The organism is Brevibacillus dissolubilis (genome assembly GCF_006170445.1).
GTDB lineage: Bacteria > Bacillota > Bacilli > Brevibacillales > Brevibacillaceae > Brevibacillus_B > Brevibacillus_B dissolubilis.
Map to the genome: position 1 here is coordinate 1 of NZ_VCNA01000001.1, position 57,671 is coordinate 57,671.

Below are 57,671 nucleotides of genomic sequence, written 5' to 3' on the forward strand. Positions count from 1 at the left end.
TCGGGAGGTGTGCAAGAGAAACAGCTAGTTGTCGACGCTCTAAAGGAGCAGATTCCCATTGTGGAATTATGCCGTTTTCTTGGCATTTCTCGAAGCGGATACTATCAATATGTAAGACGACAAAAGGTGATTCGTGATCAAGAGCTTTCCGCTCGTATCCAAGCCATTTATCTGAAGAGACACAAGCAATATGGATATCGACGGATTCAGGCTGAACTCCAGCGCGAAGGTTGGGTTGTGAATCATAAGAAAGTTCTACGTTTGATGCAAGAGATGGGGATTCGATCCATTATTCGTGTGAAACGTAAGTCAAATCCACAAGGAGATGGCTCTGTACCAAGAGTGGCGGAGAATCTATTGCAACGTAATTTTACGGCCAAAGCACCTACTGAAAAATGGGTAACCGATATTACACAATACGCAGTTGCCGATACGTGGCTGTACCTTTCAGCAATTAAAGATTTGTGTACCAAAGAGATCGTAGCATACCAGGTGGCCTTCCGTAACGATACAACACTTGTATTAAATACCTTCAAGAAAGCTTTTGAAAATCAAAAAGACGTGACTGGCTTGATCGTTCACAGCGATCAGGGATGCCAATACACGTCTTATGCGTACCAAGACATGCTGGCGAAGGTTGGCGCCCAAATCAGCATGTCTCGCCGCGGCAATTGTCATGACAATGCCGCTATAGAGAGTTTCTTCTCACATTTAAAAGCAGAAGCACTCTATCCTTATCATATATCAACAGTTGATGAGCTACAAAGGAGAATTGAGGAATATATCCGTTTTTACAATGAAGAGCGTCTGCAAATCAAATTAAACAAGCTGACCCCTATAGAATACAGGCGTCAGCTTGCGGCCTAACGGCCGGGGTTTTTCTTACTGTCTACAAAATAGGGTCTTGACCAGTAATGCGAGTCAGGGGCTTTTTTGTGGGGGGTGAAGGCTTAGGTGAAAAACAGAGACAACCCCAAAAACCTACTTTCTCTCCGCAATCTCCTTAATCTTATCCAACAGCCCCTTTATCATCGCATCCGAATGCTGGTACCCTTCCTCGCTCGCATACCCCTTTTGCGTCCACGAAAGCACGGTCTGGTGATCCTCAGCCTGACTCAGCTCATATGTAATTTCAGAGTAATTTTCAGGCTTGTCTTCCACACCGGAAAAATTGCTCCAGTAGCTGTAGACGATTTTTTCTTCGGGTACATTTGTCAGGATGGTACCATGGTCACGATATTCTTTGCCTTCATATTCTCCAGTGAATACGATCTCACTGCCTTCTTTCCAATCTGTGGTCGTATCGGTGCCGAAGAGATATTCCTTGATCTTTGCAGGTTCGGTTAATACGCTCCAAACAGCTGTTGGAGTGGCGGTAATGGTGATCGAGCGTGATACGGTCAGGTCGTTTCTCAATGTAGTTCCTCCTAGTAGATGCAGATGGTAATGGTATTCACCAAATATTACTGGATTTCCTGTTTATACAAATACAGCATTCTATTAATTTACCGTAATACAACTATCTATTTATGTTGGCTGTTTGAAAAGGGTGAGGGTGAAGGAGGGGGAAAAAACAGTAGCCTCTTGATTTTAGATGGGGAAGACCTTGGCTTGCGGTATTGCGAGTCAGGGTCTTTTTTTGTGAGGGTATGGGGATGGTTGGGGTTGGAAAAAATTCAGGTAGGACAGGTAGACCAAACCAAATCAAATCAAATCATTTTCGTCCTGGGGGTAGGAGTTTGATTGGAGGAAACAAATGCGGACAGCCCAACCAAAACATATTTCTCTGATTGAACTGTTTGGGTTCGTGATTCAAACAGTCATAGGGATTGGTGTATTGTCGTTACCCTATACCATATTTTCTGAATCAAAAACAGATGCCTGGATCTCCGTTTTATTAGCTGGTTTCGTATCTTCTATTAATATATGGGTGATTTTGAGATTGTCCCGTAAATTTCCATCGTTACATTTGTATGAATACTTACCTGTATTGCTTGGAAAATACCTGTCGAAGATCGTAACAGTAGGATATATCCTCTTTTTCTTGTCCATTTCCTATCTGATCTTGATCATTTTCGGCGGTACTATTTCAAAATGGGTACTCCCCAGAACTCCGCCTTGGGCCATTTACTTCCTTCTTGTTGCAACCAGTATTTATTTAGCTAGAGAAAACCTGAATGTCATTGCCAGATTTTGTTTATTAACAAGTGTTATTTTTCCTGTACTCATCGGTCTCATGCTCGTACCACTCATAAACAGTAATTTTTTATATCTATTTCCAATTGGTCAAACTGAATTCGAATCCATCATCAATGGAGCCAGAAAAACTACTTTTTCCATCATTGGTTATGAACTCTTACTGATTATTTATCCTTATGTAAGTGGAAGTGATAAAAATATTATAAAAGTCACGTATCTATCCTATTTATTTGTAACCATTTTTTATTGCTTTTTGGTATTGACCTCTGTCGTTTTTTTCTCAAGTGGAGAGTTAGGGCAGATTCCAGAACCGATTTTATATATGTTAAAATCTTTTTCTTTCAGAGTGATTGAACGGATTGACCTACTATTCTTATCCATATGGATTGTAGCTGTGATCACCTCTTTTGTGAATTATTTGTATGCTGCGTCTGTTGGTATGAAGCACCTGTTTCGTCAGACAGATCATAAAAAAGCAGCTTTATTCGGTGGGGCTGTTTGCTTTTGTCTCGCTTTATATCCATTGGACCCGTTTGTGTTAAAGGATATTAATGATTACATATCCAAAGCAGCACTCGTTTTTGTTTCCGCGGTGCCGTTCATCCTCTTGTTGATCTCCTACTTTATTAAAAATAGGGTGGATGAAAAGATGAGTGAGTAAGAAGTGACTCCCGGCCGGAGATGAATGAACATTTGATCCGCTATGGTTCAAGTAGATACAGCAGATGCCAAGACCCAAGTTTTCGTGACTTGGTTTTTGGCGTTCTCCTAGAATCATATTAGTAACGAATGAATATTTTTAGAGATAAAGTAACCAGGAGGATTACCATGCATAACGTCGTTTCAGCCGATCCCTTCACACGCTTCCTACAGGGGATTCATTTCAAAGGGAGCCTTTTTCCCTTTTCCATACCTATACCGCTTCCTCACATGACCCGTGTGACAGCAGAAAGCAGAGAGACGACAGATTCATGGCTTCCGTCCACCCTTTACATGTATATGCAACGAGTTATCTCACGCCCTGAGACAACCGATATTGCCATTTTAGATACAGTAGATGCAGTAAATACAGATAAGCGAAAAACGATTCATCAACAATTCGAAGAACAGGTGACCCGCACACCAGACAAGCCAGCCCTCTCAGGCGAGGGGAATACGATCACGTACCGCGAATTGAATGCGCGGGCGAATCTGGGCAATGAGGCGTATCAGACGGAGATGGATAACCTGCTGCTCCATGGCAATCCATTTTCTACCAGTCGCCCGACGATGATCGAAGTCGCCAATGATAAGACACTGTGCCTATTGGAACGATGCGGCTTCCAATGGTCTGCCGTCACCAAAGAGCAGATCGGGATGATGCTTGGGCATGGCAGAGAAGCAGGCTTTTTTGGGAGCACCGTAGAGTCGTAATAGAATTAATACCTATCGTGAAGGGAACCGCTTGTAGAGCCTATCCGACGTGTGTCTGGTAGGCTCTTTTTATACTCCCGCGATGTTGCCCCGCTGGGATCGTGCGAAGGAGGTAACGAATATGATATCGTGTACGTAATATAAGTAGGCTATATAAGGATAGAACGATCAGCATTCAATGGAGGAAACGGTCATGCGTCAGGGTAAAGACAAAATTCTTGAAACCGCTTTACAGGAATTTGCCGAAAAAGGATACGATAGAGCCAGAATCGATCTCATTGCCAAAAACGCGGGTGTGAATAAGGCGTTAATTTACTATCATTTCACAAGCAAGGACGAGCTATATACGGCGGTTATTAACGATTTATTCGGAAAAGCGGTATCCGTTTCATTCGAGCCTATCGGCACAACCGTACGAGATAAATTGCTGCAAGTCATTGAGCATTTGATTACGTTTCTTCATGAGAATCCGTATTTCGTGAAGATGATTGACCAAAGCGTCACACATGACCGGGACATTTTTCATCAAATGCATCAACAAAATATCTACTTCGATGGGTTGATTGACCTGTATCGGCAGGGTGTTGAGAACGGCGAATTCAGGAAGGTCGATCATCCTGTAGATTTCATGGTAAGTTTGCTGGGAGCTGTTTATTTTTATTTCTCTCATAACAAGGCGATGCGAAGGTTCTACGGGGATCTATCCGAAGAGGAGGTTATTTCGATTCGGAAGAACACGATACGGGAGATGATCTCCAGGCTGTTGTTTTCATGACGATGGAAAAGTGGATGGATCGATCATAGAAGAAATGGATCATCCGCCATTCCTGTCACCACTCTATAATAGATAAGCGTTCGTTCCATATACGCAACATCTTGGATAGAGAGTGGTGGGGAAGTTGTCATTATCACAATTCCATACCCCGTTATTTAGCGGTGTACGGGAACATGCAAAGCGAAATCCAGTCCAATTCCATATTCCTGGTCATAAAAAGGGGAGAGGAATGGATCCCGAGTTCCGTTCCTTTATGGGAGAGAATGCGCTCTCGATTGATCTGATCAATATCGCACCGCTGGATGATTTGCACCAGTCAAAAGGGATCATCAAGCAAGCGCAAGACTTGGCAGCAGTGGCATTTGGAGCAGATCACAGCTTTTTTTCCATACAGGGAACCAGCGGGATCATCATGACGATGATCATGTCTGTCTGTGGTCCCGGTGACAAAATCCTTGTACCGCGCAATGTGCATAAGTCGATCATGAGTGGCATTATTCTGTCTGGTGCTGTTCCTGTTTTTATTCATCCAGAGATGGACCCTGTATGGGGGGTGGCACATGGGATCACGCCAGAAGCTGTCGGGAAGGCGCTCGATCAGCATCCAGATGTAAAAGCCGTGTTAGTGATTAACCCAACCTATTTCGGCATTGCAGGAGACCTGAGAAAAGTAGTGGAAGTAGCACATGCACGCGGTATTCCCGTATTGGTAGATGAAGCGCACGGTGCCCATATCCATTTTCATGACGATCTGCCTCTGTCGGCTATGCAGGCTGGTGCCGACATGGCTGCCACAAGTATGCACAAGCTCGGCGGCTCGATGACGCAAAGCTCGATATTGAACGTAAAAGGAAGCCTTGTCTCTCCTACACGGGTCCAATCGGTATTAAGTATGCTGACGACCACATCTACTTCCTATTTGCTGCTGGCCTCACTCGACGTCGCCAGAAAACGCTTAGCCACACAAGGGACAGAATTGTTGGACAAGGCGATCCGACTGGCTGAACAGACTCGGTCTCACATCAATCAAATCGATCATCTGGCCTGTTTGGGAAACGAGATCACAGGGAGAAATGGCGTATGTGCCCTTGACCCGACCAAACTGGTGATATCCGTAAAAGGACTTGGAATCACCGGCTATGACGCGGAAAAATGGCTCAGAGAAGCCTATCACATCGAAGTGGAAATGTCGGATTTATCCAATATTTTGTGTATAGTGACACCTGCTGACCGTGCAGAAGATTTGCAATTGCTTGTCAATGCCTTGCGCGAGCTGTCATCCCTGTTCCGGCATCAGGCTGTTACACAAGAGGATGTCTCTGTGATGCTGCCAGAGATCCCCGAATTGATCATGTCACCCAGAGATGCCTTTTATGCCGAGACAGAAGTCATCCCGAGGGAAGCATCCGTCGGAAGAATTATCGCCGAATTTGTGATGGTGTATCCGCCGGGGATTCCTATTTTCATTCCAGGTGAAGTGATTACAGAAGCCAATCTGACCTACACCCAAAAGAACATCGAAGCGGGTCTTCCAGTTCAAGGCGCCGAGGATGTGGAGCTGAAATCATTACGGGTCATAAAAGAATCATTTGCTGGTAAATAGACGGGATAGACCGTAACTCATGAATCAATCTGGAACCAAAAAGAACACACGCCCTGAGACGAATGATACATCTCAGAGCGTGTGTTTTTTTATGATACTAAAACCCGTTCAAACTCTTGCTGGAAGGCATCGATGCCGACACGCAGGTAGAATTGGTGGAAGCTCTCTTCAGCCGAACGATTCTCCTTATAAAACAGGATCAACCGCTCCAAGGCAGAGTGAATCTGACTCGCCTCGACCTTGCCCTTGAGACGCTGGTTGAATTGGGCATTGGGGCCAAGTGTACCCCCGATGGAGATCTCGAAGGCTTCCTTCATACCGTCTGCGGTCTTGATGAGCACACCTTGCAGACCGATATCTGCGATTTGTTTTTGACCGCAGGCATTCGGGCAACCGACAAAATTAATGTAGATATCCTCGTCCAGCTCCACATTCTGATCCAGGTACTCGGCAACCGAGCGTGCTCTGGCCTTGGTCTCGACGATGGCTAAGTTGCAGAATTCACTGCCCGTGCAGGAGATGGTGCGGCTTAGAAAGCGGCTCGGAGTAGGGGAGAGGCGCTGGAAAATGTCGTGGCTCAGTACCTCATCCACCTTGTCGCTTGGGATGTTGGGCAGGATCACATTTTGGGAGATCGTCGTGCGGAGCGAACCGTTCCCATATGCTTCGGAAAGCCGGGCCAGCTCGATGAATTCGGAACCGCTCAGGCGACCGATCGGTACGTTCAGCCCTATGTATGCGAGACCCTCTTGTTTCTGTGGATGCACCCCGTCAAAATAAGCACCCTGCCACCCAATCACTTTGTCCTCTCCACGCTCAGGCAACGGCCCAATCTGCTCCTGCAGCACTTGAAGAAACTTGTCCGGTCCCCAGTCCGCCATCAGGAATTTCAGGCGGGCATGGTGGCGCTTCTCCCGATATCCATAATCGCGGAAGATGGTAGTTACCCCGATGGCCACCTTCAGGACTTCATCAGGTCTGACGAAGATGTTCAACGGCTTTGCTAAATATGGCTTCGCGGAGAGACCACCGCCTACCAGCACGTGAAACCCGACTGTCTCTTGACCATCGATGATTTTGGTCGCAGGGATAAAAGCGAGGTCCTGGATTTCGGCGTGACCGCTGTTGTAGATATTGGAAGAGATACTCATTTTATATTTGCGTGGCAGATTAGAGAAGTCCCGATTGAGGACGAAGAAATCGTTCACTTGCTTGACGATCTCCGTCGTATCGATCAGTTCATCCGGGTCAATCCCGGCCAGCGGATTTCCGACGATCGCACGCGGGCAATCCCCACAAGCCTCGAAGGAATACAGGCCGACTTCTTCCAAGCGGTTAAAAATATCGGGGATATTCTCTACATCCAGCCAGTGGAATTGGATCGACTGCCGGGTGGTAATGTCCATCAGGTTTTCGCCGTAGAGCTGAGAGATTTCGCCCAATGCGCGTGCCTGCCGGGACGTCAAGATCCCGGAAGGAATACGAATCCGCATCATGAAATGCCCGTCTTTTGGCTTTTGCTCGTAGACACCTGCCCACTTGAACCGGTTCATTTCATCTTCGGGGATCGAACCATATCCCTCTTTGGAGTATTTTTCGATGATGGTGCGGATGATATCGAGTCCGTCTTTCTCCAGCTTTTGCAGCTCCACCTTGTGCAGCTTGGATGGATCAGCGGCCCAGATTGCCTCATATGACATGGTGAATCCTCCTTTTTCGTGTGTTAATCCACACTAAATGACTTGGTTTAGTCGGATATTACATACCCTTAGTATTCAAGATCAACAGGGAAAAGGGATGATCCACTTTGGAAAAAGAATCCTCATCCACTTGATGGGCAGGTTGGACTGGATGGGCATAGCAAAAACCCGATTCCTAAGTGGAAGCGGGTCATACTTCAGGGCGGGACGATGCTTCGATACATCTATCAATGGCATGTTTGAGACGGATGATTCCCTGATGAATCAGGTCATCCTCTGTCCGACCGAATGTGAGGCGAAAATGTCCTTTTTCCGATCCTAATAAGTTACCAGGAACAAACACAACGCCTTCCTTTAATGCCTCTTCCAGCAGCTTGTATTCATTCAACTCCTGTGTAAGCGTACACCACAGATGAATCCCACCCTCGGGGATGTCGAAGGTCACATAGTCTGACAATTCCTGCTGTAGGGAGGAGACCATGATGTCTCTTTTTTTGTGCAGCTTTCTTTTGAGCAGGTCGATGTGATCGGCGAAGGAATCAGAACGGAGGTATTCCGCCACCACCCATTGGGAAAAGCTGCTGTGTCCAAAATCAATCAATTGTTTGGCATCGGCAAGCCGTTTGATGACATTCTCAGGGCCGATGACCCAGCCGATCCGAAGTCCGGATGCGACGATTTTGGATAAGGAGCTGATATAGAGGACGGTACCGTTGCGGTCCAACGATTTTAAGGCGGCTGTCTGCAAGGACTCGTCAAAGGGAGTCAAGCTGTACGGATCGTCTTCCACAACAGGAATCCCCAGCTCTGTCGCAATGTCGAGGATTTTTACTCGGTCTTCATAGGGTTGCAGCACCCCTGTGGGATTCTGAAAGATCGGATTGAGGAACACCATTTTGATCCTGTGTTTTTTGTATAAGGTTCGGATTTCTTCTGGATCAATCCCATTACGGCTGACAGGGAGAGGGTAGGTACGGATGCCCGCTGATTTGAAGATCGGTAACGAATACGCATAGGATGGATCTTCAATCGCAACCGAATCCCCCGGCTTGAGCAGGCATTGAATAATGAGATGCAAGGCTTGCTGGGCACCGGATGTGATCAGGATCGACTGGCTGGTACACTCGATTTTTTTGTAGTCATGCAGATGCTCCGCGATCCCTTCCCGCAGTGAAAGGTTGCCTTGTGGATGCTCATATCCAAGCGAACTCGTAAATACGTTCTGGGAAAGAATTCGGCGCAGTGATTCGTAGGGGAGAATATCAGGAGCCAGTTCACCACTTGCAAAATTAATCAAATTCCGCTCATGGATTTCCTCCCGGATATGCTGAGAGAGCGGCAGATTGGGCAGAAACGAACCGCTTTCTACATAGACACTCCAGTCGGGAATCCGGTTACGCGCCAAGCCCCAGAGATCCTTGCTTACCTTGGTGCCGCTGCCTTTGATCCGTTCGACGATGCCTTTGGAGTGCAGGATATCATAGGCGACGATGATCGTCCCTCTGTTGACATTCAAGTTTTTTGCCAGAGAGCGTTCGGACGGCAGCACGCTTCCCGGCGGATATTCGCCATACATGATCCGCTTTTCAATAAAATCAGCGATTTGTTGATAGACAGGGATGTCACTGTCTCGGTCTGGTTTCCATTCCATTGGGTTCACCTTGCTACGCGGCTGATAACGATTGCCTGTCTGTATGTTTCGGACAAATTATAACCGAAATTATCGGTGGACATACCCTGTGGTTTTGTCATCTTATTGAACATCATCACCGTCTGTGTCCCGATTGGGGTGGATGGGTCAAGTGGATCATCCAGCGGTTTTGGAATTGGATCATTTCTTTCTTGATAAAGTTTTGCAAGATAGATAGCGAAGCCGGTCCATCCGGCTGTAGATGCTTTTCTGTCAAGAAGGGAGAGATTTGTGATGAAATACAGAACAATGGCAGGGACGAACATTCAAGTATCGGAGATTGGCTTTGGGGTCTGGTCGGTCGCTACCAAGTGGTGGGGTGTAACCGATACCGGACTTGCGAAAAAGCTGCTCCGTTCGGCTTATGAGGATTATGGAATTACCTTTTTCGATACAGCAGACGTCTATGCACAAGGGTGGGGCGAAACGATTCTCGCCGAGACCTTTTCCGATATCCGTGACAAAATCGTGATCGGGACAAAGTTTGGCTATGACATCTATAATCTCCCAGGTGAAAGGCAAGGTCACTCCGAGCTGCCGCAGAACTGGAGCAAGGAACATATCATCTATGCGTGTGAACAGAGCCTAAGACGCTTGGGAACCGAGACGATTGATTTATACCAGCTGCATAATCCGCGGATGGACGCACTGTGCAAGGATGAAGTCACAGAAGCACTCGAACGGCTGAAGGAAGCTGGGAAAATCCGCGAGTACGGTGCAGCCATCGGGCCTGATATCGGCTGGAAGGACGAAGCCATCGCAGCCATTACCAATCCGGGCGTAAAAGGTGTCCAGATCATCAACAATATCGTGGAGCAAGAGCCGGCACGCGACCTTTTTACGGTGGCGGACAGGGAAGAGCGTTCATTGATTGTACGTGTCCCACATGCGTCCGGTCTGCTGGACGGCACGTATGATCCGCAAAAACATTTTGATAAGACGGATCACCGCAATCACCGTCCATTGGAGTGGATGAAAGCCGGGATGGAAGTGGTCGAACATCTGAAATCATACCAGATGTTCAACAGTGAGCATCGTACCCTTGGTCAATTGGCCATCCAGTTCTCGCTATATCGTCCATCTGTCATTACGGTGCTGCCTAACTTTACAAGTGAGGCGAATTTGAAAGAGTTTGCTGCAGCCAGCGAGACAGCGCCTCTGACGGATGCAGAATTCCAGCTGATCGATTCACTGTGGACAGGTGGCTACCATGCACGGCTTGCCCAGCATATGTCCGATTCTACGAACAAACCGACGCCAACCCTGCATCATACCTAGGCGGCAAGCTGACGGTCGTGAAGTGGATGGGTCACTACTCGACGAAGTGGCTCATCCAAAACGATACGGCCAAAGACTATAATCAATTTCGCGGGAAGGATACAGAGCCCATCCGGGTTGAAACGATGGGCTGCTGTATTCGGAATGTATCCCGAAGTGAGGATCAGTGAGAAGTTCAGTTCACACTTGTAACTAGCAAGATTCTTTCATTCATGAACAATTTGTGAATTATTTCACAAAGTTATGTTGCTATGACATAAGAAAGGGGTGCCATCATGGCAAAGATATGGTCACTGCTCATCCTTATTTTTACGACTATGACGATGATGACCGGCTGTGACAGCAAGCTGGCGGTTTTGGATCCAAAAGGGCCGCAAGCCGCGACGCAAGCCCATGATATTCTCTTATCCATCTATATCATGTCGTTTATTGTCATCGTCGTTTTCGGATTTCTCGTCTATATGTTGATCAAGTATCGTGCTTCGAAACAAAGGGAAGATTATGAACCGCCTCACATCGAAGGCAGTGCCGTCGTGGAAGCGATTTGTGTTGGGATTCCGGTATTAATCGTGATCTATCTCTCAATTGTATCGGTTCAAAGCAACTATAAAGTAGAGGCTACACCACAGGGATACGAAGACAAAGCACCCTTGATCATATACGCATCGTCCTCGAACTGGAAATGGCATTTCAGTTACCCGGAGGAAGGGATCGAAACCGTCAACTACCTGTACATCCCAACTGATCGCGCACTGGAATTCAAGCTTTACTCATACGGACCGATCACCAGCTTCTGGATTCCGCAGCTAGGCGGTCAAAAATACGCGATGTCTGACATGGTGACCACCCTGCATCTGGCTGCGGATGTTCCCGGTGAATACATGGGACGCAATGCCAACTTCAACGGCAGGGGCTTTGCCGAGAATACGTTCCATGTCCAAGCGATGTCGGAAGCCGAATTCGCCGAATGGATCAAAGAGGTGAAAGAAACGGCCGAGCCTCTGACAGAAGAAACCTTCGAAGCGTTACTCGCACCGGGTCACGTCGGACAAGAGACCTTCACAGGAACCCATCTGGAATTCAGTCCTGCGCCAGAAGGGGAAAACAGCGGACATGATCATGGAGGAAAGGATTCTGCTGATCATTCCCAACCGACGCTACATCACTAAGCCATACCTAGTGAGTAGGCTAAGCACTCTATTTCGAAAGGAGTTCAAACCATATGGATTACTTTGATCGATTTGCCGTACCTCATCCAAGCTTTGGGATCTATGCATCGATGGTTGCCATTGCGTTGACCGTGATCGGGATCATCGTCGGCATCACTTACTATAAAAAATGGGGTTATCTCTGGCGTGAGTGGTTAACGACCGTGGATCACAAACGGATTGGGATCATGTATTTGATCTCTGCCTTATTAATGCTGTTCCGGGGTGGAGTAGACGCGATCCTGATGCGTGCCCAACTGGCCGTGCCGGAAAATACGCTCTTGGATGCCCAGCACTACAACGAAATTTTTACAACCCACGGGATCGTCATGATCATCTTTATGGCAATGCCATTCATCATGGCCTTCATGAACGTTGTCGTTCCGCTTCAGATCGGGGCGCGTGACGTGGCGTTTCCCCGGTTGAACGCTCTCAGCTTCTGGCTATTCTTCATGGGAGCGATGCTGCTTAACATCTCCTTCGTCATCGGGGGTTCACCTGATGCGGGTTGGTCCTCATATTTCCCGTTAGCCAGCAATGAATTCAGTGAATCTGTCGGTACCAACTACTATATGTTCGCCCTGCAGATCTCGGGTCTGGGTACGCTGATGACCGGGATCAACTTCATCACCACCATTCTGAAAATGAGAGCACCAGGTATGACCCTGATGAAAATGCCGATGTTCACATGGTCTGCGCTCGTTACCAATATCATCATCGTTTTCGCTTTCCCCGTCTTGACCGTGGCACTGCTCATGGGCTCGATGGATCGACTGTTTGCAACCAATTTCTTTACCACGTCAAATGGCGGGATGGACATGCTGTGGGCCAACCTGTTCTGGGTATGGGGTCATCCAGAGGTATATATCTTGGTTCTGCCAGCATTCGGGATTTACAGTGAAGTGATTTCCACCTTTGCCCGCCGCAATCTGTACGGCTACAAATCCATGGTTGCGTCCATGGTGATCATCTCACTGCTTTCCTTTTTAGTCTGGACACACCATTTCTTCACGATGGGGCAGGGGGCACTGACCAACAGTATCTTCTCGATTACCACCATGGCGATTGCGGTGCCGACGGGCATCAAGATTTTTAACTGGCTGTTCACCCTTTGGCGGGGCAAGATTGTGTTTACCGTTCCGATGCTTTACTCCTTAGGGTTTATCCCGATTTTTACGATTGGCGGGGTGACCGGGGTGATGCTCGGCTTGTCTGCTGCTGACTATCAGTACCACAACACGATGTTTCTGGTAGCGCACTTTCATTTGGTGATTATTCCGGGTGTCGTCTTCGCGATGCTGGCTGGTCTCACCTACTATTGGCCAAAAATGTTCGGCTTCATGCTCAATGAACGGATCGGCAAATGGGCGTTCTGGTTCATCTCCATCAGTACTTGTGTCGCATTTTTCCCGATGTTTTTGTCCGGATTGGATGGACAGGCACGCCGGATGTATACCTACTCAGAAGCGACTGGGTTTGGTTTTTGGAACATGGTTTCGTTCATCGGAGCGATGGGGCTTGCGGTAGGTTTTGCCTTGATCGTCTACAACGTCTATTACAGCGCCCGCTATGCATCAAGAGAGATCGGTTCCGATCCGTGGGATGCACGCTCTCTGGAGTGGGCTACTCATAATCCCGTGCCCGCGTACAATTTTGCGATTGTGCCACATGTTGCTTCCACCGAAGCCTTTTGGGATTCGAAGAAAAAAGGGCATGTGCTGTTCCCTGGGGATTACGCCAAAATCCATATGCCCAATAACAGCGGTGTGCCGTTTGTGATGAGCAGTATCTTTTTCGTCTGGGGCTTTTCCTTTGTCTTTGGGATGTGGATTCCTGTCATCTTGACCACCATCGGCATCTTTGCCTGCATGGCACACCGTTCGTGGGAAGAGGATCATGGACACTATCTTTCTGTAGAAGAGATTGAACGGACAGAAGAACAATTGCGAGGTGCGTAACCTATGAAAATCGATCACACCGTACCGTTGGAATATAGCACGGAAGAAAACCGCATCAAGATCGTAGGCTTTTGGATTTTTCTGGGTGCGGAGATCATGCTTTTTGCGACGCTGTTTGCCTCTTATTTCACTTTGGTTGAACGTACAGGGAGTGGCCCGGCTGGAAGCGATATTTTTGATATCACGCCTGTCCTCATCGAAACCATTGTACTGTTAACGAGCAGCTTTACCATTGGTCTGGGTATCCATGCGATGCGGATCGGGAAGCTGATGGCGATGCTGTCCTTTTTTGCCGTCACACTTGCACTGGGTGCAGGGTTTCTCGGGGTTGAGATTTACGAGTTTCTTCATTATATCCACGTCGGGGCTGGCTTGCAGACCAGTGCATTTACCGCGATCTTGCTGACGACCCTAGGTACCCACGGAGCACACGTCACATTTGGACTGTTCTGGGGGATCATGATTGTCTGGCAAATCAAGAAACGCGGATTGACTCCAGAAAACGCGAATAAATCGTTCATCTTCTCACTGTATTGGCACTTTCTGGACGTGGTGTGGATCTTCATCTTCAGCTTCATCTACCTGAAAGGAATGATGTAACCATGAACGAACTGTTCCCGCTCAAACAGGTGATGGGCTTTGTGGTATCACTGGTTCTGACTGTGGTTGCTCTTCTGGTCTACTTTTTGGATATGACATTTGCCAGAGGGATCGCGATCCTCCTCATCACGGCGTTTTTACAGGCTGGTCTTCAGCTGGTCGTGTTTATGCATGCCGGCGAGACTGAGGATAAAGGAGCGATCTACACGAACATCTACTATGGACTGATTATTGCGCTCGTTACGATCTTCGGTACGCTGCTGTGTATGATCTGGGGATATGAATAGGAAAGAGAGTGGAAAATAATGATGAAAATAAAGCTTTTACTCACGAGTGTGGTTGGAATGAGCTTGCTCCTAACCGCATGTAATGCAGCAGAAACGGGATTAGGCTGGAAACATGAAAACCCCGCAGCACCAACAGCAGGCAGTTGGAAAGTGGTTGAATTTCCGGATGGAAGCAAGTATTCCATCGATGAACCACCTGCCAACGATTCGCCAACAACCAAAAAGGAGCTTGAGGAGCTCCGAACACTTGCAGAGAACCGAAGTGAGGAAGATATCGAGGTGATCAGAAGATGGTCCAGTGAAATTACCGGTCCGAACACGAACTGGGCTGCTGTCACAGAGCAAATGCTCAAAAAATACCAGCTCGCCCCACCCGAAGCAGCCAGAATTCATCAAATTGTGAGTGGTGCAATCTACACGGCTTCTGTGGCTGCCTTTGACGAGAAGTATCATTATCTCCGCCCAAGACCGACACATCTTGATCCGAATCTGACATTGATTGATAACTTCACGGTTCCCGCACATCCAGCCTATCCATCCGCTCACGCGACAACAGGCTGGGCAGCCAGCACCGTTCTGTCCTATATTTTTCCCGATGAAAAAGAGATATTTATTGCCATGTCAAAAGAGGCTGATCTTTCAAGAAAACTCGCTGGTGTTCATTATGAAAGCGATAATGCCGCCGGGAAAAAATTGGGCCAACAAATTGCACAAGATATCATTGATGGACTAAAAGATGACAATGCGCCGCTTCAGTATCAGGAATCTGGGGAAAATCACGGGGGCGGAACTGGGCATTAAGAGCAGGCCTGGAGTCGATGCCCAATCATAGTAACTGGTATAACCTAAAAAGCGGTACCGCTTTGAGATTCACACTCTAATAATAGAAGTCACCAAAAAAATTGGCATGATCACGGCAGTCCCGTTCTTGGGAAATGGCGTGTGATCATGCCTTTTTTCTATTGCTGCTGAATGCAATACATGGTAGATTGTGGTGTTATCAATTGGTTATGAGGTCGGAGAATAGAGATGCAAGGTGGGGATATGATTGAAAGTAAAATCGTATGAGCAGTTAAAAGCCGCAATAGATGAATCCGTTGGGAAAATCTCATCTGGTTTACGACCGGCGAAGATCGTACATTTTAGTGAAATGGATAGATTAAAGGGATATATCAAACAAATAACGGTGTATCTGAAACAGACCAATATGATGGAGAGAAGGCTGGCTTTCACCTTTTTATTTACTTATACGGACATAATTTGCGAAGCGAGTTATGCTATATTGACTCTCGCAAGACCCTCAGACATCGGTACAGACCCGTTTATCTTTTAATAAAATAGCAAATGAATTACAATTCGTTATTTCTCCCAAAGCTCGATCAGTCGACCTTCAGGATCTTCAATCCAAATAAACTTTCCAAATTCGCTAGTCTCTTTTTTCTTTGCAAGAGGTACACCAATATGTTCAAGATGCTTAATAGTCTCGTCTAGATTATGTACTTGGAAATTTAACATCACTTGTTGTTCTGTTGGAAAATAACTGTCATCCTCGGTAAAGAAAGAAAAGATAGTCTCATTTCCTGATTGGGGTTTTATCACAGTCCCATTCCAATTATCTATTTCAATCTTCAACACGTCGCTGTACCATTTTTTTACAACTTCAAGATTCTTAGTTCTCCAAAATATTCCTCCGAAACCTTTTATCATCGTATCTAACTCCTGTCTGTCATCAAATTTTTAGCTATCCGATTCCATTAGATATTCGAGATTTACATGTAAGTTCCTTTTCCAACTATGCTTCCAGTGAGGGCACTCAAACCAAATCATGAATAAAAGAACTTCTGAAGAGGGGAAGATAGATGTAAAAAGGTGATAAATAAGTGAATTCACGGATCTTGCGTAACAGAAAAGTCCGTCTGGGGAAAAATAAGGCTGAAAGCCAAGTAGCCTTACCAGCATCCATTGATGAACTGATTTCTTTTATAAAGGCACAATTTGGGGAAAGTAACGATATTGTTTATCGTGATCTTATCCTGGGTGTTTCCACGATACGTGCTGTGGTTGTGTATATAGGCACATTGGCGAAAACAGATATCATCAACACTCAAATCATGGAATCTGTTTTTCGTATGGATCATGTCGATAACCCAGCAGCAGAAGAAGACCTTATGGATTTTTATGCCTTGCGGTTGTTGCCCGTAGGCAATATTTCAAAGATAGGCTCCGAGCAAGAGCTGATCGAAGTGTTGCTTGGTGGTGACACGATATTCTTTATGGACGGCTATTCCACAGCAATTGCAATCAGTACAGAGGGCTCAAAGCAACGGGCTATTTTAGAGCCGGAAGTTGAACATGAGGTTCGTGGACCGAGAGAATCGTTTGTAGAAAATATCTATACGAACATGGCCATGATCAGACGAATCATTAACAATCAGAATCTGCGATTTCTGAGTTTTAAACTAGGCGATATGACCAATACCGAAGTAACGGTTACCTATCTCTACGGTCATGCAGATCCCGAAATTGTTGCTGAAATAAAAAAAAGGTTGGATAGGATTCAATTGGATGGAATGCTGGAAAGCCTATATGTGGAAGAGTGGATTGAAGATCATCCTAATTCGGTTTTTGCCCAAATTGATCATACGGAACGACCAGACAGAGTCGCTGCGATGTTGTTAGAGGGTCGTGTCGCTATTATGGTCAACGGATCGCCATGGGTGTTAATTGTTCCGACTTTATTTGTGCAATTCTTCACTTCGAGTGGTGATTATTACACACATTACTATTTCGCAACGTTTATACGATGGATTCGGTTTGTTGCCTTTGTGTTTGCAATGATCGTGCCAGCTTTCTATATCGCGCTTATTACCATGCATCAAGAAATGATTCCCACGCCCTTGGCGCTCCGGATTGCAGGAGATCGCTCAGGAGTTCCTTTTCCGGCTATTGTCGAAGCACTGATTATGGAGTTAGCCTTTGAGATCCTGAGAGAGGCGGGCATCCGATTACCAAAGGTCGCAGGACAAGCCGTAAGCATTGTTGGTGCGTTAGTCATTGGAGAAGCTGCCGTTCAGGCTGGAATCGTCTCTCCCGTAATGGTGATCGTTGTAGCTGTTACTGGGATTTCATCCTTTGCCATTCCGCAGTTTAGTCTAGGTATGACCACGCGTATTTTGCGGTTTCCGCTGATGATTTTGGCATCGATTGCAGGCATTCCTGGCATTACGATCGCGCTCCTCGTTATTTTAACCTATATGGCATCGTTGAAGTCATTTGGTGTACCCTACCTGTCCCCAGTTGCTCCTTTTGTAAGAAAAGATGTACATGATACGTTTTTTCGGGCGCCATGGAAGAAACTATCTAAAGGAAAACATTTGTTTGGAAGAGAGAATAAAGTAGAGCAAGGAAGTGAATTTGAAACGGAGGAGTAGGAGAGCGGGCAGATGGTCATAAAATCTTACACGCCGAGTATCAGCGCAAAACAGCTTTTTCTCTTCATCGTATCAAGTCGGGTTGCTGTTATGACCATATTTTTACCAGTCATAGGGAATAGTAATGCCAAGGACGCTTGGCTTTCTTCCATTTTAGCTGGAGTGATGGGATTAGCGGTGACCTGGATCATTGTTACATTAGCTCGCATCCATCCCAATCAGACATTGGTACAAATCTGTTCATCTCTTCTGGGGAAATGGTTGGGTGGCGTATTCATTGTGATCTTCCTCTGGTTTTTTCTCCATATCAGCATCATCACGGTGAGACAATTCGCAGAAATTTTGAATAACGCACTGATGCCTGAGACACCCGTTCCATTTTTTATCCTTTATATAGAGATGGCTGTCGCTTTTTCAGTATATCGTGGGCTTGAGGCGATCCTCAGAGCCAATACCATTACCTTGGCCGTTTCATTAAACGCTATTTTCATGATTCTACTATTTGTAGCCAAAGAAATTCATATCAACACGCTTCTGCCGGTCTTAGAAGAAGGGTGGATGCCTGTGATCATGGGAAGCGTGGTTCCATTAGCCTGGCATGGAGAGATCATTTTAATTCCCATGCTCTATCCCTATGTTTCAGATAAAGAGAAAGTGCTGAGATACAGCATGTTTGCGACACTGATGAATACGTTGATCCTTGTCTTGCTTGCTATTTTTGTTGTAGGGATATTTGGACCTGATGAAGCCCTGAATTTGACCTTTCCTGTTTTCAGTTTGGCGAGAATGGTGTCGATCGCTGACTTCTTAGAGAGATTAGAAGCATTGATGGTAGCGGTATGTATGAGTATGCTCTTCATGAAATCATGTATCTATCTGTATTCAGGGGTGATTGGGGTAGGGCAATGGCTTGAGCTGAAGTCCTATCGATTCTTAATTATTCCGATGGTCACACTGTCCATGATTCTCTCCCATACGTCGTTTCAAAGTATTTCAGAGATCAAACATTTTCTTACTCCAGAGCTATTTGGGGGGTATGCTTTGACCATTAACACCTTACTCCCTACGCTGCTCCTGGTTTTATCCATTCTACAAAAAAGGAAGAAAAGCAGATGACTTCCAAACGATTCCGCCCCGTTTTCACTCTCTTGATCTTGTGGATGATCTTGCTGATAACAGGTTGTTGGAATCGAAGAGAGATTGAGGATTTGGCCTTTGTACTTGCAACAGGAATTGATAAGTCTTCGCAGGGATATTTATTAAACGTACAGGTTGCGAATGTCCCAGCCTTATCAAAAGATGGAAATAATGCTCCCACCTTTTTCACCTACACGTCAGCAGGACAAACGGTTTTTGATGCAGTACGTAAGACAACCCATACCTCGCCTAACCGATTATTCTGGGCGCATACCAAAGTCCTCGTGATTAATGAAAAGGCGGCGCAGTCTGGAATCAAACCCTATTTAGAGTTCTTTAGCCGCGATGCGGAGGAGAGAAGGAACTTTTTACTGGTCGTCTCTCCCCATAAAACCATAGACATACTCAAAGCGGATATAAAGACGGAAATCATTCCCGCATTAGCGCTAGCCAATATATTGGAAGGATATCGGTCGACTTCAACGTCCGTCAAACTGAATTTAAACGAGTTTTTTCGTATCTACCATGGATCCCAGAGTGCCCAGTTTTCAAGATGTTATGGATTGGATACAGGGTTAATGTCATTTAACTGGTGTCAGGTTTGCAACCTTGCTCTCTCCATCCATCCCGTCACTGTCTCCATTGTTAACCGATTGGAATTAACCAAAAGGCATGATCCGGCAGTCCCGTCCTTCGGGAATCGCTTGTGATCATGCTTTTTTCTTGGCAGGAGATCAGGAGTGACTGGGTAATCATCCTGAATTTTGTATGATATTGGTGATTACAGGCCAATTGATTTCACTTACAGAAAAATAAAAATGTTACAATAAATCGTTATATCGTTTACAATTATATGTATAACTATATTTAACTTATGAGTAAGAAACGACACAGGAAAAGGGTGACTAATTGATCTCGATGTGGACACATATGAATTATCCCCTGTCGCATCCCCAGAAACGGATTTGGTACATTGAAAAGTTCTATCCAAACACTTCGATGTACAACATTGGTGGTCTGGTACGAATTAGAGGGAACGTGAATTTTGTCATATTGGAAAAGGCTATTCAGCTTTTCATCCAGAAGAATCAGGGGTTGCATCTGCAAATCACTGAGCAGGATGGGGAGCCGAGACAATACGTGCAACCTTATCAGAAGCAACCTCTTCGCTATCTTGATTTTTCTCAGGCGATTGAACCTGTGAAAGCGGCTGACGAGTGGGCCGAGAATGAGTTTCGAACAGGCTTTACCTTCTATGACAGCCCACTCTACGATTTTGCTCTCTTACATATTTCCGAAGTGGAGAACGCTTACTTCGTCAAGCTGCATCATATCGTGTCAGATGGCTGGACGATTTTGCTGATGACCGAACAGATCAGCCGATTCTACGAGAAGCTTCTGGCGGGAGAAGAGGTAGATGAGTCTGTCACGTCCAGCTATATCGATTATCTGGAGCAGGAGCAGAACTATCTCCACTCGCCCCGTTTTGAAAAGAGTAAAGCCTACTGGAACAGCAGAATGAGCAACCTGCCCCAGCAGTTTCTGTATAAAAGCTCAGATTCTGTGGTTGGCTGCCGTCTGCGTACCTATCTTGAAGCAGATATGTCGTGCAAGGTTCAGGAGTTTGTGAAAAACCACAAATGTTCGCTGAATACGCTTTTTACTGCACTGGTTTTTGTCTATCTCTACAAAACAACGGGACAAGATGACATCATGATCGGTGTACCTGTTCTCAACCGTTCAGGGGTAAAAGAGAAGAGCATCGTCGGGATGTTTACCAGTACTATGCCATTCCGCGCCACGGTCCCGCAAGAGCTCAGCATGGCCGAATGGATAAAGGAAGTGGATGACGGCTTGCGCCAGTGCCTGTTCCACCAAAAATATCCGTATGATCTACTGGTACAGGACATCCAACTGACGCAAAAAGGCTATGATAACCTGTTCCAGTGGTGTGTCAATTATTACAATACCAAGCTGAACAATGTCCTCGACGGTGTACCATTGGAGAATGACGAGTTCTATAGCGGGCATCAATCTTACTCCTTGCAATTGGTGATCAAAGAATGGACAGGTACAGATAAGCTGGAGCTGCAATGGGACTATAAGACAAGCGATTACACCGAGACCCAGATGAAACGTCTGTACCAACAAATGATGTATCTGTTAGAGCAGGTGATGGCCCAGCCGGAGCAATCAGTCAAGGACTTGCAGTTGCTTAGGGAGAGCGAGCGTCAGGAACTTTTATTCCAGCGCAACCAGACCGCGGCCGATTATCCGCAAGAGACTGTCCATCTATTGTTCGAGCGACAGGTGGAAGCGACACCGGATGCGGTCGGTGTGATTTTTGCTGATCAACGGTATTCCTATCGGCAAATCAATGAACGTTCCAACCAATTGGCACACACCCTGCGTGAAAAAGGAGTAGGACCAGGCACTCTGGTCGGTCTGATGACTACTCACTCGGTCGAGACGATTATCGCCATCCTAGCCGTACTCAAAGCGGGTGGGGCGTATGTGCCGATTGATCCAGCCTATCCGCTCGATCGATTGAACTATCTGCTCGAAGACTGTGGCACCCGTCTGCTCCTGACCAATCTGGGCGTGCCGGATGGGGTGAACTTCACAGGCGATGTGATCTTCTTGACCGATGATTCGTACTACCATGCCGATACCACGAACCTGGAAGCGATTAACAGCCTCACTGATCCAGCCTATGTCATCTATACATCCGGCTCCACCGGTCAGCCAAAAGGGGCGATCATCGAACATCGCGGTCTGACCAACTATGTCTGGTGGGCGAAAGAAACCTATATCCGGAATCGCGACGATGTATTTGCCTTGTATTCATCCTTATCCTTTGACTTGACCGTCACCTCGATTTTCACTCCGTTGATCCATGGCAATGCGATAGCGGTCTATGCCGAAGACCAGCATGAATTCGTTCTGCACCGCATTTTGCGTGAAAAGACAGCCACGATCCTCAAGCTGACGCCTGCCCACCTGTCTCTGATCAAACATGAAGATAACCGCGATTCCACCGTTCATACCATGATCGTGGGGGGAGAGGACCTGAAGGCGGCCGTCGCTCACGAAGTTGCAGAAAGTTTCGGCGGTCATCTCACCATCTATAACGAATACGGGCCGACAGAGACTGTTGTCGGTTGTATGATTCACCGCTATGACCCATCCACAGACACCGGTTCCTCTGTATCCATCGGCAAACCGATTACCAATGCGCAGATCTATCTGCTGGATCAGCATCTGCAGCCTGTACCAGACGGAGTGACGGGGGAGATCTATATCTCGGGTGACGGCGTAGCACGGGGCTATCACAATCGGCCAGAGCTGACACGCGAACGGTTTATCGCCGATCCCTTCCGTACAGGCAGTCGTATGTACAAGACTGGTGATCTGGCGGTCTGGGAAGAAGATGGCAACATGCTTTATCTGGGCAGAAGCGATACCCAAGTGAAGATAAAAGGCTACCGGATTGAGACAGGTGAGATCGAAAACCATCTGCTTCAATTCCCTGGGGTCCGGGACGCTGTCGTGATTGACCGCACGGATGCGCAAGGCAACATATACCTTGCCGCCTATCTGACAGCAGACCAAGCGATCCCTGCTGTCGTCCTGAAAAATGATCTGGCTTCCTATCTGCCAACTTATATGATTCCGACCTATCTGCTCTTCATCGGGGAAATCCCGCTCACGCCGAATGGAAAAGTAAACCGTAGCGCTCTGCCAGACCCAACCACGATGGAGCTGGACAATACCGTTACCAACCAAGAGATCCAAGAAAAACTGCTCGCGGTCATGCGCGAAACCCTGCAACATGAGGAGATCAGCATCCGTGACAACTTCTTTCTGCTGGGCGGAGACTCGGTAAAAGCGATTCGGATTGTCTCCAAATTGCAGGCAGAAGGCCTTTATGCCCAAGTCAAAGATATCCTGTCCTATCCCGTTTTCGCAGAACTGGCTGCTGCCATCGAATCCAAGCAACCAACCATCGCAAGGCAACACCCGGCAGAAGGTGCAGTCAAGCCGTTGCCGATCAGCGAGTGGTTCCACCAGCAATCTTTTGCCAACCCACATCATTGGAACCAGTCTGTCCTGCTGACACTAAAAAAAGAAGTCTCCGCTGATTTGCTCAGCCGTGCCTGGAGCCGATTGATTGCACAGCACGACTCCCTGCGGCTCGTCTATGATCCTGCCCGGCAAGCCATGGTGTACGACCAGACGCTGACCGATGCACCAGTGCCAATCGAGGTATACGATCTCGCTGATCTGGACCCGGAAGATCAAAGCAACCTGCTCAAACAGCAAGCGGCCACCTGCAAAGCGGGTCTGCATCTGGAAAAAGGCTTCTTATTCCGCATCGCCTTATTCAATATCGGGGCGGGCAGCCAGCAACTGTTGATCACCGCACACCACCTGATCATCGATGCTGTCTCATGGCGCATCCTGCTGGAAGATTTGACAACCCTGCTGGAAGCGGACCGCAACGGTTCCATAGAGGTCAAGCTCCCGGCCAAGACCCACTCGGTACAGGCATGGGCCGAAGCTCTCCATGAATACAGCAAGTCGATGAACATGTTGACTGACGAGCAATCCTATTGGCAATCCGTGGTGCAAGGACCATCCTTGGCATTCCCAATCGATCACGACCATGGTCCTGACGAGTTGGCGGTGTGCGAGACGATCTCGGCCCACTTGTCCGAAGAACTCACCCGCTTGCTTGTAAGCAAAGCTAACCAAGCCTATCATACGCAGACCAATGATCTGCTGGTGACTGCACTCGCCGCCACGATCCATGATGTCATGCCAAAAGGGGAGGTCATGCTGGAGCTGGAGGGGCACGGACGTGAGCCTTTATTTGAGCACATCGACCTGTCCCGTACCATCGGATGGTTCACCTCCATGTATCCAATTCGGCTGCAGGTAACCGATACCGACCCTAATATCCTGATTAAATCGATCAAGGAACAGCTGCGCCATGTCCCGCAAAAAGGGATTGGCTATGGCATCCTCCGCTATTTATCTAAAACCATCACTCATGATGCCCAAGGACTCGTACGTTTCAACTATCTGGGTGACAGCAATATCGGCAACGACTGGCTTAGCCTCTCACCACTCCAACACGGAGCAGAATCCAGTTCAGTCAACCATCTGACAGCGTTGATTGATATTCAGGCGATGATCACAGATAACGTGCTGACGGTTCAGCTCATCTATAGCAGCCGGAAGTTCGCATCGTCTACCATGAATCGTATTCTCGCAGCCTTCATGCAAAACATAGAGAAAATGGTCAATCATTGCTGTGGGAGGGAAGAGACCGATTTTACACCGTCCGACTTCGATACCGTAGATCTTAGCCAGGATGATCTGGACGCACTATTTGACTGATCGACAGAAAATGGCAAAGACCGTGTCAAAACGACACGGTCTTTTTCGTCTAAATTCAACCACTTTTAAAAATTCTGTCATTTACAAAATTCCAATTATTAGCTAGAATATGAATGAAACTAACATTAGTTGGAATTATACAGTTGTTACAAATAAAAAAATAATCACTCAAAAACAATAAACAAACAATTTATATTCTTAAATTTAATAAAAACATTTTTAATAAATATATTGACAAAATTTTTACCAATATTATATTATAATAGTATAAATATGAAGGAGGTGAAAATAATGGCTCTTAAAATCAAAACTGTAGTAAGCTCCGGTGTTGTAGCTTGCGCATAATCCACCTCATGGGTCTTGTTGGGACAGGTTATCCTGGACTGACAGGACCCATAAACTATTCAAAAAAAACATTTTTGTGAACATATAGAATTATGATATATAATAAATGATTTGAAATCATTGACAATAAAAAGTTAGTATTATACATTTTATTCATATTAAGGATGGAGGTGAAAATAATGGCTCTCAAAATCAAAACTGTAGTAGTAGGTACTTCATCTGCTTGCTAATCAGGATTTTCCTTGAGAGAAGCTGATCGGGTCCAGAGATTGGATCCCATCAGCTTCTCTATCCTTATGAATTGTCCGTGTGCCAACACGTACCTATATATAGAAGATCAGGAGGAGACCATGTCTAAATTCCCTGAATGTACAGGCTTCAACTGTTTTTTGGAAGTAATGAGAAGTTGGATTATCTATACAACTGGAATGACCCTTTCTACACCGGTGCTGTTCCTGAGCAGTGGGCGATTGGGTTTTCAATATGAAGCAGTGAAAGATAACGAAACGGTCGTTTTTCCTAGAGTGAAACTCTCTCAGTATTATGACTATGACTCGTTGAAAAATTATCTCGGCATAAATGTCGTCCGCAACGAACCGGCGGAAGAAGCAGCTTGGACTGATATTGAGAACATGCTGGCTGCCGGTAAGATTCCGATCGTGAAGGGATTGAGTAGCTTACTCCCGAATAAGCCGGACGTACAGCCAACCGTCACCTTACTGGCTGTTCACCATTACAATGAACAAGATCAGACCGTAACCGTCTCAAGTACGCTCTATAACGGAACCATTTCTCTGGAAGTACTCCAACAGATCAGATCAGCAATTAAAGATTATAATGAACCTGAATATAGCTGGATTTATTTTGAATGGGAGAAAGAGCTTACCGAAATCTCAGCAGATTACCTGTTGAATCGGGTACGTGACCAACTGGCAGAAGAGGATTTCAAAACCGTTTCTCCACAAAAAATAAGAGAATTCGCAACGGCGCTAAAAGATCTCGTGCAAGTGAAATCCTTTCTGCGCGGAGTGATACTCAAAAACCTCGCCCTTCAAACGCTGCATCCATGGGGCCCGGTAACCTCCAGCGAAAACACCTTCCTCGTGATGCAAGAACTGTCGGAGCAGGGTGTATTGACCGCCGCAACGGCTGATCGATTCGCAACGATTCACCAAGAGTGGAAGACGATTCAAATGATGTTTATCAAAAGTACATTTACATCCTCAACAGAACTGCTCGAGCAGATCATTGGAAAGCTTGGCGTGCTGGCTGATTGGGAGCACGAAGCGTTCACATCCTTAGACGAACAGATAAAGGTGGTTGCTTATGAGTAAGAAATATCTCGTATCTAGTTATTTGGAAATCAATGAAGAAGACGGCGAGTTTTATGTGGTTCAGACTAACCTTGGACGAGTCTTGGAGGTTAATGACGAAGTGATCACCTGCCTTCAATTTTTTAACGAAGCAAGAGACTTTGATCAACTGAAAGCATTTCTCCTGGAGACGGGGTTGGAAAAAGAAGAGACGGTTGACGAACAAGCAAAAGAAGCAATGGATTTGCTCGTTACTCATGAGTTGATTCTGCCAATCGAATAAAAACGTTCAAGTCTGTCAGAAGGATGGGGAGACCCAGTCGATCAGCAGGCCGATGACCATACAAAAAGGCGTGTAAATCCATTCACAGGACTTACCCGCTTTTTTACTTGCGATTCAGACTGATGTGTTTCAAGATCAGTATTTAATAAAGTCGTTTATAAGGAGGTGGTGAGTAATGGAGAAGTATACCGTCACGTTTCATGAGCAACAAGATCTGTCCATTTCGATTTATCTTCAGACATTACCAACAGCCACGGTCATCTCAATTCCTGAAATCGAATGGTCCACGATGATTGGACATGCCATATCCTATCACGAGGTTTTCACTTTGCTCAATAATTCCTTGGTGAAAACATCGCTGGGAGCTTTAGCGGAGGAAGCGGCCCGGAAGATATTGCTTAGTCTCATGATCCAAGGAAGGACTGGACTCGTACAAGCTGTTCCAAAGTAAGGGGAAACTCTATACATAAGCTGGTAGAACGGTAATTGCAGGCTTGATTGTATCATGTTGACATGTTTATACTAAAAATATATTATTATATTAAAATTCTGAATGATATATTAATAATGTAAAATATGTTTCGCCGATAAGGAGTTGTTTAGCTTCATGATTTCCAATTACCGGGTAAAAACTTCCCTTCAAGGTTCTCTTTTTTGCAAACGTTTCCGTAGAACAGACTCAGAGGAGGCAGGGAGGCTTTGAACCACATGAACCCGTTTCAATCTCTCCTGGTACTGATGGCTCTGTTCCTGACTTTGTTGCCATTTGGGACAGTGACAACTGCTCAATCAGCAGTGCCAGACCAATCCAAAATTGAATCGTATATCCTTGACAATATGGAGAAATCCGAAATACCCGGTATGGCTGTTGTACTGATTCAGGATGGCCGCATTGTGATGAAAAAAGGGTATGGATACGCTGACCTCGATCAAGCGAAGCCAGTCACACCGTCCACCTTATTTGAATTAGGTTCTACTTCTAAGGCCTTTACCGGATTGGCCGTTCTGCAGTTGGAACGGGAAGGGAAGCTGAAGCTAAGCGACCCTGTCACCCAATATATCCCCTGGCTGTCGATGACCTATGAAGGTAAGGAACAAGTGATCACACTTGCCGATTTTTTGCATCATACAAGCGGTGTCGGCTACCAGTCGATCGACCGACTGCCCGAAGGTGATTCTCCTGATTCGCTGGAGATGACGGTACGCACGCTTACCGGGCAAGAGCTCAAGCATCAATCGGGCAAGAAGTATGAATATGCGACCATCAATTACGACGTATTAGGACTGGTTATCGAAGAGGTGACACAACAATCCTATGAATCTTATGTAAAAGAAAAGATCATGGGTCCATTGGGGCTGGATCATACATACCTATTCGCTGTCGAAGAAGCAGCAAAAGCGGAAATGGCAACTGGTTACCGCAAAAACTTTACGGAACCACACACGTACCATGCACCATCATTCCGCGGAAATACTCCCGCTGGCTATGTGATCTCCAATGCTGATGATATAGCCCGTTGGATGCAAATTCAAATGGGCGTGGTCACCGATATCCAACTCGATCCCGAACTGATTGAACGCTCCCATCAGCCTAACCGTCGGGTACAGCCGTCATGGGATGGTTCTTCTTATGCAGCCGGCTGGCAAATCTATCAAAAGGATTCCGGGGAAATCTCCCACGGAGGGATCAATCCGGGCTTCTCATCCTATTTTGTCATCCGGCCTGAAGAAAAGCTGGCTGTTGCGGTGCTTGCCAACATCAACTCAGACTATACTCCTGTCATCGCTCAGGGCATTATGAACCAGATTACCGGCGAAAAGCTTCCCGTCATTACCTCGGATACGGTGAGTAAAGTAGACACAATTGCTACGATCCTGCTGTGTGTCATCGTTCCAGCCTCACTCCTGTTCTTGATTGCCACTGTACGCGGGATTGGCCAGACGTTTACAGGCAAGCGGCAGGCCGCACCGATTCGTGCCCGAACAATATTATCTGCCGTGGTGTCGCTTGCTTTTCTGGTCTCGTTCCTAATCGGGATTTATCTGATTCCTTACATTATGTTCGACAAGGTATCGTGGAATTTTATTCGCGTCTGGGCGTCACCGACCCTGTTGTACGCAGGATTCGCTCTGGCAGGCTTGGGAATTACCTTTTATATTCACCAGGTATTTACCACGTTTTTTCCAAAACAAGGGGACAAGCAGTTCCTCACGCTCGTCTTTTTCTCATTCGTCAGTGGTTTTGGTAATGCGTTTATCATTTTTACGATTAATCAAACCTTTGGACGTACGGACAACCTGACCAATGGCTTACTGTATTACTTTGCACTCGGTATTGTGATGTATATCATCGCCCAGAAGATAATCCGTACGAAGTTGACCAAGCTGACCACTCAGATGGTCTATGATAAACGGATGGAGATCGTCAAAAAACTGATGAATACCTCTTATCAGAACATGGAGACAATCGACAATGAAAAAGTGTATGCCAGTTTAAACAATGACACAGAGCAGATCAGTGATTCGATTAATTTAGCTATCACCGGGATCACACATCTGATTACACTTCTCTGCTGTTTTATCTACCTGGGGATGATGAACCTGTATGGGTTGCTGCTTTCCGTGGTGGTGATCGTATTGGCAGCAGGGCTGCACAGCTTCACTGCCAACCGGGCAGGACGAGTCTGGGAAATCACCCGCGATATGCAAAATGTATTCTTTAAGTATATTCATGATCTTCTGTATGGCTTTAAGGAGCTCACCCTGCATCTGGGCAAACGCCGCCATTTTCAAGCAGATATGGATCAGAGCTGCGTCCGTTACCGCGATACCCGCAATGAAGGGATGTTAGCTTTTGTCAATGTTTTTGTCTTGGGAGAATTAATCTTCGTCTTTGTCATCGGGTTTGTCGCATTCGGTTTCTTGGAGATTTTCCCGAATATGTCTAAAGAGATGATTAGTACCTATGTGTTTGTCTTCCTCTATATGACAGGTCCGGTCAACGGGGTACTTCAGTTCCTGCCGCAGATCATCCAGATGAAGATCAGCTGGAAGCGGATCAACGAATTGCTCGCCCATCTGGAATCCATAGAAAACAGTACCCCGGTGGCGATGCCGGATACATCTGCACAGGATCGCTTCGAACTGAGTCTGCAGGATGTAGAGTTCGGTTATAAAAACAAGGAAGGCCAACACTTTTCCGTAGGTCCGATCAACTACCAGTTACGTTCTGGAGAGATCCTCTTCATTACGGGTGGGAACGGGAGCGGTAAGTCGACTCTGGCTAAACTGCTGACTGGACTGTATGCGCCCGATTCCGGCAGGATTACCCTGAATGGCCGGGCGGTGACGGCAGAAGAACTGGGGCAGTACTATTCCGCTATTTTCGGAGATTTTTATCTGTTCGATAGATTGTACGGCATCGAAGTGGAGAACCGGGAGCAGGAGATTCAGGCTTACCTCGATACGCTGCAGCTGACGGATAAAGTCCAGATCACCAATGGCAGCTTTACCACAACCAAGCTTTCCACCGGACAGAAAAAACGACTGGCTCTGCTGGTGACCTATTTGGAAAACCGTCCATTGTGTCTGTTTGATGAATGGGCAGCAGACCAAGACCCGGAATACCGCCGTTTCTTCTATGAATATCTGTTGCCGGAGATGAAACAGAACGGCAAGTGCATTATCGCGATTACCCATGATGATGCCTATTTCCACCTGGCTGACAAGTTAATTAAGCTGGATATGGGACAGATCGTCAATACGGAAACAAGCCAAAGGATAAGCCGACCAGACCAAGAAGTATACGCCTAATCAAAAGGGAAGAAGGGACGATTCACCTTGACTCTCCTCAAACATTCAGTAAAAGAGTCCACATATCGCAGCTATCAATACTACGCGTTTCCGGTCTCCATCCTCGTGAGCCACATGGAACAAAACGAAGGGGTGGAAGCATGGATTCACAGCAATTTTATTCAAGCGTGTTTTGATGAACGTTTGTTTGATGGTGGGGTACCGGTACCATTCGCGCCTTATCAATTCGATTATGCCTTCAACCCGTGGCTCCATACCCAGCGTCTGAGCCGCGAGTTGGTCGGTATGCTGGACCTCGATATCCTTTCATTCATCGTCAAGTCGCTTACACATGGCTTCTGTCTCTATCTCAATGCAGATGAATTCTTTCTGCCTAACCGCCAATTCTATCAAAAACAGAATTACTCCCATGATGTACTCATCTATGGCGTGGATACCGAGCAAGAGCGGCTGTTCCTGATGGGCTATGACGACAACAGTCAATACACCACATTTGAGGCGGGCTATGACGAGTTTCGGCAAGCGTATCAAAGTCTCGACGTGATTGAGAATCACTGTAACCAAATCTATCTGTACCGTTATCAGCCGGAGGGTTCGTATACCTTTCAAATCCATCTGGTGCTCGACTTGATCGAAGACTATCTGTACAGCCGTAACACATCGGAGCGTCTGTACATGGTAGCCGAACCATATGACCGCACCTACGGGCAGAACACGATTGCAAGCGTCCAACGCTATCTCCAATTGTTGATGGAAGGACGAATCGAATTCGATATCCGCATCATCCACTATCTCGTGGAGCATAAAGAGGCGATGCTTCACCGCCTGCGTTATTTGGAGAGAAAAAAATATCTGGATCAAAGCCTTGGGTTTGCCGACACGTATGCGGAACAGGTGTATGGACAGGCCCTCATGTATCGGAACATGATCATGAAATCAGCCATCGACAACAACTCGAAGCGTGTCCAAAGCGTCATCGGTTCCTTGGATCAAATGCGTCAGGATGAGCATGAGCTATTGGTTCGTATGGTTACGCATGCACGTGAACGGGCTGCCAAGCCATTGCAGGAATTTAACTAAGGAGTGACCCCTATGTCTATCGAACAAGAAAGCACGTTACAAAAGCTGGTGAATGAAGTGTTGGAAAGAGAAGGAAACGGTGAGGATATCTCGATGAATGCCAATCTGGGCGAGATCGGTCTTCACTCCATTACCTTCGTCAAACTAGTCGTCCAAATTGAAACCACATTCGGAATCGAATTCGCCAATGAAGACTTAATTATGGAAAAATACGAAACTCTCCGTGACTTGTTGAATTATGTGCAGCAGAAGCTAGAAAGGTAGGTGTGCCGAGCCTTGAATATTGGTGTAATCGGAGCAGGGGTGATGGGGATTGGTGTGGCCCAAAGCGCAGCGCAGGCAGGTCATACCGTCATCCTGATCGACATCTCTGCTGACATCCTCGATAAAGCAAAAAAAGAATTGCAGAAAAACATTCGATTTTCCGCCTTTTACAACCGTGACAAACAGATGGAGCCCGTCGATGAAGTGATGAAGCGCATCACCTTTACCACGGAGTATGAACTGCTCGCCGATGCAGATTTTCTCATCGAGAACGTGCCGGAAGTCTGGGAGATTAAAAAGGAAGTCTACCTCAAAGCAGATCCGATCTGCCCGCCGCATTGTATTTTTCTCGTAAATACCTCCTGCATCTCGATCACCAAAGTAGCAGCCTTGACCAACCGCACTGACAAGGTATTCGGCGTCCATTTTATGAATCCAGTCCCGCTTAAACCAACCGTCGAAGCGATCCGGGGCTTTCATACCTCGGAAGAGACGATTCAACAAAGCCAAGAGTTCCTTGCCTCTATGGGCAAAGAATGCATCATCGTCAACGATATGCCTGGCTTTGTCTCCAACCGCCTGTCGCATCTCTTAATGAACGAAGCAGCTTTTGTCGTACAGGACCAAGTGGCTGAGCCAAAAGATGTAGACGATATTTTCAAAAAATGCTTTAACCACAAAATGGGCCCGCTCGAAACCGCCGATCTGATCGGTCTTGACACCGTCGTCCAATCTCTTGATATCCTGTATGAAAGCTACCAAGACCCGAAGTTCCGTGTCTGCCCACTGTTGCGCAAGATGGTGGATGCCGGGTTGCTCGGCCGCAAATCAGGCCGTGGTTTTTATACGTACGACGAATTTGATCTATAAAATAGTCTTTACATAATTGAACCGGAAAGGTGAAGCAAACAATGGAAAACGCAATCAAAGCAAAAGTAAAAAAATTCCTCTCCCGTTTCTTCAAATCCCAAGAAATCGCAGATGACCAAGATATCTTTTCCCTCGGTTTTGTCAACTCTCTGTTCGCAATGCAGCTAGTTCTCTTTCTGGAAAAAGAGTTTGATATCATGGTCGACACCGAAGATCTTGATCTGGAGAACTTCCGTACGATTGACCTGATCACTTCCTTTGTCGAGAAAAAACAGGCATAAAAACATGAACCAATCAGTCAAGTGAGGTGACCTGATCCGATGAAAACAGAATTGACTGACGAGCAACTGGCCCACAAAGAGGCATTTCGCCGTTTTGTAGATGAAGAGGTGGTGCCGTATGCCCGCGAGCATGACCTTGAAGAACGCCTGAACCCGGCTGTGATCGACAAGGTGATAGAAAAAGGCTATCTCGGCTCGATGATCCCGACCAAATTCGGCGGCACGGGTATGGATATGGTGACGCTCGGTATTTTAAATGAAGAAATCGGCAGAGGGTGTGCCTCCTTGCGTTGTCTCTTGACTGTTCACGGGATGCTCGCCCTTGCCATCCTTCGCTGGGGAACACAACAGCAGCGGACCGATTACCTGCCACGTTTGGCAAAAGGGGAGATCCTCGGTGCGTTCGCTCTGAGTGAGCCCAATGTCGGCAGTGATGCGAAAAGCGTCGAGACCACAGCCGTTCTGGACGGCGACGAATACGTCCTGACCGGCACGAAAAAATGGATCACCATGGGACAGATCGCCGACCTCTTCCTCATCATCGCCAAATGTGAGGGCCAACCTACTGCGTTCCTCGTTGAGCGCGAACGTCCGGGCTTTTGCACAAAAGCAATGAAAGGACTGCTCGGGACACGTGCTACGATGATCGCCGAACTTCATATGGACAACTGCCGGATCCCGAAAGAAAATATCATCGGACGCGTTGGTACAGGTCTGACCCATGTTGGCTTATCCTGCCTCGATTATGGCCGCTACACGGTAGCCTGGGGGTGTGTCGGTACCGCGCAGGCTGCATTTGAAGCAAGTGTGGCTTACGCCCGCGACCGTCAGCAATTCGGCGCACCGCTCAGCGATAACCAGCTGATCCGCAAGATGATCTCCGAGATGACCGTCAACATCAAGGCAGCCCGTCAACTCTGCTACCACGCCGGGTATTTAAAAGAAGTGGGAGACCCCGACACCATCATGGAGACATGGGTCGCCAAATACTATGCTTCTACGATGGTGACCAAAGTAACAAGCGATGCGGTACAGATTTTTGGAGGCAATGGCTGTCTGGATCAATATCCAGTCGAACGTTATTTCCGCGATGCCAAGATCAACGAAATTATCGAAGGCTCCACACAAATGCACGAAATCCTGATTGCCTCTCACATTTTCAAGACGATGTAGGAAAAGGAAGGTGAACATGTGCGATGAAAAAAATCAAATGTGTCATCTGGGACCTGGATCATACCGTATGGAACGGTGTCCTGTTAGAAGACGGTGATAACGTCCAACTGCGTGAGGGAATCGTCGAAATCATCCAAGAATTGGATCGGCGAGGGATTCTCCAGTCGATTTCCTCCCGCAACGAGGAAGAGATGGCGATGGCCAAGCTCAAGGAGTTCGGTCTGGATGAATATTTCCTCTATCCGCAGATTAACTGGAACGCCAAATCATCTTCGATCAAAAAAATCGTAGAATCAATCAATATCGGCATGGATACCATCGCGTTTGTGGATGACCAGCCGTTTGAACGGGAAGAAGTAGGGGCGGCCCTCCCTGATGTACTGCTGATCGATGCCCTTGACACCGACCAGCTCTTGGGCATGCCGGAGATGAATCCGACCTTCATCACCGACGATTCGAAGAACCGCCGACTCATGTATATGAGCGATATCAAGCGCAAAGAGATCGAAGAGAGCTTCGAGGGACCACAGGAAGAATTCCTTGCGTCACTTGGAATGGAACTCACCATCAGCCCCGTCACCACGGATGATCTGCAGCGTGCCGAAGAATTGACCGTCCGCACGCACCAGCTCAATACAACTGGATACACCTATTCGTATGAAGAACTGGATCAATTACGTCATTCCCCAGACCACAAGCTGATGATTGTCGACCTCAAAGACAAATACGGCACCTATGGCAAAATCGGTCTGATCTTGCTTGAATGCAAGGAGGAGGCTTGGTACATCAAGCTTTTGCTCATGTCCTGCCGTGTCATGTCACGCGGAATCGGTTCGATCTTGATCAACTACATCATGCAGCTTGCCAAAGAAAACAATGTCACGCTGCGCGCTGAGTTCGTCAAGACAGACCGGAACCGGATGATGCTGATTACTTATAAATTTGCCGGATTCAAAGAAATGGAAACCAATGGGAATCACATTCTGTTCGAGAACGATCTGTCCCTTGTCCAGCCGTATCCTGACTATGTACAGGTCACCGTAAAAGATACGATTGAGGTTAGCAACTGATGATGAGAACCACAGAACAAGGCTATTCTCTTTACGGAGGGAATAGCCTTGTTCTGCAATAGGTTCGCTGATGTCCAGACGGGTAAGCCAATCTTTTAAAGATGGAGGAAAAAAGCATGTCGATGATTAAGAGCATCCCAGGCATTGAGCCATATAACGAAGTATTCTACCGTAGCTGCTACTATAATTCGTTCATTCCGGTGGTGAAGCAGGCAGGGAAGAGTATATTGCCGTTTTTTATTCATGAGTTCCCTGTATACTCCACGACAGGTGAGCAAGAGATGATCCCGTTCGATGTAGAGTATCAGGTCGTACGGGATTTGAGCCAGTTGCTTGATGAGACTGGTTTTACGATGATGGGTCAGGTCAAGAGCGAGCGGATCAGCGATGACCTCGTAGACGCGATCATGCAAGACCATCCTGTCATTGTCTGGGTAGACAGCTTTTATGAACCATTTCGCAAAGACACCTACCAGAAACGTCACTGGGCCCATAGCTTGCTGGTATATGGATACAACCAGTTTGATGAGACATTTGAAATCATCGAGCACCACCATGCTGACAACCTGACGTACGAGAAACGCAAGCTGGATTTCACCGATATGGAACAGGCTTACGAGGGGTATCAGGAGCAGTTTTTGCGCGGGGAAGAGTACACCTTTTTTGAGTTTGGGCTGAATCAGGACAAGGCGGGTCTGCATCTGGCCGTTGACGAAAACGTGCCACAGTACCGTTTTGTCTATCTGAACAACCTGCAAGATCAAGTCGAGACCATCAACAACGGCATCGAAAAGCTAGTACAGATGGAGGTTTTTTTTGCACAGTTGATCCAAGACGAACAACAGCTCAAAGGTGCAGTCGGACCCCTGTTGGATAAACTGACCACGATCATCAATGCCAAAAAAGCCGAACAATACAAGCTGGCCCAACTACAGGTGGACTCAACGATAACAGATGTACTCAACGAAATCGTGCTGCATTGGAGCTATATTCGGGGTGTCGTCGGCAAATCGCTATATTCCAACGTATTCAAACAGGAAGATTTCCGGCTTGCTGGTGCCAAATTATCTGAGATTGTCGAGTTGGAACGACGTTTCTATCTATTGCTCCTGAAAAAGTAGGGGGTAAAATCGGACGGAACAAGCCCGTGGACTCCGATCTGGGGCTCACGGGTTTGTATCAAAAGAGGAATATTTAATATTCACTTATACTGAAAATACCACGGATCGAAATTTGTAGAAAAATGACTCCCTTATATTGAGAAAGCACATATGAAATGTCAAAAAAGCACTTTCATAATCATAGTTTTCGTGATATTATTTTCATAAAAGTAAATTTTGGTATTATATACATCACACATTTGATTCGGGTAAAAGTACTGAAAATCCAGCTGAATTCCCCAAGATTCGACAACATTTATTTCATTTTTATTGTTCTGAAAATTTCTGCTAGGATGAAAATGGTAGAGCAGAGCTTCCTTGATGAGAAGGTGAGGCTTATGCATCCTTCATGCAAAGTTAATAGGAACATTCTTGAGTTGTGAAAAGTGAGGTTGAACTTTTTATGAGTACGAAGATTAGCAAAAATGATGTAGAAGACATCATAGCCTTGACCCCGCTTCAAGAAGGGATCTTATTTCACTATTTAAGCACTACCGATCATTTCGTATATCAAAATCATTTTATTCTTGATTTTTCTGGTGACTTGGATCAGACGGTCTTTAGACAGGCGTGGGAGCAAGCAGTGGCAGATAATGAAGTGCTCCGAACCGTGTTCCAGTGGGAGAAGCTGCAAAGACCAGTACAGATCATATTGAAGCGAAAAGAGCTTTCTTTTGAATATCATGACTTTTCAAGCAATAGTCCGGCTGTAGCCTTGGATTTATTTGAACAAGTAATGAAAGCGGAAACAAATAAAAAAATGGATCTACAGAAGCAGCCGTTTCGAATCCTCTTGTGCAAAGTGGGGAACCTGCAGTTCAAAATGGCCGTTTCTTTCCATCACATCTTATACGATGGCTGGAGCAACAGCATCTTATTAAATGAATTCTTAGAAAACTATAAATACATCAAAGCAGGTAAAGAAATAGCAAGACATCCGAAGACCAAATACAAAGAGTATATCAAGTGGCGGAATAAGCAAGATAATGAAAAAGGGAAAGCATACTGGAAAGAATATCTTTCCCATTTTTATGACAAGACTCAACTGCTCATCCCCAAGAATACCGAATCGGCAGGCTTCGAATCCAAACCGTTAGAATTTTCCCTGCCAATGCAAACGTTACACCAATTGCAATCGTTTGTGAAAGAACACAATTTGACTATTGCGGTACCGATTTATCTGGCATGGGGAATCTTGTTACAGCGGTACAGTGACAGTGAGGATGTGGTCTTCGGTACGACTGTATCGGGACGAGTTCCTGAGATCGCGGGAATGGATCAGATGGTAGGGTTATTCATTAATACCGTGCCGCTTAGAGTCACGGGTTCAGCCGGAGATGACCTGACCAGCATGCTGCAACAGGTGAACCAAGCCCTGCTGTCCCGTAAAGAGTACGAATACGTATCCCAAGTGGATATCAAAGCAGTCAGTGACATCAACAAGCGTGACCAGCTGTTTGATTCGATCGTCGTCATTGAGAATTATCCGCTCGACAAAAACCGGATGGAGAGCATTCTGGATGATGTTAAGGTTGATTCGTATTCGAACGTTGAATCTACCAACTTTGACCTGACGTTGACGGTTACGCTTGTCGAGCAGATCACACTCAATCTGCAATATAACGCCGAGGTCTATGATGAAACTACAATCAAATTGCTCGTGGGACATTTTATCCATATTCTAAATGATCTCATTACAGATCCGACTAAGCGGCTGACTGAGATCGAAATGATGTCAGAGGCAGAGGTACAGCAGATTCTGCATGACTTTAATGATACTCCATTTCCGTATCCGGATACGACCATCCATAGATGGTTTGAGGAACAAGTCGAGCGCTGTCCTGATCAGATTGCGGTCATTGCTGATGATGGAACCCTTACCTACAAGGAACTCAATGAGAGAGCCAATCAACTGGCCCGTGTCTTGGTGAAGCACGGCAGTGAGCGTAATCAGGCCGTTGCGATCATGGCTGAACGCTCCTTGGCAATGATGATCGGTCTTTTCGCCATTTTGAAATCAGGTGGAGCCTATCAGCCGATCAATCCAAAAGATCCTGTCAGCCGCATCGAAAGTGTGCTGGAGGAAAGTGGTGCTAAGATTCTGCTCACCCAACCACATCTTGTCACTCCGCTCAACTTCGCAGGCTCCGTACTGCTGATCGAAGAGGAAACGGGAGCAGAGGAAGAACGAACGAACCTTCCCTACACCAGTACAGCCGAAGATCTGGCCTATATCATCTTTACGTCTGGTTCAACCGGTAAGCCAAAGGGTGTCATGGTCAAGCACAGTGCGGTTGTCAACGGAACGCATTGGGTGCAGCGGACCTATCCGTTGACAGATACGGATGTGATCCTGCAAAAGACTCCTTTTACTTTTGACGTGTCCGTATGGGAACTGTTCGGATGGTTTTACCATGGAGCCAAGCTCTGCATGCTGACTCCAGGTGGGGAAAAGGATCCAGAAGCGATCGCACAGGCCGTCGCACAGCACCAGATAACGGTACTGCACATGGTTCCATCGGTACTCAACATGTTCCTGACTTACATGGAGGCGAACCCGCAGGGGGATCGCTTGCGTTCGTTACGTCTGGTATTTGCCTGCGGAGAGGCGCTTACCTCATGGCATGTGGAGAATTTTTATCAACAGATGAAGCAGCATGCTGGAATTCAATTGGTGAATTTATACGGCCCAACGGAAGCAACGGTGGCGGTATCTTCCTATGAATGTCCAAAAGACGCTGCCGTACCGCTTGTCGTGCCGATCGGTAAACCTTTTGATAATATTCAACTCTATGTGTTAAACAAGAGGAACCAACTGCAGCCGGTGGGTCTGTTGGGAGAACTGTATATTGCGGGAGACGGTGTGGCAAAAGGCTATATCAACCGTCCCGAATTGACCGAAGAACGGTTTGTTCCCGATCCATTCAGGCAAGAAGGCAACATGTACAAGACAGGGGATCTCGCTCGCTGGCTCCCGGATGGGAATATCGAATACTTAGGCAGGGCGGATTTCCAAGTCAAGATCAGAGGCAATCGGGTAGAGCTGGGTGAGATTGAGTCCAAGCTGCAACAATTGCCTGAGGTCAACGACGCTGTCGTATTGGCTAAAGAGAGTAAGAACGGGGAGAAGTATCTGTCTGCATACATCGCTTCCGATGCTCAACCTGATCTGGAAGCCCTGAAAAAATATCTGGCCTCTCAGGTTCCTGAATATATGATTCCGGCTAAATTCACCGTCTTGGATCAGCTTCCGCTGACACCGACCGGGAAAGTCAACAGAACGGCCCTGATCGAGATCAAAGAGGACGATTTGAATTTGCGTGCAGAGTACGCTCCGGCTGCCAATGAGCTCCAGCAACAGCTGATTGAGATCTGGGAAAAACTGCTGGATACGAAAGTGGGGATTCATGATCACTTTTTTGATATCGGAGGGAACTCCGTTCTCCTCATCCAGCTGCAGGCTCAAATCGAAAAAATCATGCCTGGCAAGGTAAAGGTTACCGATTTGTTCGCTTTGCCTACCATCTCCAGTCTCGCCAAGTTCATCGAGCAGAAAGAAGAGATGCACAAACGCGTGGAACTGACTGGCATTCCGTTCCCGGAAGAGTACTTTGTCACAAATCACAGCAACTCCGAACATAAGCTATTCTCGGTTACGCTCACACAAGAATGGATTGACAAGCTCCAACGTGTGGCTCGGAACACGGAGACGAAACTGACCGATCTGTTCCTCGCCCTGTTCGGTTATGTGTTGCACCGCAGTTCACAAACAGCTGATATCACGGTACAGATGATGCAGGATAACCAGCAACGGATAGCACCTGTCCGCATCGATTTCACTCAGATGCAGGATTTCCAACAATTATTTGGCGCAATCAACCGGGAGCAAGCGTCCATACAGCCGCAGGATACGTATCGCCTCGCTGCGGTTGGAAGCAGTGTAACACGCAGACAGGAGCATGAGCATGAGATCATTCCGTTTATTTATCAGGGTGGCTCATTGGACAATCCGCAAGAAATCCTGCATGTATATGATCTGGTGTTGTGTGTGGAAGAAAGGTCAAACGGATATGCGTTTCATTGTGAATATAACCGTACCAAATTACATCCCGACAAAATGGAGGGACTCCTACAGAACTTTGTCAACATGCTGGAGGTTGTGGCAGAGAAAATGTAGAGGTGGCGTGAGGCTGAAGCACAAGGAGGTATTTCATGGAGCGAACAGCGATTTTATTTCCGGGTCAAGGTTCCCAGTATAGTGAAATGGGCAAAACCTTATATGAAGAATATGACATAGCCAAAAAGACGTTCGAAGAAGCAAATGATACCTTGGGATATGATCTCAAGAAGATTTGTTTTGAAGGACGCCTGAGTCAACTGAACCAAATCGAGAATATGCTTCCGGCCATTTTGACTACGAGCGTGGCTGCTTTTCGTGTTTATATGCAAGAGGTTGGGATTACACCGACGTATATGGCTGGTCACAGTCTGGGTGAGTTCTCTGCATTGACTTGCAGTGGAGCGATGGAGTTTCGTGATGCCCTGCAAATCGTTCAATTCAGAAGTAATTTGGCGAGGAATGTGGCCACAGAACAAGATGCCGGCATGACGATTTTGGAGGGTACGGATTTTGCCAGTGTCGAGGCGGCATGCCAAGAGGCAAGCCAATCGGGAAAAGTCGCTCAGATCGCCTGTGTGAATTCTTCTGATCAGTTCACGATTTCCGGTCATCAGGATGCGATTGAGAAAGCGGAAGACATCCTGGTGACAAAAGGGGCGCGGATTACCCCAATGTTCATGGGAGCCCCTTTTCACAGCATTGTGATGGAGGAAGCGTCTTTATTGCTTAGACGGGAACTGGAGAAGATCACCTTCCATACCTTCCTGTGTCCGGTGATTTCCAATGTGACCGCCACCCCGTACTCTGACACGGCATCCATCATCGATAACCTGACCAATCAACTGATCAAGACGGTGCAATGGAGTAGTATCATGGAATATCTGGAAGCACAGAAACTAGCGGCTGTCGTGGAAGTAGGCCCGCAAAGCATCCTGACCAATCTGTACAAGAACGATCCGAAGGCAAAAGGATTACATATCTTCTCGTTCAATCAGAAAAAAGACAAGCAAATGCTGCTCGATATCCTGACAGGCAAGAAGGAGATGCCTGCCGCGGAAGCACCTGTCAATCAGGTGTCATTGGTAACAAGGTGTCTGCGGGTGGCGATCTCCACCCGTAACCGCAACTGGAATACAGACGAGTACAACCACGGGGTGCTGGCTCCTTATCGCAAATTAAAAGAAATCCAGCAAGAATTGGATACAACCCAAGCGCCACCAACGATGGAGCAGATGAACGAGGCATTGGAGCTGTTATACACGATCCTTTCCACGAAAAAGCTTCCGCAAGAAGAGCAGGTGCACAAATTTAACAAGATTTTGAGTCAGTCGGGATCTTTGGACCTGTTCCCTCATTTTGTCGAAAGGAGATTTATGAAAAATGCCGTCACTCAGCTTTGATGATATTCATTTCGATGCAATCGAAAGTAAACATAAAGTCAACGTAACAAAGGTTTCTCAAAATGATATTGCGATCATCGGGATGTCCGTAAATTTTCCACAGGCCGCGAATATTTTTGCGTTTTGGAACAATCTGCGGTCTGGGAAAGATTGCATGAGGCCGATTCCGAAAGAACGGAAGAGAGACATCGACAATTATTTCAGATGCATCGGTCAAGACCCCAAATCGTTTCAGTATGAAGATGGGGCTTATTTAGACCATCTAGATCACTTTGACTATAAATTTTTCAAGCTTTCCCCAAAAGAAGCCAGCCTGATGGACCCTAACCAACGGCTGTTTTTGCAAGTGGCTTGGGAGACCATTGAGGACGCAGGCTATGCCGGGAGACTGGACGGTACTAGAACGGGTGTCTACGTAGGATTTGGGAACGATGCCGATTATAAAAAAATGATCGCTGACATCGAACCAGACGCACTCTCTTTGGCTGTACCGGGTAACCTGACCTCTATTATCGGCAGCCGGATCTCCTACATGCTGGATCTAAAGGGACCAAGCATGCTTGTCAACACAGCCTGCTCCTCTTCCCTTGTAGCTGTGCATCTGGCATGCCAAGCCATTCGAAACAGAGAATGTGAGATGGCGATTGCCGGTGGGGTACAGCTTCACCTACAGCCGATCAGACAGGCCAAGGTGGGTATCGAGTCGAAGGATAACCGAACCAAAACCTTCGACGACAGTTCTGACGGTACAGGCGGGGGCGAAGGGATCGCTGCCGTACTCTTGAAGCCATTGAGCAAAGCGATTAAGGATCGGGATAATATTTTTGCTGTCATTAAAGGAAGTGCGGTAAACCAAGACGGAAGCTCGGTGGGAATTACCGCTCCAAACGCGGTTGCCCAAGAAGAAGTGATCGTACGTGCTTGGCAGGAGGCGGGCATCGCTCCACAAACCATTACCTATGTAGAAGCACATGGATCAGGTACCAAGCTGGGAGATCCAATTGAGATCGAAGGATTAGCCAGAGCCTTTGGGCGCTATACAGACAGAAAACAATTCTGCGCGGTCGGTTCCGTCAAGAGTAATATCGGGCATCTTGACAGTTCCGCTGGGATTGCCGGTCTCGTCAAAACGGTTCTGTCCCTCCGAAACAAAGAAATCCCACCAAGTCTGCATTTTAACAGACCGAACCGCAAGATCGATTTTGAAGAGACAGCGGTCTACGTGAATGACGAACTGACACCATGGACAGATGATTTGGGTCCCCGCCGGGCGGGAGTCAGCTCGTTTGGTATGAGCGGAACCAACTGTCATGTGATAGTGGAAGAATTCCAGCCGGAAGAGACAGGGACGGATGACGGCTATGCTCAGATGGTTCTGCCTCTGTCTGCCAAGGATACGGAAGATTTGCAAGCCTTGGTACAGGGGTATATCCGTTTTTTGCAGGATCAGCCTGCGGCATCCTTAGCTGATATCAGCTTTACAGCCAGCACTGGCCGGGTTCATTTTGGGAACCGGTTGGCGGTTGTGTTTGATTCCCGGCAGGACCTGCTGGCGAAGCTTACAGCCATCCAACATGGCGGATTCGAAAAGCTTGAGACAACCGGGGTTTTTTACGGTGAGCATAAAGTAGTGGCTGTCAAAAACCAAGAGGCTGATTTCCACGAGCTTACGGAGGCAGAGCAAGCCGTCCTGAATCAAGAAGCCCAACATCTCATCGCCCAACATCCAATTGACCAGGCAGAAATGCTGGAACAGATCAGCCGTCTCTATGTCAATGGTGCAACGGTTGAATGGGAGAGACTGTACGATCTCGATCAGCGAAGAAAAGTGAGCGTGGTGACATACCCGTTCAAAAAGAAAAGATGCTGGCTGAATCTTTCTGCCAAGCTTGCCGAATTGGGGCTGGAAGAGACACCGCACCGTCTGTACAAAACAGAATGGCAACAGGCCAATACCGATGAGCATGGGGCAGGCGCGGTCAAGAACACGGGCCATGTCCTTGTCCTCAAAGACGGCAGCCGCAGATCTGATGACTATGTCAACGAGCTGCGCGAAGCTGGTTTTGGCGTAGTGGAAGCGGAGCTTGGCGACGGGTACAGCAAGATCACAGGAAATCGGTTTACCATCCGCAATACCGAAGCGGATTATGACAAGCTGCTGCTCGAACTCCAACTGGCGCAGGTTCCTCTGACCCATATCGCCCATCTCCTGTCATTGTCCAATGAAAAGGAGATTCAGACGATAGATCAGCTGCGTGACTCTCAGCAGTTGGGGGTATACAGCCTGTTCCATCTGGGCAGAGCGCTTCAAAAAGGCCATGCAGACAAGAGCCTTTCCCTCATACTGATTTCGGATTACGCCCATCAGGTAACCGGCACAGAAGAAAGAATCAATGCAGAGAGCGCCACCTTGTTTGGTCTGACCAAATCGCTCATGTGGGAATGCCCGATGATTCGCTTCCGTTGTATGGATACAGATGATCATACTGACATGCATCATCTGATGAAGGAACTGACTTCAGGGCATACCGAATTCATGGTTTCCTTCCGCCATAATGAAAGATATATCGAAAAAGTAGCGAAAGCGGATCTGTCAGCGCCATCCGATTCCAAAGTGGAGATGGAAAAAGACGGTGTCTACATGATCACGGGTGGTCTGGGCCGGATTGGACGGGAGATTGGGAAATATATCACGTCCCAAGCCCAGGTAAAACTGGTCATGGTCAACCGCACCCAGATGCCGCCAAAAGACCAATGGCAAGCGATTGCCGACGAAGCAACCGATGAAAGCATGACGACAATCATCAAGGATCTGCTGTCCATCGAGCAGTCAGGGTCAACCGTCGCGTGCTACAGCGCAGACATTACCAGCGAGCTGCAGCTGTCTTCTGTTCTGGAACAAGTACGGAAAGAACACGGTCCGCTCAAAGGGATCATCCACAGTGCTGGTGTCGGTGTAGGGATGCAGGGAGCGTTACTGAAGAATGATGACATCCATATTTTCAGCAAAGTGATGGAGCCAAAAGTGGAAGCAACCTGGCTGCTTGATACCCTGACAAAGCAAGATCCATTAGACTTCATGGTCTTGTGCTCTTCTGCGATCACCATGATCGGCGGAAGTGGCAGCGGCAGTTACTCAGCGGCTAATGCATATTTGGATGCGTACTCCGATTACCGGAACAGACAGGGACGCCAGACGATCACGATCAACTGGCCGGCCTGGGATAAAGACGGCATGATTGAGATGGCAAAAATCGACCGTGACAAGCAGCTCTTTGATATCATTTCCCCGGAAGATGCGATCGCAGCGTTTCATAACATCTTGAGCCATCCACAAAACAAAACCATTGTCGGGGAATTAAATGACGCAAGCTCGATCTTTCAGCTTGGCGACTTATTACCGTTTTCCCTTTCTGACGAATTGAAAACCGAAATAGCTAAAAAAGTTGATCCAAAACAGAAATCAACCGCTGTGAAAGCAAATAGAAAATTGGCTCCGGTCAAACTGACAGGCAGAAAAGATCAGAATTTCTCAGAGATTGAGAAAGAAATTGCGACAATCTGGGGAGATGTCCTGGGATTTGAGGAATTCAGCATCTATGATAACTTTTTCGAGATTGGCGGGGATTCCATCTTGATGACCAAGGTTCACGCACAAATCGAGGCCAAATTCCCCGGTCAAGTAAAAGTAACGGATCTGTTTGGGTTCCCGAACATTTCAAAGCTTGCGCAATTCATCGCATCAAACGACACAGCAGAGGTTCCGCTCAACGAAAACCCTGAGGCAAAAGTGGAAATTTCTGATCTCCTCGATCAACTAGAGAACGGCACACTGTCCATGGAACAAGCCCTGGATTTATTCAAATAAAGGGGGGAAAGAAATGAAAGACCAAAAAATTGCCGAGCTAATCTTAGAAAATATCATCTCTGGAAATATCAAGAGAGATGCTGGGATTAAACTGCTGGAAACGATCAAACAGGCTGATCAGGAAGATATCGCGATTATCGGCATGTCTGCCAAGCTGCCACTGGCTAACGATCTGAATCAGTTCTGGAAGAACGTTGAAAACGGTGTGGATTGCATCACCGAGTTTCCAGAGAATCGCCAAGAGGACATGAACTGTTATCATTCTTTTATGAAAAAAGAAACCCCGGATATCCTCGAGGGCGGCTATTTAGACCAGATTGATCAATTTGACTATTCCTTTTTCCGTCTGACTCCCAAAGAAGCTTCCCTGATGAGCCCGAACCACCGTCTTTTCCTGCAGACGGTGTGGGAAACCATTGAAGATGCTGGCTATGGCGGGTCAAAGCTGGTCGGCAGTAAAACAGGGGTGTTCCTAGGATATAGTGCGGATGAAATCTATGACTATAAAAAGATGATCTTTGATGTATCACCAGATTCTCTCTCAGAGGCGATGGTCGGTAATCTGTCATCCGTCATCCCGAGTCGGATCTCCTATTTGCTGGACTTGCGTGGGCCAAGTATCACAGTGGATACAGCCTGTTCTTCCTCCCTTGTCGCAATCCATATGGCGTGCCAGTCGATTAAGAATGGCGAATGCGATATGGCATTGGCAGGCGGCGTCCGAATTCATCTGATGAGACTGAAGGGTCTCGTCGATCTGGGAGTACAATCTCCCACCGGACGTACCAGAAGCTTTGACGATTCTTCCGACGGTACAGGCAGCGGAGAAGGTTCTGCGGCCATTCTGTTAAAACCACTCCGGCAAGCCATTAAAGATGGCGATCACATCTATGCTGTCATTAAGGGAAGTGCGACGAATCAAGACGGGGCCTCAGCAGGGATCACCGCTCCCAACGCAGTGGCTCAGGCAGAAGTCATTGCGGAAGCCTTGAAAAATGCAAGAGTGAATCCGGAGACGATTTCCTACATAGAAGCGCACGGAACAGGTACAGAACTGGGAGACCCGATCGAGATCGAAGGGATTAGCCGAGCGTTTAAAAAATGGACGAACAAACGGCAATTCTGTGCTGTCGGATCTGTCAAAACCAACATTGCCCATCTGGACCACGCAGCAGGGATCGTTGGACTGATCAAAGCAGTACTGATGCTCAAAAATAAGAAGATTCCACCCATTCTCCACTTCAAAACGCCGAACCGCAAAATTAACTTTGAAGAGACACCAGTCTTTGTCAATGAAAAGCTGGTGGATTGGGCTGAAGCAGCGGAGCATCCGAGAAGATGCGGTGTCAGTTCTTTTGGCATCAGCGGAACCAACTGCCACATGATCCTCGAAGAAGCGCCAAAGGCTGAGCCCACCGAGTCTTACAACCTGATGGCCCAAGGGCTTCATATTCTGACCCTGTCCGCGAAAAATCTACGTTCACTGGAAAAATTACGGGAGCGCTACAGTCGATATGTAAAAGAATGCAGGGACGTGAATCTCAGCGACCTATGCTACACATCGAACACAGGTAGAGGCCATTATCAATACCGGCTGGCGTTCTTGGTGAATGGGATGCGCGATCTGCAGGAAAAATTGAATCAAATCGACTTGTACAGCCAATCTACTACGGTCTCTGGCGTATATCTGGGAGAGCATAAGCTTGTCTCAGGGAAGAAAGCAACCAAAAGTGAAACCGAACTGACCCAACAAGATATTCAAACTATCACAGATCTAGCGACGGAAAAGGTTGTCCAATACCGGCAGGACAACAACGGCTCCGCAGAGCAACTGCATGAACTGTGCGAGCTGTATGTAAAAGGGGCGAATGTCGACTGGGAGCAATTCTATGAACCCGAGCAACATCGCAAGTTGAGCCTTCCCGTCTATCCATTCTCAGATGACAGATGCTGGATTGAGATTCCGTTGCAGGAGAACCCGGTTCCATTGGGTCACCAGATCACATGGGTCGCAGAGTCAGCGGTAGCTTCGACTGATGTGACTGCATGGGGAACGGTACTGATCATGCGCGGTGTAAGCAAGACCGTGGACGAACTGAGCCAGACACTTGTGACTGCCGGTAAACGGGTGATCACAGCAGAGTGGGGCGATACGACGAAACAGTTTGACGCAGATCATTACCAGATAGACGGAACGCCTGAAGGATTTGATCTGTTGGCAGAATGGATACAGGCAGCAGGTGTCACTCACATCATTCACGCGTTGACATTGGGTGAGTCAGAGACAGCCGGGCAGCTTGACCGATTTACTCTCGATCAGAGCAAGGGAGTGGATTCCCTTTTTCATCTGACCCAATCACTCCTGCGCTCACATGTATCCAACGTGCGTCTATTCTTGTTGGGAGAACAGGTCTATCAGGTGACGGGAAAAGAGAGTCGTCTGGCACCAGGCGCTTCTACTCTATTTGGATTGGCGAAAGTGGTGGGCGAAGAGTACCCGCAGTTTCCTGTCAAATCAATCGACGTGGATGCTTCTGCAGACGCAGGGCAGTTGATCGCGGAGATGAACAACGATGTTCGCGTGTATCAGGTGGCGTATCGGGATCACAAACGGTACGTGGAAGAATGCCGTCCATTGGATCAAACCGGACTGGCCTCGTCAGCAGGCGTGCCGCCGGTCAAAGAAGACGGTGTCTACGTAGTGACGGGCGGTATGGGCGGCATCGGGTATGAGATTGCGACATGGTTGACCCGGCAGGCACGGGTTAAGATCGCCTTAATCAACCGTAGCCCGCAACCCGATCTCGACAAGCTCCGCTCCTTAGAGGCATCTGGTTCACTCGTCCAGTATTTCCGTGCCGATGTGGCTTCCTACAGCGAGATCTCAGAGGCACTGCAACAGGTTCGTGAAGCATTCGGTCCTGTGAATGGTGTCATTCATGGCGCAGGGGTTGCAGGCGATGGCTACCTGATTCGCAAAGATTACGCCACGTTTGCTGGTGTGCTGTCTCCGAAGGTACGGGGTACATGGATTCTCGATCAGTTGACCCAAGGTGATCCACTCGACTTTTTCGTCTTGTTCTCATCCACGAATACGATGATGGGTGTACCGGGGCAGAGCGACTATACGGCGGCGAACAGCTTTTTGGATGCGTATGCCGCTTACCGTACCCGTCAAGGAAAACGGACATTAACCATCAACTGGCCGGCTTGGAAAGAGACAGGCATGGCAGCTCGCTACGGAATGAATCAGGATTACATTCTCAAAGCAATTGAGACAAAGAAAGCGGTCGACATCTTCGGTCGACTGCTTGCAAGTAACCTGACCAATGTGATGGTTGGTGAATTTGTACCTGGAGGCACTTTCCTCGGACGAGGAATTGAGCAGATTCCTGTACGATTTGCCCCAGAGCTCGTCCAGTCCCTCAACACCCAGAAGACTGTCGGTACGATGGCGGGGACAACTGGTGAGGTGACAGATTCGATCAGCAACATCCAAGAACAGCTTCCAACCGCCGTGGACGAAAATACTCCGATCCTGATTGCTGCCACCACGCTTGTCGGACGGGATGATGGCTCTTATACGGTCATGGAACAAAAGCTCGGGGATGTCTGGGGCTTCGTCTTAGGATTTAAAGAGATCAATGTCTACGACGACTTTTATGATCTCGGAGGGGATTCGCTAGAGGCTACGAGAATCATCAATCTCTTCCAAAAACAAGAGGGGATTACCATCGAGATGTCCGACTTTTTCAGTTGCTCCTCCCTGATGGAGCTTGCGAGCTGTGTGGAGACAGATTATGTGAAGCAGACAGAAAGCAAACCCGCGAAAAAGTATCCGCTCATCACAAAAGTAGCGGAACAGGAATATTACGCGCTCTCGTCTTCACAGAAGCGGTTGTTCATTCTCAATCAACTGGACAAGCAAGTAACCCAATATAATGAAGCGGCAGTCTTTAAGGTGATCGGCAGACTGGATCAACCCAAGTTTGAGGGCACGATTCACAAACTAATTGCCAGACATGAGATGCTTCGGACATCATTTGAACTCATTGACGGTACCCCGGTGCAACGTGTCAATCCAACCGTGGATTTCCATATCGATTATGCTGACGCAAAAGAGTCTGAGATTCAGTCGGTCTTTACCCAATTTATCCAACCGTTTGATCTGAGCCAAGCACCCCTGATGCGGATCAAATATGTGAAGGTAGCGGATGATCAAGGCTACTTGATGTTTGATATGCATCACATCATTAGTGACGCGGCTTCAGCTGATCTGTTCATTCGGGAGTTTGTCCAGCTGTACCAAGGCTTGGATCTCCCGGCATTGCCTGTTCAGTTCAAGGATTATTCTCAATGGCATAATGATTTGCTCCACCATGATTTCATCAAGCAACAGGAAACTTACTGGTTGCAGATCTTTTCTGATAAAGTACCAGTCCTGCGGTTGCCGCTGGATTATGCCCGCCCTGCCACACGCAGCTTTGAGGGGGAGAAGGTCAGCCTCACGGTAGAGCGCCAAAGCCTTGAAGCAATCAGAGTAGTGACACAGGAAACGGGCATCACGATGTTTATGTTTATGCTGGCCGCTTACAACATCGCCCTGGCTAAATTCACCAACCAGGATGACATTGTCGTCGGGACGCCAGTCGCAGGCCGACCTGATGAAGTGCTGGAGAACGTGATCGGTGTGTTCATCAATACGCTGGCCTTGCGCAATAAGCCGGTGGGAACCAAGCAGATCAGAGCATTCCTGCAAGAAGTGAAGACCCATGCATGGAATGCCTATGAGAATCAGGATTATCAGTTCGAAGATTTAGTCGACCAACTCTTGATCCCAAGAGATCCAAACAGAAATCCGCTGTATGATACCATGCTGTCCTTTCATCCGTACAATCTGGCTTCCATCACGATTGGTGACATGCAATTGATCCCCTGTGAAATGGACAGAGACACTACCAAATTCGATCTGGAACTCAGAGTTGTCGAAGAGAAGGATCAAATGCTCATGGAACTGCAATATTCCAAGGCATTGTTCAAGAAACAGACCATGGAACGTCTGCTGAAGGGACTTGCCCATATCATGGGTCAAATGGTGAATAGTCCGGACACCGAAATCTCACAGGTATCCCTGTATGATGAACAGGAAGCAAGCCTTGTGTCAGAAAAACTGAAGTCTATGCAGGACTCTATTCTCAGCGATTTTTAAGAAAACCAAGTACAGAATGGGAGAGAATAACATGGGTTTGAATATTATCGGAATATCAGCATTGTACCATGACTCTGCATGCTGCCTTCTCCAAGACGGCGTATTGGTGGCAGCGGCAGAAGAAGAGCGATTCACCCGGATCAAGCATGACCCCTCCATGCCGGTGCATGCGCTCCGATATTGTCTGGAGACGGCGGGTCTGTCCATTACGGATATCGATTGCATCGCGTACTATGAGTTTCCTGAGACCAAGCTGGCCCGCCAGCTTTGGTCCGGTTATGACATTGAGCAGCCTGATCTGAAAAAGCGGCTCGACCCGACCCGTCCGGAACGTGAAATCAGAGAACTGTTGGGCTATCACGGCCGGATCGAATATGTCGGCCATCATCTTTCCCACGCGGCCAGCAGCTTTTATTTTTCCGGTTTCCAAGAATCTGCCATCATGACTGTTGACGGGGTCGGTGAGTGGGCGACGACTACATATGGCTACGGCAAAGATCATGAAGTCACGATGCTCGAGCAGGTGAATTTCCCGGACTCCATCGGTCTGCTCTACAGCGCCATAACGAGCTACCTGGGCTTTAAGGTTAACAGCGGCGAATATAAAGTAATGGGGCTTGCACCTTATGGAAAGCCGATCTACGCGGAGCAGCTCAGACAATTGATCACCTTAAAAGAAAAAGGTCAGTACGAACTGGACCTGAGCTATTTTGACTTTATCTCCGGGAACAAAATGTACTCCGACAAACTCATAGAGCTGCTGGGACAGCCTCCACGCAAGCCAGAGACGGAAATCTCCCAATTTTATAAAGATATTTCCCGAAGTCTGCAATTGGTGCTCGAAGAAATCCTGCTGGAAAAAGTGAACTACCTGTATGAGGTGACCAAGTCTGACAATCTGTGTCTGGCTGGCGGTGTTGCCCTTAACTGCGTAGCCAACGGAAAAATCAAGGAACAGGGACCATTCAAAAATCTGTTCGTGCAACCGGCTGCCAATGATGCGGGCTGCGCATTAGGTGCTGCTGCTGTGGCACACACCCGACTGTCCGGTCAAAGTATCGGTCAAAAACAGATGGAGCATGTTTACCTCGGCGCGGAATACAGCAACAGTGAGATCAGACGCGTACTGGAAGCGACCTCCTTGAATTACGAAGATTACGACGGCGATAACGACAAGCTGATTGAACGCACGGCCAGTCTGATTGCACACGGAAAAGTAATCGGCTGGTTCCAAGGCCGTATGGAATTCGGTCCGCGTGCATTGGGAGCGAGGTCGATTCTGGCAGATCCACGCGATCCAAAGATGCGTGACCTGATCAACGCCATGGTAAAAAAGAGAGAAGGCTTCCGTCCTTTTGCTCCTGCTGTGCTGGAAGAGAAGATGCTGGAACACTTTGCGTTGGATGCACCGTCTCCGTTCATGCTGCGGACATGCCAAGTCGTATCCCCGCTGGATTTGCCTGCGATCACACACGTTGATGGCTCGGCACGGGTACAGACGGTGAGTGACAAGACGCATCCACTGTTTACTGCATTGATCCGTGAGTTTGACAAGCAGACTGGATGCCCGATCGTCTTGAATACGTCGTTTAACGTACGCGGGGAGCCGATCGTCATGACTCCCTATGATGCGATTGCCTGCTTTATCACCACGCAGATCGATTGCCTCGTTCTCGGTAATTTCGTCATCGAAAGATCGAAAAATTCCTTGGCCATGCTCAAAGTAATCGTCAATAACCTAAATGAAATCGAGAAGAGCTACGCTGTGTCAGACAGCTTGTATACGTTCATTTAATAACAGGAATGATGTCCGTCTATACACAAATGGAGGGTAATTTACGATGAAAAGACCTGTAGATTCAATAGTATCCATCGCTTCTGAATATGCGAACCTGATTATGACAGGAGAGGGAGATCCAGAAACCATTGCTTCGTTACGTGAGCAACTGGGCTTCACCGCCTCATCTCCGCAAGTAGACGACACAGCCGAAGCTCAAACATTCCGCAAAGCCTTGGACCCAAGTCGTGTGGGGATCTGGAAGCTGCAAAGCAAAAACGGAGAAGATCTGTTCGTAAGGGACCAAGCGTTTCAGAACGAGTTCTATCTCTGGGCCAAGAATAAAGAAATCCCTGCAAAGGGCGACAAATACCGGATTGCTTTTGCAGGGGAGTCCGTCGCAAGAGGCTTCTTATATGATCCGTTTATTACCCCGGCGATCCTTTTGGAAAAACTGTTGAATCTGAATGCATCCAGAGAGATTGAAGTGATTGACCTTGCGAGAACAAGCATCAAAATCGCGGAATTGACAGAGGTTTGTTATTCTTCCGTCAATCTGAAGCCAGATGCCTTGGTCGTATTTGCCGGTAACAACTGGAGAGATTCCATTTTACCGTTATCCGACAGCGAGATTGCTGACATGATCAAGGCAGGGGAGAAGGATGACAACTTCGAGAGCTTGCAATCCTTGATGGAGGAAACATACAAGAATATCATCACCCCGTTCATGGATGCCTTGAAAGAAATTTCGGACAAGCACCAAATTCCTGTGTTTTTTATCATCCCTGAATTTAACCTGAAGGATTGGAAGTACAACTCCAATGAAAAAATTCTGACATGGCCGCATGGAAAAGCAGAAGAATGGTTTGCTCTCGTTCGGGATGCAGAGAGCGCTTTGCTTGAAAACGATTATGCCCGCTTAGAAGCGACCGCCCGCCAAATGATCGCTGTCAACGTGATTAATCCAAGCGGCTATCATCATCTGGCTCAGTGCAAGCTGCATGCCGGCAATCTGGAGGAAGCCAGAAAACATCTAGAGGCGGCCCGTGATACGATGGCTTATCAAGTCGGCTCCGTACCTGGAATTCTTTCCGTGATGAGAGACACCATTCTGGAGAAAGCAAGTCAACATCATATCCGTACGATCGACTTGCAGACCGTTTTCAAGGATCATTTGAACGGTGACATTCCGGGTAACGATCTATTTATCGACTACTGCCATTTGACTGTAGAGGGTATGAATATCGCGATGCAAGAGACAGCCAAGCAGCTGCTGCCCCTGATCGGAGAAACCCTGGAAAAAACGATCAGCCCAAAAGAACTGAAAGGCGCTCAGGAAGTCATCGCGGTCGCTCACTTGTACGCGGCGATTCACAATGCCCATCGCGGCGGTCAGTCTTATGAGATGCTCTACTACCACAGCTCACAGGCGCTGCGCCATTCCAAAAACATCGTTTCCTTAATGACCAAATATATTGATATCGCGACAAGAAAGGTTCCGTGGGCGATCAATAAGAACTACACGGACATTTTCTCCGAAGGATTAAACGCCCAATACCCAATTCTTGTCCAATCCAAAGATTCTCAAATCATGGATGTGGAATTGGTCACCGCCATGGTCAACGCTCTCAAAGAAACAGGCGTCGATATCCAAAAAGAAGTCGAACAACTCCGTATTAACGAGCATAAGCCACGTCACAAGAAAGTAAACCTGCTCGAATCCTTCTATAAAGACACGTATTATCTCCATGAATTCGGCAACAATCCAGACCGGAATCTGAGCTATGTGAGAGCGATTGATCATCAGTCCCACTTCTACTTCGTCGCGGATCAGGAGAATGATGTATCGCTGGAACTCACCTTCCGCGTGCCGTACAAAGAATCCGTCAAGCAAGATGTTCGGATTCTATTCAACGGTACAGAAATCGGGAAGACAGCAGGATATGACGAGTGGAGCAACTTTACCTGCCGAGTCTCGAAGGGATTGCTGGCCGAGTCTGGTGTCAACACGATCACCATCGAGTGGCCGGTAACTGAAACCAACCGTAACCCGAAGGCGACCGATCTGGAAAAGCATTTTTCCGGTCTTCATCTGCTGTCCCGCAAAAGCCGTCCATCCTACGGCGAAATCATGTTTTTCGCAGCAGGTACCGCAGAAGAATAAATCAGGTTTGGGAGAAGCTGAAGATGAATGAAACCATAATGACAGCTGATGAGAGATTTGAAGAGATGCGAGATTATTGGTTGGAGCGATTGTCGGGGCCGATCGAACAGATCAGCTTCAGCAGTTCCAATCGTCCGTTAGACCACAGTGCCAAAAAAACGCATGTCATCCGCATCCAAAGAGATACCGCCGCAAAACTAATCGAGTTGGCCGGCCAAAAAGACACCACTCTGTATGTCACATTAGTAGCAGCATTCAAATTGTTACTGTACAAGTATTTCGATCACAAGGATATCATCGTAGGCTCTCCTCCCTATAACAAAAAAGAGATCGAACCGCCTTTTTCTGTCGATGCCTGCATCCCGTTGCGAGACAGGATGGATGCGAACCTGACGTTCAACGAATTTACCGCCCAAGTCAGAAAAACGGTGATCGATGGATATCTCAATCAGTATGTTTCTGTGGGAAGGGTATATGAGCAGCTTGAATCAGATGTGCCTCTTTATAAGGTCATCGTCCTGCTGGAGAATATCCACACTGTCGAAGCGTCCCTGCAAGACCTGATCGAGTCCGATCAAACCGATCTGATCTTGCAGGTGGTACGGGAAGGGGAAGACGTCACAGCGCGTCTTCTCTATCACCCACACATTGATGAGCGATTGATTGAGAGAGTAGTCGGATACTATGTTGATCTGCTGGACAATCTGACTGATCTGATGGAGGTCAGACTCGCTGACATCGAATTGGTTACGGCAGAGGAGAAAGACTTCGCGCTCCATCAGTTTAACCGTACACAGCTTGAACTGCCTGCGTTCTCGGGCATCCAGCAATTTTTTGAGGCACAGGTCGAGAAGAACCCGGACAAAGTGGCTGTTCGTTGTGATGATCAGCAGGTGACATACAGCGAGTTGAATCAGAAGGCCAACCAATTGGCCCGTCTGTTGCAGACAAAAGGGGTGGGACCCGATGTCGTAGTAGGATTGATGGCGACCAATTCGATTGAGCTGTTGATTGGCTTGTGGGGGATTATCAAAGCAGGAGGGGCGTATCTGCCGCTCGATCCTGCGCATCCTGCTGCCAGAATTGCGTATATGTTCAAGGATTCTGGCGCTTCGCTCTTGCTCACCAATATCGCAGAGAATCAGGGCGTGGATGTTGCAGAAGAGATTCTGTATCTGCAGGACGCCTCTCTGTACACGGGAGACTCGTCCAATCCAGCCATCACGGTCAAGCCGACTGATCTGGTCTATATCAACTACACCTCTGGCTCTACAGGTCAGCCTAAGGGTGTCATGATTGAGCATAAGAGTCTGGTCAATTACACGCTGGCGTGTGTGGACAACTATGTACGGGATGAGAATGAAGTGTTTGCGATGTATTCTTCCATCTCATTTGACCTGTCTGTGACCACATTCTTTACACCATTGATCAGCGGGAATCAAATCATCGTCTATCAGGATGACAATCGGGATTATATGATCGATCGTATCATCCAAGACGATGAATATACGATCATGAAGCTGACACCTGCCCATTTGGCCTTGATCAAAGAAACCTACACAGGAACCACGGTCAAACGTTTTATCGTCGGCGGTGAAAACCTCAAGACAAGCCTGGCTCAGAGTATCCACGACCAATTCGGCGGGCGTGTAGAGATCTTCAACGAGTACGGTCCGACCGAAACTACAGTGGGTTGCATGATCTACCAATATGACCCCGCCAAAGATACAACCGGGTCCGTTCCAATCGGCGTACCGATCCAAAACATGCAGATTTACATCCTCGATGAGCACCAACGAGTCGTTCCACCGGGGAGTATTGGCGAAATCTACATTGCGGGTGAAGGACTTTTCCGGGGATATATCAACAAGCCGGATGTCACAGATGAGAAAAAGGTTCGTAATAAATGGAACGGGAAAGCCATGTATAAGAGCGGCGACCTTGGCCGATTTACGTTTGATGGTGTGATCGAGTATATGACCAGGACCGATCATCAGGTGAAAATCCGGGGTGTACGAATCGAGCTGGGAGAGATCGAAAACACACTGCTTCAATACCCAGCCCTCAGAGAATGCACCGTTCTCGACCAAGAAGACGAGCGGCAGGCCAAATTCCTCTGTGCCTATCTGGTTTCCGATGAAAAAGTGGATCAGCTGAAGGTAACGGAGTTCTTGTTAGACCGTCTGCCTTACTACATGGTTCCTACCCATGTCATTCAGGTAGACCGAATCCCGCTCACGGTCAACGGCAAGGTGGACCGAAAAGCGCTGCATGAACTGTTCCAGGCTCAACAGAACGAGTATGTGGCTCCGCGAAATGAAACGGAAAGCTTATTGGCAAGACTTTGGGAAGAGACACTTGGCATCGAAAAGGTAGGCATTACCGATAACTTTTTCCAGATCGGCGGCGATTCGATCAAAGCGATCTTTTTCATCGGACGGTTGCAAAAATATCAGTTTCATCTGGAACTGCGCAATGTCTTCGAGCACCCGCAAATCATCTCATTGGCTGCCTGCCTCGAACAAAATCACAGGTCGATTGATCAGGGAGCAGTCGAAGGTGATGTACAGCTGACACCGATCCAAACGTGGTTCTTTACCGAGAGCAATCTGGCCGCGGACGAATACGGTCAGTTGGTGATGCTTCAGCATGATCAGGGCTTCGACGAAGAGCTTATCAAAAAGGTTTTTACCAAAATCGTCGGGCATCATGACGCGTTACGCATGGTATTTGACAGGATCGGAACGGGAGTAGCTGCGTATAACAGAGGACTCCATGATCCGTTATTCGATTTCACGG

The 57,671-nt window shown here is 47.4% G+C and carries 38 protein-coding genes (1 of these 38 running past the window's edge); 34 read left to right on the forward strand and 4 right to left on the reverse strand.

Annotation, left to right across the window (positions count from 1 at the left end):
* The coding region (locus FGI41_RS00005) for an IS3 family transposase (RefSeq protein WP_218015208.1) at positions 1-867 on the forward strand (867 nt) is incomplete at its 5' end.
* A 114-nt stretch (positions 868-981) separates the two neighbouring features.
* Here FGI41_RS00005 and FGI41_RS00010 read toward each other — a convergent pair.
* On the reverse strand, positions 982-1,416 hold the full coding sequence (locus FGI41_RS00010; protein WP_139487872.1) for an SRPBCC family protein: 435 nt from the start codon (positions 1,414-1,416) through the stop codon (positions 982-984).
* A 340-nt stretch (positions 1,417-1,756) separates the two neighbouring features.
* Here FGI41_RS00010 and FGI41_RS00015 point away from each other — a divergent pair, with 340 nt between their 5' ends.
* The 4 genes from FGI41_RS00015 to FGI41_RS00030 all read left to right on the forward strand — a co-directional run bounded on the left by FGI41_RS00015 (position 1,757) and on the right by FGI41_RS00030 (position 5,990).
* On the forward strand, positions 1,757-2,860 hold the full coding sequence (locus FGI41_RS00015; RefSeq protein ID WP_139487873.1) for a GerAB/ArcD/ProY family transporter: 1,104 nt from the start codon (positions 1,757-1,759) through the stop codon (positions 2,858-2,860).
* Positions 2,861-3,027: 167 nt separating this feature from the next.
* On the forward strand, positions 3,028-3,612 hold the full coding sequence (locus FGI41_RS00020; protein ID WP_139487874.1) for a hypothetical protein: 585 nt from the start codon (positions 3,028-3,030) through the stop codon (positions 3,610-3,612).
* Between the two features lie 193 nt (positions 3,613-3,805).
* A complete protein-coding gene (locus tag FGI41_RS00025; RefSeq protein ID WP_176560042.1) occupies positions 3,806-4,387 on the forward strand; it encodes a TetR/AcrR family transcriptional regulator in 582 nt (193 codons plus the stop codon).
* Between the two features lie 124 nt (positions 4,388-4,511).
* The gene (locus tag FGI41_RS00030) at positions 4,512-5,990 is read left to right on the forward strand and encodes an aminotransferase class I/II-fold pyridoxal phosphate-dependent enzyme (RefSeq protein ID WP_139487876.1); all 1,479 of its coding nucleotides are present in this window, start codon (positions 4,512-4,514) and stop codon (positions 5,988-5,990) included.
* Between the two features lie 89 nt (positions 5,991-6,079).
* Here FGI41_RS00030 and FGI41_RS00035 read toward each other — a convergent pair whose 3' ends face one another.
* Positions 6,080-7,690: a nitrite/sulfite reductase gene (locus FGI41_RS00035; RefSeq protein WP_139487877.1), complete on the reverse strand. Its 1,611-nt coding sequence runs from the start codon at positions 7,688-7,690 to the stop codon at positions 6,080-6,082.
* 190 nt (positions 7,691-7,880) lie between these two features.
* Positions 7,881-9,341 (reverse strand): MocR-like pyridoxine biosynthesis transcription factor PdxR, encoded by a 1,461-nt coding sequence (gene pdxR, locus FGI41_RS00040; RefSeq protein ID WP_139487878.1) that lies wholly within the window; start codon positions 9,339-9,341, stop codon positions 7,881-7,883.
* A 273-nt stretch (positions 9,342-9,614) separates the two neighbouring features.
* On the opposite strand from pdxR, the gene FGI41_RS00045 reads away from it, so the two are divergent.
* From FGI41_RS00045 to FGI41_RS00075, 7 genes are all read left to right on the forward strand, one after another.
* Entirely contained in the window at positions 9,615-10,658 is a 1,044-nt protein-coding gene (locus tag FGI41_RS00045; RefSeq protein WP_139487879.1) for an aldo/keto reductase, read from the forward strand.
* A gap of 275 nt (positions 10,659-10,933) precedes the next feature.
* The gene (qoxA, locus tag FGI41_RS00050) at positions 10,934-11,827 is read left to right on the forward strand and encodes a cytochrome aa3 quinol oxidase subunit II (protein ID WP_139487880.1); all 894 of its coding nucleotides are present in this window, start codon (positions 10,934-10,936) and stop codon (positions 11,825-11,827) included.
* 53 nt (positions 11,828-11,880) lie between these two features.
* Positions 11,881-13,824: a cytochrome aa3 quinol oxidase subunit I gene (qoxB, locus tag FGI41_RS00055; protein ID WP_139487881.1), complete on the forward strand. Its 1,944-nt coding sequence runs from the start codon at positions 11,881-11,883 to the stop codon at positions 13,822-13,824.
* Positions 13,825-13,827: 3 nt separating this feature from the next.
* Positions 13,828-14,424 carry a cytochrome (ubi)quinol oxidase subunit III gene (locus tag FGI41_RS00060; protein ID WP_139487882.1) on the forward strand — a complete coding sequence of 199 codons (597 nt, stop codon included), beginning with the start codon at positions 13,828-13,830 and terminating at the stop codon, positions 14,422-14,424.
* 2 nt (positions 14,425-14,426) lie between these two features.
* Positions 14,427-14,711, forward strand: a complete 285-nt coding sequence (gene qoxD / locus FGI41_RS00065; RefSeq protein WP_139487883.1) for a cytochrome aa3 quinol oxidase subunit IV — start codon at positions 14,427-14,429, stop codon at positions 14,709-14,711.
* A gap of 18 nt (positions 14,712-14,729) precedes the next feature.
* Complete coding sequence (locus FGI41_RS00070; protein ID WP_139487884.1) at positions 14,730-15,512, forward strand: phosphatase PAP2 family protein; 783 nt, start codon at positions 14,730-14,732, stop codon at positions 15,510-15,512.
* Between the two features lie 247 nt (positions 15,513-15,759).
* Positions 15,760-16,044: a hypothetical protein gene (locus FGI41_RS00075; protein WP_139487885.1), complete on the forward strand. Its 285-nt coding sequence runs from the start codon at positions 15,760-15,762 to the stop codon at positions 16,042-16,044.
* A 26-nt stretch (positions 16,045-16,070) separates the two neighbouring features.
* Here the strand turns inward: FGI41_RS00075 and FGI41_RS00080 are convergent, their stop codons facing one another.
* Entirely contained in the window at positions 16,071-16,418 is a 348-nt protein-coding gene (locus tag FGI41_RS00080) for a VOC family protein (protein ID WP_139487886.1), read from the reverse strand.
* A 173-nt stretch (positions 16,419-16,591) separates the two neighbouring features.
* Here FGI41_RS00080 and FGI41_RS00085 point away from each other — a divergent pair, with 173 nt between their 5' ends.
* The 22 genes from FGI41_RS00085 to FGI41_RS00190 form a co-directional block, all read left to right on the forward strand.
* Positions 16,592-18,142, forward strand: a complete 1,551-nt coding sequence (locus FGI41_RS00085) for a spore germination protein (RefSeq protein WP_139487887.1) — start codon at positions 16,592-16,594, stop codon at positions 18,140-18,142.
* Positions 18,143-18,154: 12 nt separating this feature from the next.
* On the forward strand, positions 18,155-19,258 hold the full coding sequence (locus tag FGI41_RS00090) for a GerAB/ArcD/ProY family transporter (protein WP_139487888.1): 1,104 nt from the start codon (positions 18,155-18,157) through the stop codon (positions 19,256-19,258).
* Complete coding sequence (locus tag FGI41_RS00095) at positions 19,255-19,989, forward strand: Ger(x)C family spore germination protein (protein WP_139487889.1); 735 nt, start codon at positions 19,255-19,257, stop codon at positions 19,987-19,989. Before FGI41_RS00090 ends, FGI41_RS00095 begins: the two co-directional genes overlap by 4 nt.
* A 220-nt stretch (positions 19,990-20,209) precedes the next feature.
* Entirely contained in the window at positions 20,210-24,682 is a 4,473-nt protein-coding gene (locus tag FGI41_RS00100) for a non-ribosomal peptide synthetase (protein ID WP_255298240.1), read from the forward strand.
* A gap of 695 nt (positions 24,683-25,377) precedes the next feature.
* Complete coding sequence (locus FGI41_RS00105) at positions 25,378-26,361, forward strand: cysteine peptidase family C39 domain-containing protein (RefSeq protein ID WP_139487891.1); 984 nt, start codon at positions 25,378-25,380, stop codon at positions 26,359-26,361.
* A complete protein-coding gene (locus FGI41_RS00110; RefSeq protein ID WP_139487892.1) occupies positions 26,354-26,623 on the forward strand; it encodes a Rossmann-fold NAD(P)-binding domain-containing protein in 270 nt (89 codons plus the stop codon). Before FGI41_RS00105 ends, FGI41_RS00110 begins: the two co-directional genes overlap by 8 nt.
* Positions 26,624-26,798: 175 nt before the next feature.
* The gene (locus tag FGI41_RS00115) at positions 26,799-27,074 is read left to right on the forward strand and encodes a YueH family protein (protein WP_139487893.1); all 276 of its coding nucleotides are present in this window, start codon (positions 26,799-26,801) and stop codon (positions 27,072-27,074) included.
* Positions 27,075-27,331: 257 nt separating this feature from the next.
* Positions 27,332-30,436: a cyclic peptide export ABC transporter gene (locus FGI41_RS00120; protein WP_139487894.1), complete on the forward strand. Its 3,105-nt coding sequence runs from the start codon at positions 27,332-27,334 to the stop codon at positions 30,434-30,436.
* Positions 30,437-30,463: 27 nt separating this feature from the next.
* Positions 30,464-31,516, forward strand: a complete 1,053-nt coding sequence (locus FGI41_RS00125; RefSeq protein WP_139487895.1) for a hypothetical protein — start codon at positions 30,464-30,466, stop codon at positions 31,514-31,516.
* A 12-nt stretch (positions 31,517-31,528) separates the two neighbouring features.
* The gene (locus FGI41_RS00130; RefSeq protein WP_139487896.1) at positions 31,529-31,780 is read left to right on the forward strand and encodes an acyl carrier protein; all 252 of its coding nucleotides are present in this window, start codon (positions 31,529-31,531) and stop codon (positions 31,778-31,780) included.
* Between the two features lie 12 nt (positions 31,781-31,792).
* Positions 31,793-32,650, forward strand: a complete 858-nt coding sequence (locus FGI41_RS00135) for a 3-hydroxyacyl-CoA dehydrogenase family protein (protein WP_139487897.1) — start codon at positions 31,793-31,795, stop codon at positions 32,648-32,650.
* 41 nt (positions 32,651-32,691) lie between these two features.
* Entirely contained in the window at positions 32,692-32,931 is a 240-nt protein-coding gene (locus FGI41_RS00140) for an acyl carrier protein (RefSeq protein ID WP_139487898.1), read from the forward strand.
* 39 nt (positions 32,932-32,970) lie between these two features.
* On the forward strand, positions 32,971-34,104 hold the full coding sequence (locus FGI41_RS00145; protein ID WP_139487899.1) for an acyl-CoA dehydrogenase family protein: 1,134 nt from the start codon (positions 32,971-32,973) through the stop codon (positions 34,102-34,104).
* Between the two features lie 23 nt (positions 34,105-34,127).
* A complete protein-coding gene (locus tag FGI41_RS00150; RefSeq protein ID WP_139487900.1) occupies positions 34,128-35,174 on the forward strand; it encodes an HAD-IIIC family phosphatase in 1,047 nt (348 codons plus the stop codon).
* Between the two features lie 116 nt (positions 35,175-35,290).
* Entirely contained in the window at positions 35,291-36,295 is a 1,005-nt protein-coding gene (locus FGI41_RS00155) for a BtrH N-terminal domain-containing protein (protein ID WP_176560043.1), read from the forward strand.
* A gap of 442 nt (positions 36,296-36,737) precedes the next feature.
* A complete protein-coding gene (locus FGI41_RS00160; RefSeq protein WP_139487902.1) occupies positions 36,738-40,511 on the forward strand; it encodes a non-ribosomal peptide synthetase in 3,774 nt (1,257 codons plus the stop codon).
* A gap of 35 nt (positions 40,512-40,546) precedes the next feature.
* Positions 40,547-41,854 carry an ACP S-malonyltransferase gene (gene fabD / locus FGI41_RS00165; RefSeq protein WP_139487903.1) on the forward strand — a complete coding sequence of 436 codons (1,308 nt, stop codon included), beginning with the start codon at positions 40,547-40,549 and terminating at the stop codon, positions 41,852-41,854.
* Positions 41,835-45,722, forward strand: a complete 3,888-nt coding sequence (locus FGI41_RS00170) for a type I polyketide synthase (RefSeq protein ID WP_139487904.1) — start codon at positions 41,835-41,837, stop codon at positions 45,720-45,722. Before fabD ends, FGI41_RS00170 begins: the two co-directional genes overlap by 20 nt.
* Positions 45,723-45,735: 13 nt before the next feature.
* A complete protein-coding gene (locus tag FGI41_RS00175) occupies positions 45,736-50,931 on the forward strand; it encodes an SDR family NAD(P)-dependent oxidoreductase (protein ID WP_139487905.1) in 5,196 nt (1,731 codons plus the stop codon).
* A gap of 31 nt (positions 50,932-50,962) precedes the next feature.
* A complete protein-coding gene (locus tag FGI41_RS00180) occupies positions 50,963-52,726 on the forward strand; it encodes a carbamoyltransferase family protein (RefSeq protein ID WP_139487906.1) in 1,764 nt (587 codons plus the stop codon).
* Positions 52,727-52,772: 46 nt separating this feature from the next.
* Positions 52,773-54,872 (forward strand): tetratricopeptide repeat protein, encoded by a 2,100-nt coding sequence (locus FGI41_RS00185; RefSeq protein ID WP_139487907.1) that lies wholly within the window; start codon positions 52,773-52,775, stop codon positions 54,870-54,872.
* A gap of 23 nt (positions 54,873-54,895) precedes the next feature.
* On the forward strand, positions 54,896-57,671 hold the 5' portion of the coding sequence (locus FGI41_RS00190; protein ID WP_139487908.1) for a non-ribosomal peptide synthetase. 1,181 nt of this gene lie beyond the right edge of the window; the window shows 2,776 of its 3,957 coding nt (coding positions 1-2,776); it begins with the start codon at positions 54,896-54,898; its stop codon lies beyond the right edge, outside the window.

Excerpts from the sequence above, each read along its gene's own strand:
- FGI41_RS00015 (WP_139487873.1), top strand. The coding sequence starts at position 1,757 with ATGCGGACAGCCCAACCAAAACATATTTCTCTGATTGAACTGTTTGGG.
- FGI41_RS00020 (WP_139487874.1), top strand. The coding sequence starts at position 3,028 with ATGCATAACGTCGTTTCAGCCGATCCCTTCACACGCTTCCTACAGGGG.
- FGI41_RS00025 (WP_176560042.1), top strand. The coding sequence starts at position 3,806 with ATGCGTCAGGGTAAAGACAAAATTCTTGAAACCGCTTTACAGGAATTT.
- FGI41_RS00035 (WP_139487877.1), bottom strand. The coding sequence starts at position 7,690 with ATGTCATATGAGGCAATCTGGGCCGCTGATCCATCCAAGCTGCACAAG.
- pdxR (WP_139487878.1), bottom strand. The coding sequence starts at position 9,341 with ATGGAATGGAAACCAGACCGAGACAGTGACATCCCTGTCTATCAACAA.
- FGI41_RS00045 (WP_139487879.1), top strand. The coding sequence starts at position 9,615 with ATGAAATACAGAACAATGGCAGGGACGAACATTCAAGTATCGGAGATT.
- qoxA (WP_139487880.1), top strand. The coding sequence starts at position 10,934 with ATGGCAAAGATATGGTCACTGCTCATCCTTATTTTTACGACTATGACG.
- qoxB (WP_139487881.1), top strand. The coding sequence starts at position 11,881 with ATGGATTACTTTGATCGATTTGCCGTACCTCATCCAAGCTTTGGGATC.
- FGI41_RS00060 (WP_139487882.1), top strand. The coding sequence starts at position 13,828 with ATGAAAATCGATCACACCGTACCGTTGGAATATAGCACGGAAGAAAAC.
- qoxD (WP_139487883.1), top strand. The coding sequence starts at position 14,427 with ATGAACGAACTGTTCCCGCTCAAACAGGTGATGGGCTTTGTGGTATCA.
- FGI41_RS00070 (WP_139487884.1), top strand. The coding sequence starts at position 14,730 with ATGATGAAAATAAAGCTTTTACTCACGAGTGTGGTTGGAATGAGCTTG.
- FGI41_RS00080 (WP_139487886.1), bottom strand. The coding sequence starts at position 16,418 with ATGATAAAAGGTTTCGGAGGAATATTTTGGAGAACTAAGAATCTTGAA.
- FGI41_RS00090 (WP_139487888.1), top strand. The coding sequence starts at position 18,155 with ATGGTCATAAAATCTTACACGCCGAGTATCAGCGCAAAACAGCTTTTT.
- FGI41_RS00095 (WP_139487889.1), top strand. The coding sequence starts at position 19,255 with ATGACTTCCAAACGATTCCGCCCCGTTTTCACTCTCTTGATCTTGTGG.
- FGI41_RS00100 (WP_255298240.1), top strand. The coding sequence starts at position 20,210 with ATGAATTATCCCCTGTCGCATCCCCAGAAACGGATTTGGTACATTGAA.
- FGI41_RS00105 (WP_139487891.1), top strand. The coding sequence starts at position 25,378 with ATGTCTAAATTCCCTGAATGTACAGGCTTCAACTGTTTTTTGGAAGTA.
- FGI41_RS00110 (WP_139487892.1), top strand. The coding sequence starts at position 26,354 with ATGAGTAAGAAATATCTCGTATCTAGTTATTTGGAAATCAATGAAGAA.
- FGI41_RS00115 (WP_139487893.1), top strand. The coding sequence starts at position 26,799 with ATGGAGAAGTATACCGTCACGTTTCATGAGCAACAAGATCTGTCCATT.
- FGI41_RS00120 (WP_139487894.1), top strand. The coding sequence starts at position 27,332 with ATGAACCCGTTTCAATCTCTCCTGGTACTGATGGCTCTGTTCCTGACT.
- FGI41_RS00130 (WP_139487896.1), top strand. The coding sequence starts at position 31,529 with ATGTCTATCGAACAAGAAAGCACGTTACAAAAGCTGGTGAATGAAGTG.
- FGI41_RS00140 (WP_139487898.1), top strand. The coding sequence starts at position 32,692 with ATGGAAAACGCAATCAAAGCAAAAGTAAAAAAATTCCTCTCCCGTTTC.
- FGI41_RS00145 (WP_139487899.1), top strand. The coding sequence starts at position 32,971 with ATGAAAACAGAATTGACTGACGAGCAACTGGCCCACAAAGAGGCATTT.
- FGI41_RS00150 (WP_139487900.1), top strand. The coding sequence starts at position 34,128 with ATGAAAAAAATCAAATGTGTCATCTGGGACCTGGATCATACCGTATGG.
- FGI41_RS00155 (WP_176560043.1), top strand. The coding sequence starts at position 35,291 with ATGTCGATGATTAAGAGCATCCCAGGCATTGAGCCATATAACGAAGTA.
- FGI41_RS00160 (WP_139487902.1), top strand. The coding sequence starts at position 36,738 with ATGAGTACGAAGATTAGCAAAAATGATGTAGAAGACATCATAGCCTTG.
- fabD (WP_139487903.1), top strand. The coding sequence starts at position 40,547 with ATGGAGCGAACAGCGATTTTATTTCCGGGTCAAGGTTCCCAGTATAGT.
- FGI41_RS00170 (WP_139487904.1), top strand. The coding sequence starts at position 41,835 with ATGCCGTCACTCAGCTTTGATGATATTCATTTCGATGCAATCGAAAGT.
- FGI41_RS00175 (WP_139487905.1), top strand. The coding sequence starts at position 45,736 with ATGAAAGACCAAAAAATTGCCGAGCTAATCTTAGAAAATATCATCTCT.
- FGI41_RS00180 (WP_139487906.1), top strand. The coding sequence starts at position 50,963 with ATGGGTTTGAATATTATCGGAATATCAGCATTGTACCATGACTCTGCA.
- FGI41_RS00185 (WP_139487907.1), top strand. The coding sequence starts at position 52,773 with ATGAAAAGACCTGTAGATTCAATAGTATCCATCGCTTCTGAATATGCG.